This window comes from Sphingomonas immobilis (genome assembly GCF_030580995.1).
GTDB lineage: Bacteria > Pseudomonadota > Alphaproteobacteria > Sphingomonadales > Sphingomonadaceae > Sphingomonas > Sphingomonas immobilis.
In genome coordinates this window covers 1-56,218 of record NZ_JAUQSZ010000008.1, presented here as the reverse complement: position 1 = coordinate 56,218, position 56,218 = coordinate 1, and the positions used below count along the sequence as shown (strand labels likewise).

Genomic DNA, 56,218 nt, shown 5'->3' with positions numbered 1-56,218 from the left:
ACGCTCGATCGCGCACCGGCAAATATCGAGGACGTCGCGCCGTGGGAGATCATGGCGATCATGTATACCTCGGGCACGACCGGCCCGTCGAAAGGGGCGATGATCCCGCACGCCCAGGCTTACGGCTATGCCTCGCCCTTCGTGTGGGGCTGGGCGTCGGAGAACGACACCAATCTCGCCTGCCTGCCGCTGTTCCACATCACCGCGCAGTGGATCGGCATCTACAACGCGCTGATCGCGGGCGGTAGCGCGGTCCTGCTGGCGCGTTTTTCCGCGACCACTTTCTGGGACAAGGCGCGCCAATACAATTGCACGCGCACCAATGCGCTCGGTGCCGTCGCGCAGTTCCTGTTCAATCAGCCGCCCCGCGCCGACGACAAGGACCACCCGATCCGCATGATGGGAATGTCGCCCGTCATCGCCGATGTCGAGGCGTTCAAGGCGCGCTTCGGGATCGACAAGGTCTCGACCGGTTACGGATCGACCGAGGTGTCGGCGGTGACGATCGCGCCGCCCGGCATGGCGGTCGCAGGGCAGTGCGGCTATCTGCGCGACGACTACGAGATCCGATTGGTCGACGAGAACGACGTCGAGGTCGAGCCCGGCCAGGTCGGCGAGGCGCTGATCCGCGGCAAGGAGCCGTGGTCGACCACCGCCGGCTACGTCAACATGCCGGCGGCGACGGCAAAGGCGACGCGCAATCTGTGGTTCCACACCGGCGATCTGCTGAGGCTGGCACCCAACGGCCAATATGTCTTCTGCGACCGCAACAACGATGCGATCCGCCGCCGGGGCGAGAATATCTCCAGCTACGAGGTCGAGCGCGAGATCGAGACGCACGCCGCGATCCTCGAATCCGCCGTCATCAAGGCGCCGAGCGATCATAGCGATGACGAGGTGAAGGCGTGCGTGGTGGTGCGGCCGGGCCATGATCTCGACTTCGCGCAGCTCGTCGCGCACCTCGATGCGCGGATGCCCGCTTTCATGGTGCCCCGGTACTACGAGATTTTCGAGCGCCTGCCGAAGACGCCGACCGAGAAGGTGCAGAAAGCGGAATTGCGCAAGAACAGCCTCACCGCGCAAACATGGGACCGGACGACGGGAGCGACGCTGAACGTCTAGACGAGAAACCAGGGCAGCGGCCGGCGCCCCGGCCGCTGTCATTATCCTATATGGTGTTTTTACCTGTCGCGGATTTCGCGCAGGATGTCATCCGTGCTGTCCTCGGTCGCGAACCAGGGCGCGTCCGTGAGGGTCTTCGAATAGCGCGGGGCCGGCGCGGGTTGCGGCACGCCGTTCACCTCCACGAACACCTGCCGCGCGACATTGTGGGGGTGCGTGCGCGCCTCCGCCAAAGAGAGCACGGGGGCGAAGCACGCATCGCTATGCTCCAGCACCGCGCACCATGCGTCGCGCGTCTTCTGTTTGAAGATCGCGGCGACCTTCGGCTTCAGCGCGGGCCAGTGCGACTCTTCCATCTGGTCGTCGAAATCGGGGTCGTCCGCGATGCCGAGTTTGTTGCGCAACAGCGCGTAGAATTGCGGCTCTATCGCTGCGATCGACACATATTTTCCGTCCGCGGTCTCATAGACATCGTAGAAATGCGCGCCGCCGTCGACCAGATTGGACCCGCGCTCGTCCTGCCAGACGCCCTGCGCCTGGTTGGCGTGAAACAGCCCGCCGAGCAGTGCCGACCCTTCCGACATAGAACAATCGACCACCTGGCCGTCGCCGCCCTGCCGCGCGTGGATCACTGCCGCGAGCACGCCAAAGACGAGCATCATCGCGCCCCCGCCGAAGTCGCCGACCAGATTCAGCGGCGGCACCGGCGGCTCATCCTTGCGGCCGATGGCGTGCAACAGGCCTGATAACGCGACATAATTCACATCGTGGCCGGCGGCCTGCGCATAGGGACCGGTCTGGCCCCAGCCCGTCATCCGACCGTAGACGAGCTTCGGATTGATCGCGATCAGGTCATCGGGGCCGAGGCCCAGCCGCTCCATCACGCCGGGGCGGAATCCCTCGATCAGCACATCGGCGGTCGCGACGAGTTTCCTCACGATGGCGAGCCCTTCGGGCGTCTTGAGATCCGCAGTCATGCGCCGGCGCGAGCGGTTGAGGACATCCTGGATATTCTCGCCGCGCCACGCGACGCTGCGATGATCCGCCCGGTCGATGCGGATCACCTCCGCGCCGTGATCGGCGAGCATCATGCAGGCGAACGGACCGGGTCCGATCCCCGCGATCTCCACGACCCGCAGGCCTTTGAGCGGGCCGGTCATTTCGCCCCCCCGCATATCGCGCAGACGGGCTTCGCAACGCGGTCATCCACCCCTGACAGTTCGGCCAATTCGCTGCTCATTTCCGCACCCCAAAGCATCCGCGACTCTCCCGTCCAAGTCTCGGCGACGAACCTGCCTCGATCCGGGTTCAATTTCCATTTAAATTTTACGTTTAAATGCGCGGCCCGACGATTGACGCTATCCGATTTGGTGTTCATGAGCGACCGGAAGGCGCGCCGGCGAGGCGCGCCGCTCGGCGAGGATGCCCGTATGTACGAGACGATCGGCTACGACATTGATGCGCGCGTGCTGACCATCACGCTCAACCGCCCCGAACGGCTCAACGCCTTCACCACGACGATGTGCGAAGAGTTGATCCATGCCTTCGACTGTGCCGACGCCGATGACGACGTAGCAGCCATCATCGTGACCGGTGCCGGGCGCGCCTTCTGCGCCGGCGCCGACCTTTCCGCCGGCAGCGCGACCTTCGACTACGCCAACCGCCCCGACCGGCAGAACGGCGAAGGCTCTCCGGTCCGCGCCGATGGCAGCGTCGACTATGCGCATCCCTCGATCCGCGACAACGGCGGGCGCGTGTCGATGCGCATATACCAGAGCCTGAAGCCGGTGATCGGCGTCATCAACGGCCCCGCGATCGGCATCGGCGTGACCATGACCTTGCCGATGGACGTGCGGATCGCCGCCGACACCGCGCGCTTCGGTTTCGTCTTTTCGCGTCGCGGCATCGTGCCGGAGGCGGCCTCGTCCTGGTTCCTGCCGCGCGTGGTCGGCATCAGCCGTGCGCTGGAATGGTGTACCTCTGGCCGGATTTTCTCTGCGGAGGAGGCGAAGGAGGGCGGCCTGATCCGTTCGATCCATCCTGCCGAGGATCTGCTCGGCATCGGTCAGGCGATGGCGCGCGAGATCGCGGACAATGCCGCACCCGTTTCGGTCGCGCTGACCCGGCAGATGATGTGGCGCGGGTTGAGCCAGGCGACGCCGATGGAGGCGCACCGCCTCGACAGCAAGCTGATCTATGCGCGCGGCCGCGCCGCCGATGCGAAGGAGGGCGTCACCGCCTTCCTGGAGAAGCGCCCGCCGCACTATCCGAACACGGTCGGCAACGACATGCCCGAACCCTACCCTTGGTGGGAGGAGCAGAGCTTCACGGCATGAGCGCGGTTCGCTTCGGCGACAGGATGAGGACGAGGATGTGAGCGAAGAACCGGCGGAGGCGACGCAAATCCAGACCAGTGGCGCAGGCGCCGTGCGCAGCGGCCATCAGTTCGACGAAGCGCGGCTGGCGGACTGGCTGCGCGCGCAACTGCCGTCGTTTCGCGGGCCGCTCGTGGTCGAGCAATTCAAGGGCGGCCAGTCCAACCCGACGTTCAAGCTCAGCCTCGACGGGCGCGCCTACGTCATGCGCCGCAAACCCGCCGGCGAGATTCACCGCTCCGCGCATGCTGTCGACCGCGAATATCGCGTGCTCTCGGCGCTGGCGGAGACCGGATTTCCGGTGCCGCGCACGATCGGCCTATGCACCGATGACAGCGTGATCGGCAGTTGGTTCTACGTGATGGAAATGGTCGAGGGACGCATCTTCTGGGATGCGAACCTGCCCGAGCTTCCACCCGCCGAGCGCGCCGCCTGCTTCGATTCGATGAACGAGACGATGGCGCGGCTGCACCAGGTCGACTACGCGGCGGCCGGGCTGGACGATTTCGGCCGGCCCGGCAACTACGTCGAGCGCCAGATCGCGCGCTTCTCGCAGCAATATCTCGCCGATGCCGATGCCGGCCGGTATGAGACGATGGACCGCCTGATCGAATGGCTCCCCGCGCACATGCCCGCGGAAGACGCGCGCGCGATCGTCCACGGCGATTTCAAGCCCGACAACATGATCTTCCATCCGGTCGAACCCCGCGTCATCGCGGTGCTGGATTGGGAATTGTCGACGCTCGGCAATCCCGCCGCCGATTTCGCCTATAACGTCATGATGTACCGAATGCCCGAGGGCCTCGCCAATGCTGTGGTGGCGCCCGATCCGGCCGCGCGCGGCCTGCCGAGCGAAGCGGACTATGTCGCGGCCTATTGCCGGCGCACCGGCCGCGGCGGGCTGCCGGATCTCAGTTATTACATAGCTTTCAATATGTTCCGGCTGGCGGCGATCCTGCACGGCATCCACGGTCGCGTGCTGCGCGGCAACGCCTCGTCCGCGCACGCGCACCTTCAGATCAAGCGTCTGCCGGCGCTCGCGCAAGCCGCCTGGGATCAGGCCGAGCGATCGATGCGCGGCGATTGAACCAGATCGATTTCAGGAGAGACCAAGATGGATTTCAGCCTTTCGCAAACGCAGGTGCATTGGCGTGACCGGGTCAAGGCGTTCATGGACGCGCACGTCTTCCCCAATGAAGAACGCTATGAGCGCGAGGTCGAGGAGGGCGCGCGCTGGAAGGAGCTTCCGCTCGTCGAGGAACTGAAGGCCAAGGCCAAGGCGCAGGGGCTATGGAACCTGTTCATGCCGCCCTTGCAGGGGCACGCGCCGCTCAACCCGGACTTCCGGTTCGAATCGCCGGGCCTCACCAACCTCGAATATGCGCTGTGCGCCGAGGAAATGGGCAAGGTGAAATGGGCGTCCGAGCTGTTCAACTGCTCCCCGCCCGACACCGGCAATATGGAAGTGCTGACGCGCTACGCCAATGCGGACCAGCAGGCGGCATGGCTGAAGCCGCTGATGGACGGCGAGATCCGCTCGACCTTCCTGATGACCGAACCCGCCGTCGCCTCGTCGGACGCGACGAATATCGAGACGTCGATCGTGCGCGACGGCGACGACTATGTCGTCGACGGGCGGAAATGGTGGTCATCGGGCATGGGCGATCCGCGCGTGAAGATCGCGATCGTGATGGGCAAGACCGATCCCGGCGCGGCCGCGCATGCGCAGCAATCGATGATCCTCGTGCCCGCCGACGCGCCCGGCCTCACGGTGGAGAAGATGCTGACCGTGTTCGGCTACGATCACGCGCCAGAGGGGCATGGTCAGGTGCTGCTCGACAAGGTGCGCGTGCCCGCCGGCAACATGCTGCTGGGCGAGGGGCGGGGGTTCGAGATCGCGCAGGGGCGGCTCGGGCCCGGTCGCATCCATCACGCGATGCGCTCGATCGGCGCATCGGAGCGCGCGCTGGAGGAAATGGTGCGGCGGCTGATGACGCGCGTCGCCTTCGGCAAGCGCATCCACGAACATTCCGTGTGGGAGGAGCGCGTCGCGCAGGCCCGCATCGACATCGAGATGACGCGCCTTCTATGCCTGAAGGCGGCCGACCTGATGGACCGCGAGGGCAACCGCGCCGCGCGTACCGAGATCGCGATGATCAAGGTCGCCGCACCCAATACCGCGGTGCGCGTCATCGACAATGCGATCCAGGCATTCGGCGGCGGCGGCGTCTCCCAGGTCAGCCACCTCGCCGCGTCCTACGCCTCGCAGCGCACACTGCGGCTGGCGGACGGGCCGGACGAGGTCCACCGCCGCACCATCGCCAAGCTCGAGTTCCGGAAATACCGCGACCTGATCGCGGAATAGGCCGGGGGCCGTCGTATTCGAGGGACCGGGGTGGCGGAGCGGGAGGGATTCGAACCCTCGATACGCTTTTGACGTATACTCACTTTCCAGGCGAGCGCCTTCGACCACTCGGCCACCGCTCCGCATTCCCCGGGAAGGCGTGGCCCTAGAGACTCGCGGGCGGCTTCGCAAGCGTCGCGGGATTGCCTCGCCGCCGATTCCCGTGCGACGTTCCCGAGCATGATGCTGATCCCGCTCCTGCTGGCGCTCGCCGCCGCGCCCGAAAAGCCCGCCAAACCGACCGCCGGGCAGATCGCCGAGGCCGCGCCGGCATCGTCCTGGGGCGCGATCGCGGCAGAGGATCTGCTCGTCATGGATTTCGCCGACGGGCAGCGCGTGGTGATCTGGCTCGCGCCCGATTTCGCGCCCGTCCATGTCGCCAACATCCGCAAGATCGCGCGCAGCGGCTTCTGGTCGACCGCCACCATCTACCGCGTGCAGGACAATTACGTCACGCAGTGGGGCGGGGGCGAGGACAAGGCGCCGCCCGCCGGCATCGTCGTGCAGCCGCCCGCCGAATACGAATGGGTGCCCAAGGCGGCGGTCCGCAACCCGTACAAGGATGCCTATGCCGCCGTCACCGGCTTCACGGCGAGCGGCTGGGCTGTGGCGGGGGACGGCAAGCGCCAGTGGCTGCCGCATTGCTACGGCGCGGTCGGCGTCGCGCGCGATCTCGCGCCGAGCGTGGGGACGGGCGCGGATCTCTACACCGTGATCGGCCACGCGCCGCGCCACCTCGACCGCAACATCGCCGTCGTCGGCCGGGTGATCGACGGCATGGGCGCATTGTCGGCCCGGCCGCGCGGGACGGGCGGGGGGCTCGGCCTGTACGAGGATCCCAAGCAGTTCATCCCGATCAAGCGCATCGCCATCGCCAGCGATCTGCCCGCCGCCGAGCAGCCGCGCTTCCAGTATTTCAAACCCTCCGCGAAGGAGTTTCCCAAGATCCTCGAGGCGCGCGCCAATCGCGGCCCGCCGTTCTTCGATGTGCCGAGCGGCGCGGCCGACCTGTGCAACCTGCCGGTGCCGGTGCGGAAGGTGCCTTGATCGCAGCCCTGTCGTCACCCCGGCCTTGTGCCGGGGTCCAACGTGCCGCCGGGTGATGCGGCCAGCGGCTCAAATCCCGGCCTCGCGGCGACATCATTCCACACCGAGTTCTCGTAGCGATGTGTTCAGTGCGTTCCGAAATCGTGTTTGGTACCCAGCGCCAGAGCGGCATACATTTCCAAAAGCCCTTGTCGAACTTGGTCAGGCTCTGCGACGTAGCGAATCTCCATTGAGCGCATTTGCAGCTTCATGCGATTGAAAGCCTCGAATAATCCTGGAACGTCTTTCAGTATGTTGGCGGCCGACGAACCTCGCTGATATTTCGTGCGTACATGCTGCATCTCCTCGCAAGCAAGTCGAAAGGCCAAAGAGGCTTGATTGGTTTGAGAACTGTTTCGGCAATGATTGCCGAGCCTCTGCCTGAAATTGTTGCTTCTGCCGACATATATCGGGCGGTCGCCATTTGAGAAAAGATAGACGACTTCGACAGGGAGGTTGCGAGGGCGAGTATCGAAAGTAATTGGATCGCATGCCAGCAAGCTACGGAAAGAGGCGTCAAGGCCTTGGATCGCATCCCCAAAGGCCTGAATGCACGGCTGCGTTCGAACCTCAGCTAGCGGCGTTTGGATCATTTGAACCCCAAGAGACTGTCAGATGAAAGTAGACTGCGTTCCACACTTGCCGTCATGGGAGTAAATCCCATGACGTCGGACGCGGGCTGAAGCCCGCGCCGGCCGGGGGTTCGCGTTGCGCCGATGGCGCAAGCGCCGCGTAGCTGCGCTACGCGCCTCGCTCCCTATTTCCCCACCCAGTCCGCAACTTCCCCCGCGACCTGGTTCGCCGCCTGGTTGAGCGCCGCGCTGCTGCCCAGCGCATCGATAGCCGCGACCGGCACGCGCGCTTCGAAGCGGCGCTTCTCGATCACGCTCGGGTCTTTCCGCGTCAGCGCGCCGTCATAGGCGACGACCGCCTCCTTCGTCCCCGCATCGATGCCGAAGCTCTTGAGCTCGCCCTGCAGCGCAGCCCCCGGATCGGCGTTGAACTGGCGGTTGCTCAGCACGACGCGGCCGGTCCTGGCGGCCACGGTCTCCGCCAGCATCCGCTGGAACAGGCGGCTGGGCGGCTCGACCCACTGCGCCTTGGGGACATAGGCGATCGCGGTTTCGCCCATCTGTACGGGCACGCGCACGCCCGAGAGCGAGGCCGCCGCCAGCGGGTTCTGGATGACGATCGTCGCCGCCGACGCCGAATTCTGCGTGCCGCCGACCGGGATGCGCGCGCTGGACGTCAGCGTCAGCAATTGTGCAGGCGGCTTCGGCGAGAGGCTGATGCAGCCCGACAACGCGAAGGGAAGCGCGGCCCAAGAGAGCATGGGGAGGGGGACAGGACGCATAAGGAACCTCACTTGCTGGCCTTGTAGTCGGGCAGGCGCGGCTGGCCGAGGACCGAGCCCGCGCCGCCACGGTCGAGCCGCTCGGCGACGCCGGTCAGCGCCTGCGACATCTCGCGCAGGTCATGCACGAGCGCGCCGACCTCGGGCAGGGTCTGTTTCGAGAAGCTCTGCACGCCGGGCTTGGCCTGTTCGAGCACTTCCGAGAGCGTATCCATGCTCTTCTTGGCGGACGCGATCGTCTCGCCGAGGTGCTTGGTCTGCGGGCGGATATCCTCGTTGATCATGCTGTTGGTCGAACTGGCGAGCGTGCCGATCTGCTTCGCCGCCTCGCCCGCCTGCTGCACGGCGACGCGCGTCTCGGCGAGCGTCGCGGCGATCTCGGGTCCGCGATCGGCCAGCGCGCCGGTCAGCCGGTCGGTGTTGGCGAGGATGCCGGTGATCGACGCCTTGTTCTTGTCCGACAGCACCTCGTTCAGCCGCTCGGTCAGCGTCGAGATACGCTCGAGCAGCTTCGGCGCGGAATTGAGCAGCGCACCGAGCCCGCCTTGCTTGGCGGGAATCGTCGGCACGCCGTTGGGGCAATCGGCCAGCGGATTCTGTTCGGGGCAGACGATCGGCGGCGCACCCTTCTGCGCGCCGTCGAGCTGGATCGTCGACGTGCCGGTGAAGCTGCCCTGGATGGTCGCGGTGGTGCCGACCAGGATCGGCGTGTCGCGGCCGACCGAGATGCGCACGCGCACGAACTGCGGATCGGGCGTGAGCGCAATCTCCTTGATCTGCCCGGACGGCACGCCGGAGAACAGCACGGCGGAACCCTTGGCGAGCCCGTCGACCGACTGTTTGAAGAAGATATCGTATTCCTTGTCGCTGCCCGCACCCCAGCGCGCGATCCACACGAGGAACAGCGCCATGACGGCGATCAGGATCAGCACGACGCTGCCGACCAGGACATGGTTGGAACGGGTTTCCATCAGTTCTCGGCCCCTGCTGTTTCGGCAGCTTTTTCGTGTTGGTTGCGTTCGATCGTTGCGGTGGCGGCGCGGCCGCGGGGACCGCGGAAATATTCCTGGATCCACGGATGGTCGAGCGCGAGCAGTTCGTCGATCGTGCCGACCGCGATCACCTTCTTGTCGGCCAGCACCGCGACGCGGTCGCAAATGGCGTAGAGCGTGTCGAGATCGTGGGTGATGAGGAACACCGTCAGCCCCAGCGTCTTCTGCAGCGACGCGATCAGCTCGTCGAAGGCGGCCGCCCCGATCGGATCGAGCCCGGCGGTCGGCTCGTCGAGGAATAGCAGCTCGGGATCGAGCGCCAGCGCGCGCGCCAGGCCCGCACGCTTGCGCATGCCGCCCGAAAGCTGCGCCGGGAATTTCGGCCCGGCATCGGCGGGCAGGCCGGTCATCACCACCTTGTACGCCGCGACCTCGTCCATCAGCGCGCGCGGCAGGCTGCGGTAGAACTCACGGAGCGGAACCTGCACGTTCTCCGCCACCGTCAGCGTCGAGAACAGCGCGCCGCCCTGGAACAGCACGCCCCAGCGCTTGGAGAGATCGATCATGTCGGTCTCCTCGCGGTCGACCGTCGATTCGCCGAGCACGAGAACCTCGCCGGCATCGGGCTTCTGCAGGCCGATCAGCGATCGCATCAGCACCGACTTGCCGGTGCCCGATCCGCCGACCACGCCGATGATCTCGCCGCGCCGCACGTCGAGATCGAGCCCGTCATGCACGATCTGGTCGCCGAAGCTGTTCTTCAGCCCGCGCACGGTGATGACCGGCGCGTCGTCGTCGATGCCGACCGCGCTCACAGCCACCCGATCGAGCTGAAGAACACGGCGAAGAAGGCGTCGAGCACGATCACCATGAAGATCGCCTGCACCACGGCGGATGTGGTGCGCAGGCCCACCTGCTCGGCGTCGCCCTCCACCTGCATCCCCTGGAAACAGCCCGCCATGCCGATGATGAGGCCGAACACCGGCGCCTTGATGAGGCCGACGTACAGGTCCGTCATCGGGATCACCTCGCGCAGGCGCTGGATGAAGGTGACGGGCGGGATGTTGAGCGCGATCCAGCACAGCAGGCCGCCGCCGATGATCGAGAAGATCGACGCGAAGAAACCCAGCAGCGGCATCATGATGACGACCGTCAGGATGCGCGGCAGCACCAAAGCCTCCATCGGCGAGACGCCGATCGTGCGCATCGCATCGATCTCCTCGGTCAGCTTCATCGTGCCGAGCTGCGCCGCGAAGGCGGAGCCCGATCGCCCCGCGACCATGATCGCGGTCATCAGCACGCCGAGCTCGCGCAGCGTGATGCGCCCGAGCAGGTTGATCGTGAACGCCTCCGCGCCGAACTGGCGGAGCTGCACCGCGCCCTGCTGTGCGATGACGACGCCGATCAGGAAGCTCATCAGCCCGATGATGCCGAGCGCGGTCACGCCGACCGCCTCGAAATTGTGGACCATCGCGTTGAAACGGAAGCGCGAGGGGTGGATCGTCACGTTCCACAGCGCCACGACGGTCGCGCCGAAGAAACCGAGCAGGCCGATCAGCGTCTTGCCCGCCATGACGGTCGCATCGCCGACCTCGCCGACGATGCGTTCGATGCTGCCAGGGCGTTCGGGGCGCATCGCGACCGGCTGGTCGGCCGCCTCCACCTGTTTCAGCAGATGCTCGCTGTCGGCGTCGAGCCCCGCGATCGCGGCGTCCTTCTCCGCGGCGAAGCGGTGGACCAGCCATGCGCCGACGGTGTCGATCCGCTCGACCCCGCTCAGGTCGACGGTATCGACATTGCCGTCATAGGTGCGCAGCCGATCGGGCAGGTCGCCGATCCGCGCGAGCGACAAGCTGCCGGAAAAGCGCAGGATATCCCCGTCGCCGGTGCGTTCGTGGGTGAAGGCGGCGGTGTCGGTCATCCGGCGCGACATTGCTGCAATCGTGCTGGATCGGCAAGCCGCGCCGTGCCTAAGGTGAATTGATGCACCGTTTCGCTATCTATGACCTCGACAAGACGATCACCTACGCGCCGACATGGACTTCGTTCCTTCTGCTCGCGTCACGATTGATCGCACCGTGGCGATTGTTGCTGCTGCCGGTGCTCGGCGCGGTGACGATCGGCTATGCGTTGAAGCTGGTCGGGCGGGGGCGGTTGAAGGAGCTTGCGCACGCCCTGCTGATCGGCCCGCGCGTCCCCGTCGCGAAGCTGGAGGCGGTGGCGGCGCTGTTCGCGGAGGGCGTGGTGCCGGGCGAAACCTACGCCGGCGCGCGCGCGCGGATCGCTGCGGACCGGGCCGAGGGGTATGAGGTGCTGATCGCCACCGCCTCCTACGCGCTCTACGTCAGGGCGATCGCCGAGCGGCTCGGCGTGGGCACCGTGATCGGCACCCTCGCCGAGGTGCGCGACGGCTACGTGCTGGCACGCATCAGCGGCGAGAATTGCTACGGCCCGGCGAAGCTCCGCATGATCGAGGCATGGCTGGCCGGGCAGGGTATTGCGCGCGGGGAGGCGACGGTGCGCTTCTATTCCGACCACGTATCCGACGCGCCGACACTCGCATGGGCCGACGAGGCGTTCGCGGTGAATGCGCACGCGCCGCTGCGGGAGATGGCGAAGGCTCGGGGATGGGCGGTGGTGGATTGGGAGCGGCAGCCGCGCAACCTCCTGCCACTGGGACGCAACTGATACGCCTGCGTCCGCTAACGACCCGTAGCGGACATTCAGCAAATATCATGAACCGGCAGTTGAAACCCTCGTTGGAAGTGTTGCTTATTGGTCTTCTGGCCAAACGGAAGGGTCTTCCACTGGCGTTGGTAAACGTCCTTCAAGCCAATCCGCGATGGTCCCAGGCCTCATCTCTTGATTGTGACATTCGATCACCCAACGGAGGTAATCTCGCGGACCGCCATTTAAGTATGGCGGCGGTGACACGGGTTTGAACACGGTCGGCAAGCGCTCCGACAGCGATAGCTCGTTGAGAACGTAGCCAATTTCTTGCACTGCGTTCCACGCCAGATGATGGTCTATGTCCAAAGAAAACTTTACCCACCATCCGGCCTCGCTCGTTCCCGATCCGAAGCCGCCCCATGGCGTATCGTTAGTCTGAACAGCCGGTATTCGCGCCAAGAAGGTGAGTAGCTTGTGAAAGCCGCGATCGTGCTTGGTCAATTCCATAGGCCCTCATCATAGCCAAAGAAGGTCCGCTAACCACCCAAACCCAATGTCCGCTCCCGACCCATAGCGGACATTGGGAGGGGGGGTGCTGATGGCGGCCACCGCTCCAGTAGCGGTCGTAGCAGGAGATGCTATTCCCCTTCCATGACCGGACCCTCACCCGCCCATTGTCGCTTGGTCGTTCCTCTTCTTCGTTCGCGAGACGGACGGCGAACAGACGTGGCGCTTTCCGGCAATCGCTCACTGTCTGTGTTCAACATCGCGTGGGGCGAGGACATTGGGGATTATTTTGAGCATCTGACGTCAAATATCTCCCCGTCGCTTGACGAGGCATCGTTCGATCTCTTCTTCACCGATGAGATAGTGAGCCTAACCGATCCTGAAACAGGCACGGTGATTTGGAAAACGGACGGCATTCCGAGCGTCCGCTAAACCAACCCTGTCGCCAGACGCTGATCGTCGCAAAACCACCCATTCCCGCACAATCTCCGCCGCCGCGCCTCTCTCGGTTTGTCACCCCGGACGTATTCCGGGGTCCAGGGCGCCGCGAACGCCGGGGCGATACGTTCAAGCGACCTCACGCGCCGCACTTCGGACCCCGGAACACGTCCGGGGTGACGAAGGGAGTGGTATAAATGGCCGCTTGCGACCCATCCCGGACATTCACGCTGTCCTACAGCACCCGCCCCGTGCGAAACTCGCCTGTCGCTCTTTGAACCGTCAGCCTGTCCGCTTCGCTGCTCCCGGCGAATCCTTCTCGCGCATCCGTGCGCCGCGTTCATCGGCGTGGCGAACGGGACTGCCGCGCTGGATTGGTGCAATTTTGGAAACGATCGCGCCTTACATTTTCGATTCAGGCGTCAATCTGTCAAGCGGACTCTAACTTTCACCGCAACACCACATCCACCGCGTGGATCGCCAGCCCGACGAGCCCGCCCACCAAAGTCCCGTTGATGCGGATATATTGCAGGTCGCGGCCGACCGCATTCTCCAGCCGCCGCGTGATCGTTTCCGCATCCCAGCTCCGCACCGTCTCCGACACCAGCCGGACGATGCCGTCGCCGTAATCGGCGGCCATGCCCACTGCCGTCCGCCGCACGAAGCGGTTGATCGTGGCGCGTAAGGCGGCGTCCTTCTGCAAGGTCTCGCCGAGCTGGCGGAGCATGTCGCCGACCGGCCCGCCCATCACGCCGTCGGGGTTGCGCGCCATCTTCAGCATGCCGCCGCGCGCCTGTTCCCACAGGCCGTCGAGCCAGCGCTGCATCGCCGGATTGGCGATGATCTCGGCCTTGATGCCCTCGACGCGCGCCTGCATCGCGGGATCGTGGATGAGATCATGGGCGAGGGTTTCCAGCCCTTCTTCGGCCTTGGCGCGCAAAGGATGGTCCGAATCCTCGCCCATCTCGCTGAGCATCTTGTGCAGCCCCTCGATGATCTTGTTGGCCAGCGTCTCGTCGAGCCCGGTCCAGCGCATGATCGATCCGGCGCGCTCATGCACCATCGCGCGGATGAGGTGCTCGTTCGCCTCCAGCACGCGCGCCGCCCAGCGGATGATGCCGTCGAGCAGCGGCAGGTGGCGCTGTTCGGCGATGGCGGCGGTCAGCGCCTGGCCGAGCAGCGGCGACACGTCGAGCTCGCGCAGGCGGTTTCCGATCGCACCCTTCACCATGCCGCCGAGCCGCTGCTGGTCGAACGCCTCGAGCATATGCACCGCCAGCTTGCCCGCGCCGCGCACCAGTCGCCCGTCGCGTGCGCCCGGCTCGCTGAGCCAGCGCCCGACCGCGCCGGCCACGTCGAGCCCCTGCATCCGCCGCGCGACGACGCGGGGGATGAGGAAATTGTCGCGCAGGAACGCGGCGAGCGTCGTGCCGATGCGATCCTTGTTGCGCGGGATGATCGCGGTGTGCGGGATCGGCAGGCCGAGCGGATGGCGGAACAGCGCCGTCACCGCGAACCAGTCGGCCAGCCCGCCGACCATCGCCGCTTCGGCAAAGGCGCGGACGAAGCCGAGCGCCGGCACGCGCGGCTCGAACGCGCGCGCGGCGAGGAAGGTCGCCGCCATCACGACGAGCAACCCGCCCGCGATCCACCGCATCCGCACGAGCGCAGGCGGGGGGGCGGCGGCATCGGAGCGCAGGCGGAACGGCTTCATGCCAGGACCAATCCCCGGCGCGGGCGGAAGTTCAAGCCCTGACGGCGGATATCTTCACTCCGCCGGCTGCGGCTCGTCGTCGCCGGGCTTGTAACCGAGCTTGCCGGTCTTGCCGATCGCGGGCTTGGCATCGTTGTCGATCACCGGCTTGTCCTCGTGCCCGATCACCACCGAACCGTCGTCGCCGGGGCGATAGGTGAGCAGGCGGCGGCTGAGGCGCGGTCCCAGCCAGCCCTCGATCCCCATCGCCAGGCTGAAGGTGGCGGGCACGATCAGCAGCGTGAGGATGGTCGAGAGCGACAGGCCGCCGATCACCACCACGCCCATCGGCGCGCGGAACGATCCGTCGCCGCTCAGCGACAGCGCGGTCGGCACCATGCCGGCGACCATCGCCACCGTCGTCATCACGATCGGCTGCGCGCGCTTGTGGCCGGCATCCTCGATCGCGGCGAGCGTCGGCACGCCCTTCTGCATTTCCTCCAGCGCGAAATCGATCAGCAGGATCGAGTTCTTGGCGACGATGCCGAGCAGCATCAGCAGCCCGATATAGACCGGCATCGAGATCGGCATGCCCGCGATCCACAGCGCGATCAGCCCGCCGAGCGGCGCCAGCAGCAGCGAGCCCATGTTCACGAACGGCGGCAGGATGCGGCGGTAGAGCAGGATCAGCACCGCAAAGACCAGGAAGATGCCGGCGAACACCGCGACGATGAAGTTCTTGATCATCTCGCCCTGCCACTTGGCCTGGCCGAGCGTCAGCTTGCGCACGCCCATCGGCAGGTTCTTCATGATCGGCAGCGCGTTGATCTCCTTCCACGCCTCGCTCGAGACGAGCGGCTTGCCGGTCCGGGGATTGATGCCGAGATCGGCGCCGACGGTGAGCTGGCGCTGGAGCTGGACGCGCTCGATCTTGCTCGGGCTCGCGCCGAAGCCGATGTCGGCGACGGTCGACAGCGGCACCGATCCGCCGGTGATGGTAGGGACGGGCAGGTTCTGGATCGTCGCCATGCGCGAGCGTTCGGTCTGTTCCAGCGCGACCGTGATCGGCACCTGCCGGTCGCCGATAGAGAATTTCGCCTTGTTCTGGTCGATATCGCCCAGCGTGGCGAGACGCACCGCGCTCGACAGCGCGGCGGTGGTGACGCCCAGGTTCGCGGCGAGATCGAAGCGCGGACGCACTTCCAGCTCGGGCTGTTGCAGATCGCCCTGGATGCGCGGCGCGGTGACCGATTTCAGGCCCGACATCTGCTGCACCAGAGTCTGCGCGGTCCTGGTCAGCAACTGCGGATCCTCGCCGCCGAGGACGACGGTGATGTCGCGGCCGCTCGATCCCCAACCCTGCTGCGAGCGGAAGGACACGCGCGCATCGGGGATCGCCGCCAGCGTCGGCGCGAGGTTGCGCTCGAACTTCACGCTCGTCATGCTCTTCTTCGGCTTGAAGGTCGCGGTGACGCGGCCCGAGGCGATGCCGACGCGGCTGTAGATCGAGGCGACGTCGGGCTGCACCTTCAGGATGTCAGCCACCTGCGCCACCGCCTTCTGCGTGTCGTCGAGCGTGGTGCCCGGCGCCAGCTCGATGACGGCGGTCGAGGAATCATGGTCCTGATCGGGCTGGAAGGATTGCGGCAGGATCGCGAAGAACACCACCGTCAGCCCCAGCGCGACCGCGCCGGCGACGACCGATGACCAGCGGTGCATCAGCGTCCAGCGCAGCGCGCCCATGTAACCGTCCATCAGCCGCCCCTCGCCGTGCGAGGCATGGCCCTGCGCGCGGAGGAAATAGGCGGCGATCATCGGCGTGATGAGACGCGCGACCGCGAGGCTGATCAGCACCGAGGAGACGACCGTGAGACCGAAATTCTTGAAGAACTGGCCCGACACGCCCGGCATCAGACCGACCGGCAGGAACACCGCGACGATCGACATGGTGGTCGCCAGCACGGCGATGCCGATTTCGTCGGCGGCGTCGATCGATGCCTGATACGCGCTCTTGCCCATGCGCATGTGGCGGACGATGTTCTCGATCTCCACGATGGCATCGTCGACCAGCACGCCCGCGACCAGGCTGAGCGCGAGCAATGTCATCTGGTTGAGCGTGAAGCCCAGCAACTGCATGATCCAGAAGGTCGGGATCGCCGACAGCGGGATCGCCAGCGCAGAGATCGCCGTCGCGCGCCAGTCGCGCAGGAAGATGAAGACCACCACGACGGCGAGCAGTGCGCCCTCGATCATCGCCTCGATCGCCGAATGATACTGGATTTCGGTATATTTGACCGAATCGTCGATCAGCTGGAACTTGACCTTGGGATATTGCGTCTCGAGCGCCTCGAGCTTGGCCTTGGCGCCGGCGAACACCGCGACGTCCGACGCGCCCTTGGCACGCTGGAAATCGAAGGTGACGACCTGGTGGCCGTTGAGCTGCGACGCGGTGCGCTGCTCGGCATATTGATCGAGCACGGTGGCGATGTCGGTGAGGCGGACCATGCGGCCGTTGCCGACCGAGATCTGCGTCTGGCCGAGCGCATAGGCGTCGGCGGCATTGCCGAGCACGCGCACCGACTGTTCGGACCCGGCGATCTCGGTACGGCCGCCGGCCGCATTCATGTTGACCTGACGGAGCTGCTGGTTGACCTGGCTCGCGGTCAGACCGAGCGACTGCAGCTTCGCCGCATCGAGCTTCACGCGGATTTCGCGATCGACGCCGCCGTTGCGGTTGATGGTCGACATGCCGGGAACCGACTGCAGCTCCTTCGTCACCGTATTGTCGATGTACCAGCTCAGCTCCGCGACGGTCATGTCGCTCGTCACCGCAGCGTAGCTGGCGAGATCGTTACCGGACGAATCGATGCGGATGACCTGCGGCTCGAGGATGCCGTCGGGCAGGCTGGAGCGGACCTGCTGGATCGCGCTGCGGATATCCTCGATCGAACGATCGATGTTGGTGCCGATGGCGAGCTGGACGAGCGTCTGCGACTGGCCCTCGGTCACGGTCGAGTTGATCTCGTCCACGCCGGGCAGGCTGCGCAGGCCCGCCTCGACCTTCTGCGTGACCTGGTTTTCGAGCTCGGTCGGCGCCGCGCCGGGCTGCGACACGATGACGACCACGACCGGAAAATCGATGTCGGGATCGTTGTTGACCGGCATCGTCGCGAACGCGAACAGGCCTGCCACCGTCAGCATCATGAACAGGACAAGGCTGGGGACCGGGTTGCGGATCGACCAGGCCGAGATGTTGCGAAAGCCCATTGCTCGACGCCTTACTGCTTGCTGAGGATCGGCTTGATCTTCTGGCCAGGGCTGAGGAAGGCACCAGCCGAGAGCACGATCTTCTCGGTGCCGGTGATGCCATCGACGATCGCCACGCCGCGATCCGACACCTCACCGGTCTTGATCGCGCGACGCTCCACCTTGTCGCCGCTGCCGACGACATACACGAAATTGCCGCTCGCGTCGGTCTGAATCGCCGAATTGGGCAGGACGGGGGCCGTATTGGTGCCGCCGGTGATCGTCGCGGAGGCGAAACCGCCCGGCCGCAGTTCCTTGTTGTAGGCAACGGTGATGCGGGCGATGCCGCGCCGCGAGGTGGGATCGACGACCGGCGATACCTGCCACACCGTGCCCGGAAAGGATTTCGTGCTGCCGACCGGCGTCACCTGCGCTGGCGTGCCGACGCTGATGCCCGGCAATTCGCTCTCGGCGACTTCGGCGCGCATTTCCATCTCGCCCGCCTTGGCCATGCGGAACAGCACACCGCTGCCCGAGCTGACGATCTGGCCCGGCTCGACCGCGCGGGTAAGGACCAGCCCGGCTTCGGGCGCGCGGATATCGAGGCGGCCGTTGCGCGCCTGCTGCTCCGCGAGCGAGGCCTGCGCGATGCGGACGCGGGCGACGGCGGCGTCGCGGGTCGCGGCCTTCTGCTCGAGATCGGCCTTGGAGATGAAGCCGCGACCGACCAGCGACTGCGCGCGCTCATATTGCGACTGCGCGATGCCGGCATCGGCCTTGGCGGCGGAGATCTGGGCGGAGAGGCTGGCGGCGGTCTGCTGCTGCACCGAGCGATCGACGGTGGCGAGCACCTGGCCCGCGCCGACCCACTGGCCGGGCTCGACCAGCACGCGCGTGACGAGGCCGCCTTCGCCGGCGACGCCGACCGGCATCTCTCGCCGCGCGGCGAGCGAGCCCGTCGCCGACACCACGCGCGCGACCGAGGAGCGGCCGGGAATCGCGACGGTGACGCTGGGCAGTTGCTGGACGTTGGCGGCCTGCTTCGGCGCCGGACGCAGGAACATCCAGCCCGCGATCAGGACGACGAGCACCGCACCGGCGATCAGCGCGATCCGGCCCCAGCGCCGCGGCTGCTCGCTGCTGCCGGGCAAGGCATACACCTTCTCGTTGCCCAGATGCGGCGTCTCGTAATTCATGTCAGACACTTTCCTGCCCCGGCGAATGGCCGCGTCGATAACGGCTGTGTTATACAAATAACGCACTACGCTCAAGCGCTGATAAACCGCCCTGGCCGGAATGGCCATTTCCCCGCCTCGCGGCAATGTGGATATGCGCCGGATCGGTGAATCCTGTTGCATAAATCCAACACCGCGCAGAAGTCTTGACGCGAGCCCGCGTACGACGGGCGGAGGTTGTGCAAGAGAGGTGCGGAGATGGATCGATCCATTATCGGCTGGCTGCTGATCGGGCTGGTTGCGGGCGTGCTGGCGAAGATCCTGCTGCCGGGGCGCGATCCGGGCGGTATCGTCGTGACGATCCTTGTGGGAATGGCGGGCGCGTTCCTGGCCGGCCTCGTGGCGCATGCGCTCGGCTGGACCTTGGTCGGCGGGTGGAAGAATTATGCGGCGGCGACGGCGGGCGCGGTGGCGCTGCTGGCGCTGTACCGGGTGATCACCAACCGCCGCACGCGCTGACATCCTCGCTGAACGGCGGCCTTCACGTTCGTTCATCCACGGTTCGCGTCCGCCATGCGAGGAGCGCGGCCACGATGATTTTTTCCGGGAGAGACTGACGATGCGACCGATTTTCTATGCAACCGCGCTGGCGATCACCGCCGCTGCTACCGCGCCGATGGCGGTGAACGCGCAGAGCATGCCATCGCCGATCCTGCCCGACGGCACGATCCTCGACGTGTCGGCGGAAGGCCGCACGACGCGCGTGCCCGACGTGGCGACGATCCGCGCGGGCGTGGTGACGCAAGGCGCGACGGCGGCAGCGGCGCTGGCCGACAATGCCGCGCGCATGACCAAGGTGTTCGCGTCGCTGAAGAAGGCCGGCATCGCCGAGCGCGACATCCGCACCGCCAACGTCAGCCTCAGCCCGCAATATCGCTATGCCGACGGCCAGGCACCCGCCGTCACCGGCTATCAGGCGAGCAATTCGGTGTCGGTGCGCTTCCGCGACATCGCCAAATCGGGTGCGATCCTCGATGCGTTGGTCGGCGTCGGCGCGAACCAGATCGACGGGCCGAACCTGGCGCTCGATCAGCCCGATGCCGCGCTCGACGAGGCGCGCGCGGATGCGGTAAAGAAGGCGCGCGCGCGGGCCGAACTCTACGCGAAGGCGGCGGGTCTGTCGGTGTCGCGGATCGTGTCGATCGCGGAGAGCGGATCGAACGACGGCGGATCGCCCCAGCCGCCCGTCATGTACATGCGCGCCAAGGCGGCCGATTCCACCCCGGTCGCGGCGGGCGAGACCGACGTGACCGTCACGCTGTCGGTACGCTTCCTGCTGAAATGAAACGAAAACGGGCCGCCCGATCGCTCGGGCGGCCCGCTTTACGCTTGAGCGGTGTGGTTTAGCGCAGCGACCCGCGACGCACCAGATTCACGATCGCCAGCAGAATAACCGCGCCGATCAGCGAAAACACGAACGTGTTCACGGTGATAGCCTGGTTGATACCCGCGCCAAAAATGAAAGACGCGATAACCGAGCCGACAATACCGACCACGATGTTGAGCAGGATGCCCTGCTGCGCGTCAGTCCGCATCAACATGCTGGCGAGCCAGCCGACAACGCCACCGACGATAAGCCAGATGATAATGCCCATGATTTCCTCCATGTTTCCCCGTGTCTGGGGTACATGGAGCAAAACCGATTATCGGCGCACTTTGTTCCGACTACGTTTTGAGTTTATCGATTGCTCTCGATCAATACTTCTGCTGGCGCTCGTAGAGCGAGCGGTAGTGCTGGATGCGCGTGACGCGCAGGCCCGGCATGCCCGAGCGATCGATCGCGCGCTGCCAGCCGGCGAATTCCTCGACCGTCAGGCTGTAACGCTCGCACACTTCGTCCACGCTCAGCAGGCCGCCGTTCACCGCGGCGACGACTTCGGCCTTGCGGCGCACGACCCAGCGGGTGGTCTCGGGCGGCGGCAGCGAATCGAGCGTCAACGGCTCGCCGAGCGGGCCAATGACTTTCGCGGGACGGATCTTCTGATTCTCGATCATCTACTCACAACCTTCGATCGGGGCGGGGGGCCCCCTCTCCAACTCTGTAAACGGCAATAGCTTGCCGGTATTGAATGCCGGCTAAAGCGGCACGGTAAACGCGCGATTCATTCGGCCTTCCAAGCCGTAAACATCTGAGCCACCGGCAGATTGAACGCGCCGTGCGCGGGCGCGAAGATGCCTTCCACGATATGGTCGGCGGCAAGTTTTGTCTGGGCCATTGCCGTTTCGCTTGCCGCCTGCCGCACGAAGATGCCGACCATCAGCACCGCCAGATCGGGCGGCAGCGCGGTGACGCGCGTGTCGGCTTCGAAACGGGTAAAGCTCAGATCCACAGGGTTCGTTTTCCGATTGGCAGCGTCGTTGGTCGGTCGGCTTTAGCGCGCGCGTCTAAAGGTCGCGTAAACCATGATGCCGAAAGTTTGCGGTGCGGGGCGCGTGCGCCTATCTGCGCGCGATGCGTTTCGATGCGGATTTTCAGCTGGGGGCCGACCTGACCGGACGGCGGATCGTCGTCGCCATGTCGGGCGGGGTCGATTCGTCGGTGGTGGCGGCGCTCGCCGCGCGCACCGGCGCGGAGACGATCGGCATCACGCTCCAGCTCTACGATCACGGCGAGGCGGTGGGCCGCGCGGGATCGTGCTGCGCGGGCCGCGACATCCGCGATGCGCGCGCGGTGTGCGACCGGCTCGGCATCGCGCATTACGTGTTCGATCATGAGAGCAGTTTCCGGGAGAGCGTGATCGACGGTTTCGCCGACGAATATCTCGCCGGACGCACGCCGATTCCCTGCGTCCGCTGCAACATGGGGCCGAAATTCACCGACCTGTTCCAGATCGCGCGCGATCTCGGCGCGGACTGCCTCGCCACCGGCCACTACGTCCGCCGTGTCGCGGGCGCGGCGGGCGCAGAGCTGCACCGCGCCGCCGATCCGGCGCGCGACCAGAGCTATTTCCTGTTCGCGACGACGCAGGCGCAGCTCGATTACCTGCGCTTTCCTTTGGGCGGCATGCCCAAGCCGCGCGTGCGCGAGATCGCGGGAGACCTCGGCCTCGGCGTGGCGGGCAAGCCCGACAGCCAGGACATCTGCTTCGTGCCCGACGGCGATTATGCCAGCCTCGTCAAGAAGCTGCGGCCCGAAGCGGATACCAGCGGCGAGATCGTCGATGAGGCCGGGCGCGTGCTGGGGCGGCACCGCGGGCTCATCCATTTCACCGTCGGCCAGCGGCGCGGGCTCGAGATCGGCGGCACGCCCGAGCCGCTCTATGTCATCCGCCTCGATGCGGCCGCGCGGCAGGTCGTGGTCGGCCCGCGCGCGGCGCTGGCGGTCGACGCCGCGCGGCTGTCGGGGATCAACTGGCTGGGCGGCGGCCATCAGGGCCCGCTCACCGCCAAGGTCCGTTCGCTGGCGAAGCCGGTGCCGGCGCGGCTGGAGGGCGACACCGTGCTGTTCGATGCGCCCGAATACGGCGTCGCGCCGGGGCAGGCGGCAGTGCTCTATGCGGGCGACCGGGTGCTGGGCGGCGGCTGGATCGAGGAAACCCAGCGCGCCTTCGCCGCGGCTTAAACGAAGATCGTTCCTTCGATCACGGTGACGCATCCGCCGGTGAGGATCACCCGGTCGCCGTCGAGCCTGCAGTCGATCCGTCCGCCGCGCGCGCTTGCCTGAAAGGCGGTGAAGCGGTCGCGGCCGAGGCGGGCGGCCCAATAGGGCGCGATCACGGCATGGGCGGAGCCGGTCACGGCATCTTCATAGGGCGAGAACACGCGGCTGACGACGTCGGTTTCGGTGCCCGGCGCGGTGACTGTCGTCTGCGCGCCGGCCGGGAGTGCGCCCGGCGTGAAGGCGCGCACCGCCGCTTCGTCGCGCAGGACGTAGACATGGTAGCCGCCCGCGTGGCGCAGCGTCTCGACGGCGAGCACGCCGATATCGGGCAGGGCCTCCGGCGAAGGCGGCAGGGCGGGCAGGGCGAGGGCATAGCCGTCGCCGGTCCGCGTCACCGTCAGCGCGCGGGCGTCCCGTGTGTTGAAGGTCGCGCTCTCGCGTGCCGGATCGCCCGCCAGCACGAAATGCCCCGCCGCCAGCGTGCCGTGGCCGCACAGCCCGATCTCGCGGATGGGCGAGAACCAGCGGATCTCCGCGCCGACGAGAAATGTCGTGGCGGGCAATGAAAGCTCTGCCGCGATCGCCTGCAGGGTCGCATCGTCGCGCCACTCGGGCAGCGCGATCACCGCCGCCGGATTGCCGCGGAACGGCCGGTCGGCGAAGGCGAGGATATGCGCGTAGGGGACTTTCATCCGCGCGTGTTTCCCGGCGAAGGCCGGGGTCCAGCTACGGAGGTCTCGATAGTGGAGCGCGGTCCTCCGTTACGACCGACGCCCCACCTGGGCCCCGGCCTTCGCCGGGGAACGGCCTTGGCATTCATGGCTGATTGTCCGCGAGGTCAGTCTCGATCAGCGGATGCTTCGCGTCGAGCCGCCAGCCCGGATCGAGATGGATCAGCACCTCGACATTGGGGAAGGCCGCGTGGATGCGTTCCTCGACCTCGTCCATCGCCAGATGCGCGGCGGCGACGGGCATCTCGGGGTCGACCGCCATGTGGAACTGCACGAAATCGCGGTTGCCCGAACGGCGCGTGCGGATATCGTGCAGGCCGCGCAGCTCGGGATGATCCGCGGCGAGCGCGATCAGCCGGTCGCGCTCGGCGGCGGGCCATTCCTTGTCCATCAACTGGTCGATCGCATGATTCGCCGCGCGCCATGCGCCATAGGCGAGCCACAAAGCGATCAGCACCCCGAACAGCGGATCGGCGCCGTGCAGGCCGAGCCATTGGTCGAGCAGCAGCGCCACGATCACCGCGCCGTTGAGCAGCAGATCGGAGCTGTAGTGGATCGAATCGGCCGTGATCGCGACCGACCCCGTGCTGGCGATGACGCGGCGCTGGTAGGCGATCAGCGCGCCGGTGAGGGCGATGGCGAGGATCGACGCGCAGATGCCGTATTCGCCAGCCGCCGTCGGCGCGGGGTGGCCGATCCGCGCGACCGCCTCCCACGCGATGGCGGCGGCGGAGGCAGAGATCACCATCACCTGGAACAGCGCCGCCAGCGCCTCAGCCTTGCCGTGGCCGAAGCGGTGGTCATCGTCCGCCGGCGTCGCCGCCACGCGCACGCCCCAGAGCGTGACGAGCGAGGCGAGCAGATCGAGGCCAGTATCCGCGACCGACCCCAGCATCGCGACCGATCCAGTGCGATAGGCCGCCACGCCCTTCACCAGCAGCAGCAGGGTCGCCACGCCGACGCTGGCGAGCGCGGCGCGGGTGGCGCTCGCCGTCACGGGTAGAGCAGGCCTTCGGACCAGCCGTCTCCGTCGCGCTTGAAGAGGCGGCGTTCGTGGAGGCGATGTGCGCGGTCCTGCCAGAACTCGATCCGCTCCGGCACGACGCGGTAGCCGCCCCAGTGCGGCGGACGCGGCACGTCGCCGCCCTCGAATCGCGCCTGCATCTCCGCGAAGCGCGCCTCGAAGGTCGCGCGGCTGTCGAGCGGGCGCGACTGGTCGGAGGCCCAGGCGCCGAGCTGCGAATCGCGGCCGCGGCTGGCGAAATAGGCGTCGTTTTCGGCGTCGCTCGCGAGCGCGACCGCGCCCTCGATGCGGATCTGGCGGCGCAGCGACTTCCAGTGGAAGAGCAAAGCGGCGCGCATGTTTTCGGCGAGCTGATCGGCCTTGCGGCTCTCGCGGTTGGTGTAGAACACGAAACCGCGCGGATCGTGACCCTTGAGCAGCACCATCCGCACCGCCGGATTGCCCGCCGCGTCCGCCGTCGCCAGCGCCATCGCATTGGAATCGTTGATCTCGCTCTCGCGTGCCTCGGCGTACCAAGTGTCGAACAGGGCGAAGGGATCGGTATCGGTCATGGAGATGCTCTAGCGCGATGGCCCTGACGCGTCATCCCGGCGCAAGCTGGGATCTCTAGAAGGAGCACTCCCGGCCCGAACGGGAGACCCCAGCTTTCGCTGGGGTGACGATGCTGGCGGAACGACTCCGCGCGCCGCGAATTGAATCGCCTTCGCAACGAAGGAATCGATCCGATGGCGGCACGCGCTTACTGGCAGGGGCAGATCCGGCTCGCGCTCGTCTCGATCCCGGTCGAGATCTACAGCGCCACCAAGTCGGGCGCGACGATCAGCTTCAAGCAGATCCACGAGCCGACCGGCAAGCCGATCCATTACGAGAAGGTCGTCACCGGCGTCGGTCCCGTCGACACCGACGAGATCATGAAGGGCTTCGAATACGAGAAGGGCAGCTTCGTGCTCCTCCAGCAGGAGGAGATCGATGCGGTGAAGCTGGAGTCGAAAAAGACGCTGGAGCTGACGCAGTTCGTCGATGCCGACGAGATCGACGTGCTCTATTACGAAAAGCCCTATTTCGTGGTGCCCGCCGACGATCTGGCCGAAGAGGCGTTCATCGTGTTGCGCGAGGCGCTCCGGCGCTCGAAGAAGGTCGGGCTCGGGCAGCTCGCGATGCGCGGCCGCGAATATGTCGTCAGCCTGAAGCCGTGCGGGCGCGGCATGGTGCTGGAGACGCTGCGCTATGCCGACGAGGTCAACAAGGCGCAGGGCTATTTCCGCGACATTCCCGATACCAAGCCCGACGACGATCTGATGGACCTGGCCGAGACGCTGATCGCCAAGAAAACGGCGAAGTTCGATCCCAAGGAATTCCACGACCGCTATGTCGATGCGCTGAAAAGCCTCGTCGAGCGCAAGCGCAAGTCGAAGGGCGGCAAGATCATCGAGGATGCCGGCGACGACACGCCGAAGAAGGGCGGCTCTAACGTGGTCGACCTGATGGCGGCGCTCAAGAAATCGGTCGAGAGCAAGGGCGCGGCGGCAGCTACGCCGGAGAAGAAGGCACCGGCGCGGAAGGCCCCCGCGCGGAAACCTGCGGCGAAGAAGCGTGCTTGATTGCTCTTCCGTCACCCCAGCGAAAGCTGGGGTCTTTCGCGGTGAGGGCGTCCGCTATCACCGGGAGATCCCAGCTTTCGCTGGGATGACGCTGTTTGGCTAAGGCCGCCGACCCCCTCGCGCTCTACAACGCCAAGCGCGATTTCGCGAAGACGGCAGAACCGGCGGGCACGCTCGCACCTGGCCACGGCAACCGCTTCATCGTCCAGAAGCACGATGCGACGCGGCTGCACTGGGATTTCCGTCTGGAGGTGGACGGCGTCCTCAAGAGCTGGGCGGTCACGCGCGGGCCGAGCCTCGATCCCGAGCAGAAACGGCTTGCGGTGCGGACCGAGGATCACCCGTTAAGCTATGCCGATTTCGAGGGAATCATCCCGGCGAGCGAATATGGCGGCGGCACGGTGATGCTGTGGGACAGCGGCACCTGGGCCCCGATTGCAGGGAAATCGGCCAAGGATCTGGAAAAAGGCCATTTGCACTTCATCCTCGATGGCACGCGGATGAAGGGCGAGTGGCTGTTGATCCGCCTGAAACCGCGCGGGAAGGAGCGTGGTGAAAACTGGCTGCTCCGCAAGATCGACGATGCCGAGGCCGGCGGCACCGACACTTTGGTCGAGACCGGGCTGACCAGCGTCGCGACCGGGCGGACGATGGTGGAGATCGCGGAAGGGGCCAAGCCTCACACGTCGCCCCGGCGGAGGCCGGGGCCGCCAAGTTCCAAGAGCGGGACCAGGCAACGCGGCGGCCCCGGCCTCCGCCGGGGCGACGTGAAGTTCCAAGACCTCCAGCTCGCCACCCTCGTGGACTCGGTGCCCACCGGCTCGGGCTGGCTGCACGAGGTGAAATACGACGGCTACCGCGCGCTCGTCGCCCTCTCCGGGGGGAAGGCGCAGGTCTTCACGCGCTCGGGCCTCGACTGGACCGACACATTCCCCGGCATCGCCGATGCGGCGTCCGCGCTCGATGTCGACAGCGCGCTGATCGACGGGGAGATCGTCGCGTTCAAGGACGGGCGGCCCGATTTCTCGACGCTCAAGGATGCGATCTCGAACGCCGGCGAGATGACATTGTTCGCCTTCGATCTGCTTAGCCTCGACGGCGAGGATCTGACCGGCCTCCCCAACATCCAGCGCAAGGAACGGTTGCGCCCCCTCATCGCTGGCGACCCGCGCATCCAGTTCGCGGAACACATCCTTGGCTCGGGCGAAACTTTGTTCGAGACGATGTGCCGCGAGGGATACGAGGGCGTCGTCTCGAAACGCGCCGATGCGCCCTACCGGGGCAGGCGCACCACCGACTGGCTCAAGATCAAATGCACGAAGCGGCAGGAGTTCGTCATCGTCGGCTGGCTGCCGTCCGAAAAGGGCCGCGGCTTCCGCTCGCTGCTGCTCGGGCTCAACGGGCCGGACGGGCTGATCTATGCGGGCAAGGTCGGCACCGGCTTCGATCAGGCGCGGATCGAGGAGCTGTCGGCGAAGCTCGCGCGGATCGAGCGCAAGACGCCGACCGTGAAAGCGCCGCGCGCCGCCGTGCGCGGGGCGCGCTGGGTGACGCCGAAGCTCGTCGCCGAGGTCGCTTATGCGGAGACCACGCCCGACGGCGTGCTGCGCCATTCGAGCTTCATCGGCCTGCGCGAGGATAAGCCCGCCGCCGACGTCACCGCCGAGACGCCAGCGCCCGTCGCCGCGCCCGAAATCCATGTGAAGGTCAGCAGCCGCGACCGGCTCGTCTTTCCCGAGTCGGACGTCACCAAGGGCGACCTTGCGGACTATTACGCCAAGGTCGCGCCCGTCATGCTGCCCTGGGCCGCGAACCGCCCGATCAGCCTCGTGCGCTGCCCGCAGGGGCGCGGGAAAGCCTGCTTCTTTCAGAAGCATGACGCAGGCAGCTTCGGAGACCATGTGAAGCAGGTGCCGATCCGCGAGAAGGACGGAGGATCCGAAGACTATCTCTATCTCGACGATGCCGACGGCCTCGTCGCGTGCGTGCAGATGGGGACGATCGAGTTCCACGGCTGGGGGTCGTCGGTGGCGACGCTGGAACAGCCCGATCGCATGGTGTTCGATCTCGATCCCGACGAGGGGCTCGACTTCGGGCACGTGAAGAAGGCCGCCGCCGATCTGAAGGAGCATCTCGCCGAGATCGGCCTGACGAGCTTCGCGATGCTGTCGGGCGGGAAGGGCGTGCATGTCGTCGTGCCGCTGAAGCCGCAGGCGGAATGGCCTGCGGTCAAGGACTTCGCCGACCGTTTCTCGCGTGCGCTGGCAGGAGCGGAGCCGGAGCGTTTCACCGCCACCATGTCCAAGGCCAAGCGCAAGGGCCGCATCTTCATCGACTGGCTGCGCAACCAGCGCGGATCGACGGCTGTGCTGCCCTATGTGGCGCGGGCGCGCGCGGGGGCGCCGGTCGCGGTGCCGGTAAGCTGGGCGGAACTGCGCGATGTCGAGAACGCCCATATCTGGAGCGTGCGCGACGGCGACGCGCTGATCGAACGCGCCAATTCCCGCGCGCTCGCCGGGTGGGGATTCGCCGATCAGGTGCTGCCCGATCTGTAATCCTCCCCCGCCAGGGGGAGGTGGCACGCGCAGCGTGACGGAGGGGGAGGCCAGCGGAACGTTGGAGAGGTCATCGCCATCCGCCCCCTCCAGCGCTGCGCGCCACCTCCCCCTGGCGGGGAGGATTTGACGGAAACCTTGTTGCGCCCGCGAAGGCTTTGTGGTCGAGACGCTGGCGGGGGTGATATGGTCGAGTTTCGGAGAATCAGTCCCCGGCATGGGAGGCCCTGAGGCGACGTGGCGACGTTGGCGGCACCAAGTCTGCTCGACCCATCGATCCACGCCGCGCGCTGGATCGCGGACTATTGCGGCCGCCGCCAGCCGGGCGACGTGCTTTGCTCCGATATCGGCAATCCCGCCTGGGCGGCGATGCTCGAGGAGATCGCCAACGTCACCGGCGAGGAACTGACCGAAGCGCGCGAGCGCGTGCAGCGCCAGGCCGAGGATATCGGCACCGGCTTTCGCATCGCCGGCGAGATCGAGGAACGCCCCTGGCCGCTCTCGCCCGTCCCGCTGCTGATCGACGCGGAGGAATGGAAGGGCATTTCCGCCGGCATCGTCCAGCGCGCAGACTTGCTCGAACATATCGTGGCGGACCTCTACGGCGAGGCGAAACTGGTCGAGAAGGGGTTGATCCCGGCCGCGCTCGCGACCGGCAGTCCGTTCTATCTGCGGCCGATGGCGGGGATGGAGCCTCCCGGCGGCCGCCACCTGCAGTTCGTCGCCTTCGATCTCGGACGCGGGCCGACCGGCGAGTGGCGCGTCCTCGCCGATCACCTGCGCGGGCCCGCCGGGGCGGGCTATGCGCTGGAAAATCGGCTCGCGATCAGCCGCGCGTTCGGCGGCATGCAGGCCAAGCTCAATATCGAGCGTCACGCGCCGTTCTTCGCCGCCTTCCGTGAAGGCATCGCCGCCGCCTGCAGGCGGGCCGAACCCCGCATCGGGCTGCTGACGCCGGGCCGCTATTCGATCTCCTACGCGGAACAGGCGCATCTCGCGCGCTATCTCGGCTTCCTGTTCGTGGAGGGGCCCGATCTCGCCGCGCTGGAGGACAAGCTCTACGTCCGCACGATCGGCGGGCTGAAGCGCATCGACGCCTTGTGGCACCGCATCGACCCGCGCCTGCTCGACCCGCTGGCGCTCGATTCGCATTCGCAGATCGGCGTGCCCGGCCTCATCGACGTGATGGCGGCGGGCAATGTCGTGATCGCCAACGCGCCCGGCGCGGGCGTGCCCGAATCGCCCGCCTTCGCCGCCTTCCTGCCGCGCATCTGCGCGCGCGAGACGGGGCGCGACCTCATCATCCCCAACATCGCGACCTGGTGGTGCGGGCAGGACCGCGCGCGCAAGGCGGTGATCGAGGATTTCGACAATCTCCTGATCGGTCCCGCCTTCGGCACGCAGCCGCTCGGGCTCGACGGCATGACGCCGCGGCCGGGGGCGGAGATCACCGGCGACGCGCGCAAACGGCTGTTCGACGATATGGAGCGCCGCCCGCAGGATTATGTCGGGCAGGAGATCGTGCGGCTGTCGACCATGCCGGTCGTCACCGACGAGGGGCTGGTCGCGCGGCCCTTCACCCTGCGCGTGTTCGCGGCGCGCGGCGGCGACGGCAACTGGACGGTGATGCCCGGCGGCTTCGCGCGGATCGGCGCGGAGGCCGACGTACGCGCATCGGTGATGGGCGAGGGCAACTGGTCCGCCGACGTCGCGATCTGCGGCGACGAGCCGGTGCCGGCCGTGTCGCTGCTGCCCTCGACCGATTCGATCCACGTCCGCCGCAACCCCGGCACGCTGCCGAGCCGCGTCGCCGACAATTTCTTCTGGCTCGGCCGCTACCTGGAGCGTGGCGAGGCGCTGCTCAACATCATCCGCGTCATGCTCGGCAATTCGATCGACGCCGATGCCGGCGGTGCGCTCGATGCCGATACGATCGGGCGGCTGGTCGGGCTGGTGATCGACGGCGGCGGTGCGAAGAAGCCCGCCAATCTCAAGCGTGCCGAGCTGATCCAGTTCGCGCGCACCGCGCTGGAGAGCGAGGAGACGCACAGCGTGCGCGCGATCAACCGCCTCGCGCGCGGCATCGGCAAGGGCTCGCGCGACCGGCTGGCGGCGGATTTCGTACGGCTGCTCGACGCGCCCTTCCCGACGCGCGGCGGGATGCTCGACCGCGCGGGCTCGCTGCAGCGCCGCTACGCCGCACTCGCCGGGCTGTCGGCGGAGCATATGGGGCGGACGGCCGCGTGGCGCTTCCACGATCTCGGCCGCCGCATCGAACGCGCGCTGACGATGGCGCGCGCGGTGCCCGCCTTCGGATCGCCGAGCGCGGGCAGCGACGATCTGTCGACGCTGCTCGACCTTGCCGACAGCCAGATCAGCTATCGCCAGCGTTACCTGACCGGGATCGCGCGCGTGCCGGTGGTCGATCTCGTCGCGCTCGATCCGGGCAATCCGCGCAGCCTGGCCTATCAGATCGAGCGCATCGTCGAGCATCTCCGCGCGCTGCCGGTGCTGGGCGACGACGGCATGGAGGAGGCGCAGCAGACCGAGGCGATCAAGCTCAACGCGATGATCTCCACCGCCAACGCGACGCGGCTGAGCGAGCCGGTGTTCAAGAATATCGAGCGGCGGCTCTACAGCCTTTCCGATGCCGTTGCCCGCCGCTATTTCCTGCAGGGCGCGGAGCCGCTGCGGTCGCCGGGGATGACGCTAGCTTGATGTACGACATTCGGCACGTGACGCGCTTCGACTACGCATCGTCGGTCCGCTTCGCCCGCTGCAACCTGCGGCTGAAGCCTATCGCGTGGCCGGGGCAGACGCTGATCGACTATCGCCTCGTCATCTCGCCGTCGGGCCGCACCTTCCCGGCGCGCGCGGAGGCGGGGCTCGCCAACGTCGTGCGGCTCGTCGTCGAGGAGCCGGTCAAGCATCTCACCATCGAAAGCCTGTCGCGCATCGAGGTCGACCGCCTCGTGCCGGTGCCGCAGCCGGGCGATCCCACGCTCGCCAAGGTGGCAGAAACCGCGCGGGCCAGCCGCGACCCGTCCGCCTCCGGGCCCGCCGCGTATCTCTTCCCCAGCCCGCGCATCGCGCTCGACCGCGATATCGCCGCCTATTGCGCGCAGGATCTCCAGCCCGACCGGCCGGTGCTGGAGGCGGGAATCGCGCTGGCGCAGCGCATCCGCCGCGAGTTCAAGTTCGATCCCGAGGCCACGCTGATCGACACCCCCCCGCACGAGGCGTTCGAAAAGCGCGCGGGCGTCTGCCAGGATCTCGCGCAGATCATGATCACCGGGCTGCGGGCGGCGGGCCTGCCGGCGGCATATGTGTCGGGCTACATCCGCACCATCCCGCCCCCCGGCAAGAAACGGCTGGTCGGCGCCGATGCCACGCACGCCTGGGTGCTGATCTGGGCGGGGGCGGAGCTCGGCTGGGTCGGGGTCGATCCCACCAACGGCATCTGGATGGCGGGCGATCACATCATCATGGCGATCGGCCGCGATTACGGCGACATCGCCCCGATCGACGGCATCGTGCTGGGCGCGGGCGCGCAGAAGCTCGACGTGAGCGTGGACGTGGCCCCGCTGGAGGCGATCGCGGCGTAGGGAAGAGCGAAACCCGCTGTCCTACACCGGGCACCTTCCGCTATCCTGATTCGGTCGATCCTCGCAAACGCGCTCCGGCAGGGTCGCGTGAAGAGGTGCGGGCCAATGTGACGTCAGGATGAGTCTCCACGCCGGATCAGTGCAATTTTGGAAACGATCGCACCTTACATTTTCGATTCAGGTGTCAATCTGTCAAGCGAGGTATAACGCTGGGTGTAGATTGCGCTCCGGCGCGCTCTTCCCCAAATAAGCGCCGAGTTTCGAACTGGGGAATGACGTGGCCGATCCGTATCAGACGCTGGGTGTGAAGCGCGACGCGAGCGAGGCCGATATCAAGAAGGCCTATCGCACGCTCGCCAAGGAGCTGCACCCGGACCGCAACAAGGACAATCCCAAGGCGTCCGAGCGGTTCAGCAAGGTGACGCAGGCCTATGACCTGCTCAACGACAAGGACAAGCGCGCGCGCTTCGACCGCGGCGAGATCGACGGCGACGGCAATCCCGCCGCGCCGTTCGGTTTCGGCGGTGGGGGCGGCGGCGCTGGCCCCGGCGGCTTCCGGCAGGGCGAGGGCGGCTTCGATTTCGGCGCGAACGGCGATGCCGGCGATATCTTCGAGGGGCTGTTCGGGCGCGGCGCGGGCGGCGGCGGCTTCGCGAGCGGGTTCGGCGGCTTCGGGCGGCGGCAACCGCCGGCCAAGGGCGCGAACGTCGCGTACAAGCTGAATGTGTCTTTCGTCGATGCGGCGACGCTCGCGCCGCAGCGGATCACGCTCGCCGACGGCAAGACGATCGATCTCAAGCTGCCCGCCAATGTCGAGAACGGCACGCAGATGCGCCTTGCGGGCAAGGGTCAGCCTGGGCCGGGCGGCGCGGGCGACGGCATCGTCACGATCCAGATCGCGCCGCACAAGTTCTTCACCCGCGACGGTGCCGACGTGCGGCTCGATCTGCCGGTCAGCCTGTCGGAGGCGGTGCTGGGCGGGCCGGTGCGCGTGCCGACCGTCGAGGGCGCGGTGATGCTGACGATCCCCAAGGGCTCGTCCTCGGGCAAGGTGCTACGGCTGCGCGGCAAGGGCTTTCCCAGGCCCGATGGCAGCGGGCGCGGCGACCAGCTCGTGACGCTGATGGTCGATCTGCCGGTCGACGACGATGCGCTGATCGAATTCGTCGAGGGCTGGAAAGGCAAGGACGGGCGAAACCCGCGCGGCAACATGGGCGTTTGACGCCCTGATGTCAGATATTTCCCCCGTCTCGCCCGAGGAACGCGCGCTTCACGGCGAGCCCAATATCGGCGTCACCCCGGCCGATGTGCCCGCGCCGGTCAAACCGCTGGCCTATGCCTGGCTGGTTGTGAAGCGTGTCGTCATCGGCGTGTTCTCGGACGGGTTCGTCCATGCCGGCAATCTGGCCTATCTCGCGCTGCTGACGGTCTTTCCGTTCTTCATCCTCGCCGCCGCGATCGCATCGCTGCTCGGGCAGAGCGCGGAGACGCAGCGCGCCGTCGCCTCGTTCCTGCACGTCCTGCCCGACTCGGTCGCCGATCTGCTCCGCAAACCGATCATGGACGTGCTGAAGGCGCGGGCGGGCGGGTCGCTGCTGTGGCTCGGCGGGCTGGTCGGGCTGTGGAGCGTGGCGAGCTTCGTCGAAACGATCCGCGATATCTTTCGCCGCGCCTACGGCGTGCGGGCGAGCAAGCCGTTCTGGCATTACCGGCTGAGTTCGATGGCGGTCATCATCGCCTCGGTGTTCCTCGCGATGGTCTCCTTCGTCGTGCAGGGCGCGCTCGTCGCGGCGGAGCAGTTCATCTACCGCCTGCTGCCCTTCGCGCAGGATCTGGCAGGGTGGATCGGCATCTCGCGCGCGATCCCGGGCGTGGTGATGTTCCTCGCCCTGTTCATGCTGTTCGTATCGGTGACGCCGTCGAAATACCGCTTCATGGGCCATGCGCCCGAATGGCCGGGGGCGCTGTTCACGACTGCGTGGTGGCTTTCGATCACCGCGCTGCTGCCGATCATCCTGTCGCGATTGGCGAGTTACGATCTGACGTACGGCAGCCTCGCCGGCGTCATCATCACCTTGCTGTTCTTCTTCCTGGTGGGCCTCGGAATCGTCGTCGGCGCGCATCTCAACGCGGCACTGGCGGAACCGCCCCTTCCGGGAGTAAAGGCTTCAGGAGGGGTGGTCACAACGGAGGCGGCAAAAGCGTGACGGGTTTGATGCAAGGCAAGCGCGGGCTGATCATGGGCCTCGCCAATGATCGCTCCCTCGCCTGGGGGATTGCGAAGAAACTGAGCGAAGCGGGGGCGGAACTGGCCTTCAGCTATCAGGGCGAGGCGATGGAAAAGCGCGTGCGCCCGCTGGCCGAGCAGCTCGGCGTCGCGCGGCTGTTCGATTGCGACGTGACCGACATGGCCGCGCTCGACGGCACCTTTGCCGCGCTGGCGGCGGAATGGCCGACGATCGACTTCGTCGTCCACGCGATCGGCTTTTCCGACAAGAACGAGCTGCGCGGCCGCTTCATGGACACCAGCCTCGACAATTTCCTGCTGACGATGAACGTCTCGGTCTATTCCTTCACCGCCGTCGCGCAGCGCGCCGCCAAGCTGATGCCGGAGGGCGGATCGCTGCTGACGCTCAGCTATTACGGCGCGGAGAAGGTGATCCCGCATTACAACGTGATGGGTGTCGCCAAAGCCGCGCTGGAGACGAGCGTGCAGTATCTCGCCGTCGATCTCGGCCGCGACAACATCCGCGTCAACGCAATCTCGGCCGGGCCGATCAAGACGCTGGCGGCGAGCGGCATCGGCGACTTCCGCCTCATCATGAAGTGGAACGAGCTCAATTCGCCGCTCAAGCGCAACGTGACGATCGAGGATGTCGGCGGCGCGGGCCTCTACCTGCTGAGCGATCTCGCAAGCGGCGTGACGGGCGAGACGCACCATGTCGACGCGGGCTACAACGTGATCGGCATGAAGGCCGAAGACGCGCCGGATATCGCGCTCGTCTGACCCAGCGGTATGAGCTTCAACACTTTCGGGCGCGTCTTCCGGTTCACGACCTGGGGGGAATCGCATGGGCCGGCGATCGGCGCGGTGGTGGACGGCTGCCCGCCGGGGATCGCGCTGAGCGAAGACGACGTGCAGCCGTTCCTCGACAAGCGGCGGCCGGGCACCTCGCGCTTCACGACGCAGCGGCAGGAGCCCGATCAGGTCCGCATCCTGTCGGGCGTGTTCGAGGGGCGGACGACGGGCACGCCGATCGCGCTGCAGATCGAGAATGTCGATCAACGCTCCAAGGATTATTCGGAGGTCGCGCTCGCCTATCGGCCCGGCCATGCCGATTATGCGTACGATGCCAAATACGGCTTTCGCGACTATCGCGGCGGCGGGCGATCCTCGGCCCGCGAAACGGCGTCGCGCGTCGCGGCGGGCGCGGTGGCGCGGTTGGTGATCCCCGAGGTGACGATCACGGCCTGGGTCGAGGCGATCGGCGGCGATGCGATCGATCCCGCCAATTTTGATGCGGCCGAGATCGGCAACAACCCGTTCTTCTGCCCGGACGCGGTCGCGGCGGCGCGATGGGAGGGTCTCGTTGATGACGCGCGCAAGAGCGGGTCGTCGCTCGGCGCGGTGATCGCGTGCGAGGCGAGCGGGGTTCCGGCGGGCTGGGGTGCGCCGCTCTACGCCAAGCTCGACAGCGAGCTGGCGGCGGCGTGCATGAGCATCAACGCGGTGAAGGGCGTCGAGATCGGCGACGGCTTCGCGGCCGCCGCGCTGACCGGCGAGCAGAATGCCGATGCGATGCACCCCGGCAATGCGGGCCCGCGCTTCGACGCCAATCACGCGGGCGGCATCGCCGGCGGCATCTCGACCGGACAGCCCGTCACCCTGCGCGTCGCCTTCAAGCCGACCAGCTCGATCCTCACGCCGGTGCCGACGATCACTCGCGAAGGCGAGGCGACCGAGATCCGCACCAAGGGCCGTCACGACCCTTGCGTGGGTATTCGCGGAGTCCCCGTGGTGGAGGCGATGGTTGCGTTGGTACTGGCCGACCAAAAGCTGCTGCACCGGGCACAATGTGGCTAAGATGTGGCAATGGGGCGACAAGCCGAGCGACCCAATTGCAAGTGGTGCGTTCTTTACCCGAGCCTGACCAAAACCGGCAGGTTGGCAATGGGAGAGAATTTCATGCGTAATCATCTTCTGATCGGCGTCGCCGCACTTGGCCTTTCGACCGCAGCTTTCGCACAGACCGCTCCGGCCCCGCAGTCGCCGGCCCCGGCCGATCCCGCGGCGAGCGCACCGGCGCCGTCGACCACGGCCTCCGATCCCACCGCGCAGTCGACCACGACGACTACCAGCGATGTGACGACGACCAATTCGACCGCGCCGGTCGATCCGAGCGCCGCGCCGACTGCGGCTCCGGCCGATCCGTCGGCGACCACGACGACCTCGTCGAGCAGCACGACGACGAGTGATCCGGCCACGGACTCGACGACCACGACGACCAAGTCGAAGAAGAAGACCAAGCACTAAGACGATAATTTCGTTCGTACGAGCGCCCGGCAGCGAGAGCTGCCGGGCGCTCTTCGTTTGAGCCGGGCACGGAACTTGGCGCGTCGAAACGGGTTATTTGCAGGACGGTTCGTTCAATGGAGAGCGTGATGCGCGGTTTCGTCGGTCTGGCAGTGGTGAGCCTTCTGGTTCCGGCCGCGGCGTCGGCGCAACCGGCGACCGGTCTCCGCACCGACACGCCCACCGTGCAGAAAACCACAGCGACGCGCATTGTGCCCGCGCGCAAGACGCGCCCGGCGGTGGCCGAGGCCTATCGGATCAACAAGCAGGTCCGCGCCGCGCAACTGGCCGCGCTCAGCGCCAATGCCGAGGACAACAGTTCGCGTTGAACCTCAGTCCGCGAAGGGATCGCGGACGAGGATCGTGTCCTCGCGCTCCGGGCTCGTCGAGACCAGCGCGACGGGGCATTTGATCAGTTCCTCGATGCGGCGGATGTACTTGATCGCCTGTGCGGGCAGTTCGGCCCAACTGCGTGCGCCGGCCGTCGATTCCGACCAGCCCGGCATCGTCTCGTAAACCGGCATGACCGCGGCCTGATCGGCGGCGTGCGAGGGGAAATAATCGAGCGTCTCGCCGTTCAGCGTATAGCCGGTGCAGATCTTCACCTCGTCGAACCCGTCGAGCACGTCGATCTTGGTGAGCGCGATGCCGGTAATGCCGCCGACCGCCGCCGATTGCCGCACCAGCACCGCATCGAACCAGCCGCAGCGACGCTTGCGGCCGGTGACGGTGCCGAATTCATGGCCGCGCTGGCCGAGCTTCTCGCCGGTCTCGTCCTCGAGTTCGGTCGGGAACGGGCCCGATCCGACGCGCGTCGTATAGGCCTTGGCGATGCCCAGCACGAAGCCGACCGCGCTTGGGCCGAGGCCCGATCCACCGGCTGCCGTGCCCGAGATCGTGTTCGACGAGGTGACGAACGGATACGTGCCGTGATCGACATCGAGCAGCACGCCCTGCGCGCCTTCGAACAGGATGCGCCGTCCGCGCGCGCGCATCGCGTTGAGATCGCGCCACACCGGCTTGGCGAAGGGCAGCACGAACGTCGCGATCTCGCGCAGTTCGGCGAGCAGCGCCTCGCGATCGATCGGCGCCTCGCCGAAACCGGCGCGCAGCGCGTCGTGGTGCGCGGTGAGGCGATCGAGCTGCGGGCCGAGATCGTCGAGATGGGCGAGATCGCACACGCGGATCGCTCGCCTGCCGACCTTGTCCTCATAGGCTGGGCCGATGCCGCGCCGCGTCGTGCCGATCTTGCCCGCGCCGCTCGCATCCTCGCGCAAGCCGTCGAGATCGCGGTGCAGCGGCAGGATCAGCGCGCAGGTGTCGGCGACCATCAGCGTGTCGGTCGAGACGGCGACGCCCTGACCGCGCAATTTCTCGACCTCGGCCTTCAGCGCCCACGGATCGAGCACCACGCCGTTGCCGATCACCGAGGGCGTGCCGCGCACGATGCCCGAGGGCAGCAGCGACAGCTTGTAGACCTTCTCGCCGACGACGAGCGTGTGGCCGGCATTGTGCCCGCCCTGAAAGCGCACGACGACATCGGCGCGCTCCGCCAGCCAGTCGACGATCTTGCCCTTGCCCTCATCGCCCCATTGGGCGCCGATCACCGCTACGTTCGCCAAGTCTCGTTCCACATCGCTGACAGCAAGCGGGCACTCCTAAATGGCACGGGGCCGGGGGTCCATGCTTAAATCCCGGCCGATTGCGGTGGCGTGCTGCGTGGCCTACGATCAAGCGATGCCTGCCCACGGGGAACATGCAGACATGGGACGAGGGCGATCAGTGTGAAGACCGGGCGGAGCAGCCACTTCTCGGAATTGGACGGTATGCGCGGCATCCTCGCCGTGCTGGTGATGCTGATGCATTATGGCCTGAACACCATCGTTGTCCGGGTCAGTCATGGCGAGATACAGCGCGGCCTGTGGGAACTCAGCGTGGATTTCTTTTTCGTGCTGAGCGGCTTCGTGCTGGCTCGATCCTTCGCGCGATCGCCGCCGAATCTCGGGAGATATGCCATACGGCGCGTCCTGCGGCTGGGGCCACTGTACCTGCTGACCCTGTTCGTTACACTGGCCTGCGGCGCCCGAGCGGATGGGATCACGCTGATCGCCAATGTGCTGATCGTGCAGTCCCTGATCGGCCTAGACTCGATCAACTTTCCGTCGTGGAGCATACCGTTGGAGCTTTTCCTGCCGGCGCTGGGCCTCGTCATTGTGACGCGTTGGCAGCGCTGGCCGCGCGTCGCGATGCTTGCGACAGCGATGCTGTGCCTGACCGGTGCCATCGTTTGCTCCACCTCGCTGGCGCTGGAACATGACATGCGGCTGCTGCGCGCCGTCTTCGGTCTCGGGCTCGGGTTCGTGATGTTCCGGCTGGTAGGGGCGCATGTGTCGATGCTCGGTGGGCGACCGGTGCTGACGGGGATCGGCTTCGCCTGCATCCTGCTGATCATGCTGGTAGGGAGCCGCTTTCCGATGGCGACGGTGCTGTTCCCGCCGCTAGTCGTGGTGACTATCGCGACGGGCGCGACGACGCGCGGCCTGATGTCGACCGCGCCGGCCCAAGCGCTCGGGCGGTGGTCCTACGCGATCTATCTCGTTCACATTCCGGTCCTGCTGCTCGCGCAGCAGATATTGGGGGAGCAGGTGGTCGGGCGAAATCCGGTTTTCAAAATCGTGCTCGCCGGTCTCGCGCTGGGCGTCGCCTGGCTTTGCCACAGGTTCGTCGAGGTTCCGGTTGCGCGGCTATCGTCATCCATAGTGGCCAGCCCGATGCGGGCCGAGGCCACCTGACCTACAGCGCCCGCGCCTCACCCTCGGCCAGCACGTGCGTGCAGAGCTGCGCCTCGGGCGTGTCGCCTGCTTCCAGCGCGGCGACGGTGACCCAGCCTTCACCGCGCATCTTCGCTGCCAGCGCGGGATCGGCGTCGAGCGGCACGAACAGGCGGCGGCGTTCGATATCGGCGAGGCCCGCCGCGACGATGGCGTCGGCGTAGAGCGAAAAGCCGGTCGCGGCCTCCTCGCTGCCGTCCTCGTGCAGGATCGTGTAGCTGCCGCCGCGCCCGATCTCGCCGCGCACGCCGCCTGCGAAGATCGAGAAACCGAGCCACGACTGGAATTCGAAGCCGTGGCGCTCGGTCGGGTCGAGCGTGAGCGCGACGCGGCCTTTAAGACCCTCCGCCAGCGCCCACAGCCCGTCGAGCCGCGAGCGCAGCGCGCCGCCGACGTCGAACTGGCACAGCCGGTCGTGCGCCTCGAAGAACGGACCCGCCGCCTCGATGAGGGGGAGATATTCGGGGGCGATCTCCGCAACGCCGCCGGCGTCCTTGGCGTCGAGCCGGTCGCTGAGCAATGCGATCTTGTCTGCGCCAAGCGGCAGCGGGCCGGAGGCGAGGGTGGGGACGAGATCGGGCAAAGTGAAATCGATCGAGATATCGCCGACGCCAGCCGCTTCCAGCGCCTCGACCGCGACGCCGACGATCTCGCGCGCGGCGGCGACGGTATCGAGGCCGATCAGCTCGCAGCCCATCTGGAGGAGTTCGCGCTCGGGGCTGAGCTGCGAGGCGCGCAGCCGCAGCACCGGCCCGGCGTAAGACAGGCGCACCGGGCGCGGATGATGGCCCATGCGCGTCGCGGCGATGCGGCCGATCTGCGCGGTCATGTCCGGCCGGATCGCGAGGCTCTTTTGCGAGACGGGATCGACGAAGCGCACCGCATCCTGCGCGCGCGCCGCCTTGAGGCGCGAGGCGAGCCCGGCCTCGAACTCGGCGAGCGCGGGATCGGCGCGTTCGTAGCCGTGGAGGAACGCCGCCCCCAGCACCGCCTGCTCCAGCCGCGCGGCGGCGTCGGCGAAGGGGGGAAGGCGATCCCGGAAGCCTTGAGGGAGAAGCGAGGTCATGGTGCGCAGGGTATCCAAAACACCCGTTCGGGCTGAGCGTGTCGAAGCCCTGTACTTTCTTCGGAGAAGAAGAACAGCACTTCGACAGGCTCAGTGCGAACGGATTTTGGGTTTGCCGTCAGCTCAAAACGCCAGCGCCATCACGGTCTTCACGCCGGCGAGGGCGCGCACCTTGTCGAGCAGGTCGGGGGTGACCGGCTCGTCGACCGAGAGCAGCAGCACCGCCTCGCCACCCGCATCGCGGCGGCCGAGGTGGAAGGTGCCAATGTTGACGCGCTCCTCGCCGAGCAGCGAGCCGAGGCGTCCGATGAAGCCCGGCGCGTCCTCGTTGACGACATAGAGCATGTGGCCGGCGAGATCGGCCTCGACCTTGATGCCGAACAGCTCGACCAGACGCGGGGCGGCATCGCCGAACAGCGTGCCGGCGACCGAGCGCTCGCCCGCTTCGGTCTTGACCGAGACGCGCAGCAGCGTGTGGTAGTCGCCCTCGCGTTCGGTGCGGACCTCGCGCACCTCCATGCCGCGCTCCTTGGCGAGGACTGGCGCGTTGACCATGTTCACCGTGTCGGTCTGCGTGCGCAGGAAGCCGTGCAGCACGGCCGACGTGATCGGCTTGGGATTGAGCTCGGCGGCAGCGCCTTCGCTGTGGATCGAGATGCGCGCAAGCGCGCCGGTGGTGAGCTGCCCGATCAGGCTGCCGAGCTTTTCGGCGAGCGCCATGTAGGGCTTGAGGCGCGGGGCCTCTTCGGCGGAGAGCGACGGCACGTTGAGCGCGTTGGTGACGCCGCCCGAGACGAGATAATCGGCCATCTGCTCGGCGACCTGGATCGCGACGTTGACCTGCGCCTCGTTGGTGGACGCGCCGAGGTGCGGTGTCGAGATGAAGTTCGGCGTGCCGAACAGCGGGCTCTCCTTGGCCGGCTCGGTGACGAACACGTCGAGCGCCGCGCCGCCGATATGGCCCGAGTCGAGCCCTTCCTTCAGCGCGGCCTCGTCGATCAGCCCGCCGCGCGCGCAATTGATGATGCGCACGCCCTTCTTGGTCTTGGCGAGATTCTCCGCCGAGAGGATGTTGCGCGTCTGGTCGGTGAGCGGCGTGTGCAGCGTGATGAAATCGGCGCGGGCGAGCAGCTCTTCGAGCTCGACCTTCTCGACGCCGAGTTCGAGCGCGCGTTCGGGCGACAGGAAGGGATCGAACGCGACGACCTTCATCTTGAGGCCGAGCGCGCGGTCGGCGACGATCGAGCCGATGTTGCCCGCGCCGATCAGGCCGAGCGTCTTGGACGTCACCTCGACGCCCATGAAGCGGTTCTTCTCCCACTTGCCGGCCTGGGTCGACTTGTCGGCCTCGGGCAGATCGCGGGCGAGCGCGAACATGAGCGCGATGGCGTGTTCGGCGGTCGTGATCGAGTTGCCGAACGGGGTGTTCATCACGACCACGCCCTTGGCGGACGCGGCAGGGATATCGACATTGTCGACGCCGATGCCGGCGCGGCCGACGACCTTGAGGTTGGTGGCGTGTTCGAGGATCGCCTTCGTGACCTTGGTCGAGCTGCGGATGGCGAGGCCGTCATAGTCGCCGATGATCGCGGCGAGTTCTTCCGGCGTCTTGCCGGTGATCTCGTCGACCTCGACGCCGCGTTCGCGGAAGATCTGTGCGGCCTTGGGGTCCATTTTGTCGGAAATGAGAACTTTGGGCATGACGAATTGCCTTTCTGCAATTCGTCATCCTGACGAAAGTCAGGATCTCAGGCGGCAAGCGGAACGCTTCGATCGCGAGAGATCCCAGCTTTCGCTGGGATGACGTGTTGATTTTTAAGCGGAAACGGGCGCCTTGAGCGTCGCCCAGGCCCAGTCGAGCCACGGGCCGAGCGCTTCGATATCGGCGGTGTCGACGGTCGCGCCGCACCAGATGCGCAGGCCCGGAGGGGCGTCGCGGTAACCGGCGATGTCATAGGCCGCGCCGGCCTTTTCGAGCGCGCCGGCAAAAGCCTTGATGAAGGCTTCGTCCGCACCCTCGACCGTCACGCAGACGCTGGTCTTGGAGCGCGAGGCTTCGTCGGCCGCGAGGTGGCCGAGCCACGAGCGCTCGGCGACGATCGCGTCGAGGGCCGCGGCATTGGCGTCGCTGCGCGCGATCAGCCCTTCCGCGCCGCCGACCGACTTCGCCCATTCGAGCGCCGAAATGGTGTCCTCGACGGCGAGCATCGACGGGGTGTTGATCGTCTCGCCCTTGAACACGCCCTCGGCGAGCTTGCCCTTGGAGACGAGGCGGAACACCTTCGGCAGCGGCCAGGCGGGGGTGTAGCTTTCGAGCCGTTCGACGGCGCGGGGCCCCAGGATCAGCACGCCGTGGCCGCCTTCGCCGCCCAGCACCTTCTGCCAGGAGAAGGTGGCGACGTCGATCTTGTCCCACGGCATGTCGTAGGCGAACACGGCCGAGGTCGAGTCGGCGAAGGAGAGGCCCTCGCGGTCGTCGGGAATCCAGTCGCCGTTCGGCACGCGCACGCCCGAGGTGGTGCCGTTCCAGGTGAACAGCACGTCGGTCGACCAGTCGACGGTCGTGAGGTCGGGAAGCTGGCCGTAATCGGCTTTAATGACGGTCGGGTCGAGCTTGAGCTGCTTGGCGGCATCCGTCACCCAGCCCTCGCCGAAGCTCTCCCACGCCAGCGTGGTGACGCCGCGCGCGCCCAGCATCGTCCACATCGCCATCTCGAACGCGCCGGTGTCGGAGCCGGGGACGATGCCGATACGGTGGGTGTCGGGGAGCTTGAGCAGCTCGCGCATCAGGTCGATGCAATATTGCAGGCGGGTCTTGCCGATCTTCGAGCGGTGCGAGCGGCCGAGCGATTCGGTCGCGAGATTCGCGGCCGACCAGCCGGGAGGCTTGGCGCAGGGACCGGAGCTGAAGAAAGGACGCGCAGGCAGAGTCGCCGGAGGCGCAGGTAGATCAGTCATGTAGTCTCTCCTCACAGAGAGCACGCGCGGCGTTGGGACCGCGTGGCCCGTCGCCGCCTTTAACGGGCAATCGTGACCTGTCAATGAAGACCCGGTAGACGGGAGCGCGCCGAACCGATGCGATAGGCGGAGATGTGCGGTAGGAGAGGCGCCAAGTGGAAAGACTCGAAGGACGGAGACTTGCGGCGACAATCGCAGTTTTTGTGTGGTTGGCCGCAGATGCCCTGCTCGCGCTTTCGGGTATGCTACGAATCGCGGCCTTGCAGGGGGGCGTCGGGCATTTCTGGTCGCAGGAAAATCTCGAAAGGGTCGATCTTGCAACGACGGTCAGCGGAGTAGCCTATACTATAGCGTTTATCGCCTCGATCTTGTTCGTATCGCTCTGGATATACCGCGCGAATGCCAATGCGCACACGCTGTCGGATAAGATGACGATATCGCCGGGCTGGAATATCGGCTGGTTCTTCATTCCGATCGCTTGCTGGTTCAATCCCTTCAAGGGCCTGCGCGAGACCTGGCAGGCGAGCTTCACGCCGGACGATCCAGAAAACGTAGACGCGCCCGCTTTCATGCGCTGGTGGTGGGGGTTGTGGATCGTCACCAATCTGCTCGGCAATGCGAGCTTTCAAGTTTCGACGAAGATGAAAGGTATCGACGGGTTGATCCTCGGCGGCTGGCTCGACGTCGCATCGTTCGCAATCGATTTGCCGATGACCTTGCTGTTGGTGCGGCTGATGCAACAACTCACCGCACGCCAGGATGGCTTTAACGAAAGTGGCCGCGTCGCTGTCTATTCGCCCGCGTGAGTACATCGTTAGGACGGCTCACGATGCACCGCTTCCTGCCCGTCCTGATCCTCGCACTCACCTTGGCTGGGTGCGGCGGAGGTGCGCCGCCGCCGCGTCCGCGTGGGAGCAAGCCCGTCACGCTCAACATCCCGACGAGTCGTGAGACGCAGGCGTGCTTCACCGACCTCTCGCGTGACGCGATTCGCTACAGCCCGCTGCCGGACCGCGATTTCGGCGGGGGGTGCCAGGTGATCGGCGCGGTGCAACTGATCGACATCGGCGTGCCTGTCACCGGCATCAAGGCGATGCGCTGCGGCCTCGCGCGCGCCTTCACGGGCTGGGCGCGCAATGCCGTGGCGCCTGCCGCGCACCAGATCCTCGGCAGCGATCTCGTGCGGATCGACACGATGGGCACCTATGCCTGCCGCAACACCGTCGGCACCGCGACCGCGCGTCTGTCGGGGCACGGCATCGCCAATGCCGTCGACGTCAGCGCGTTCGTCCTGCAGAACGGCCGGCGGATCAGCGTGCAGGGTGATTACCGATCGGCCGATCCCGACGTGCAGGCGTTCTTCAAGGCGATCCACGGCTCCGCTTGCAAGCGCTTCGGCACGGTGCTGAGCCCCGACTACAACGCGGTCCATCACGATCACCTCCACCTCGAGGACGATCACAAGAGCTTTTGCCGCTAGCCGCTTTCGCCTAAAGGCTAGTGGATGAGTGATACACACGTCCCCTCGCGGGTTTTCCCGCGCGCCGCCCAGGATGCCGAAACCGCCAAGACCGGTATCAGCACCCCGCAGACCGAAACCCCGTCGTACAAGCTCGCCTTTCAGGACATGGACTTCCTGCTGCGCGAGGATCTGCGGCCGATCCGTTTCCAGCTCGAACTGCTCAAGCCGCAGCTGATCCTGGAAGAGGCCGGGATCGCCTCGACCTTCGTCTTCTACGGATCGGCACGCATCCCGGAGCCTTCCAAGGCGCGTGCGCTGCTCGACAAGGCGGAGACGCCGGAGGCGAAGGCGGTGGCCGAACGGCTCGTCGCCAAGTCGCATTATTACGATGTCGCGCGCGAGCTGGCCGCGATGGTGAGCAAATTCCCCGTCGACGAGGCGGGCAAACGCCACTTCGTCGTCTGCTCGGGCGGCGGCCCTTCGATCATGGAGGCGGCCAACCGCGGCGCCGCCGATACCGGCCACGAATCGATCGGGCTCAACATCGTCCTGCCGCACGAACAGGCGCCGAACCCCTACGTCACGCCGGCGCTGTCGATGCAATTCCACTATTTCGCGCTGCGCAAGATGCACTTCCTGCTCCACGCGCGCGCGCTGGCGGCGTTCCCGGGCGGGTTCGGCACGTTCGATGAATTGTTCGAGCTGCTGACGCTGATCCAGACCGGCAAGATCAAGCCGATCCCGGTGCTGCTCTACGGCAAGGAGTTCTGGAACCGCGTCGTCAATTTCGACGCGCTGGTCGAGGAGGGCGTGATCTCCGCCGCCGACCTCGGCCTCTTCAGGTTCGTCGAGACGGCGCAGGAAGGCTGGGACGTCGTGCGGGACTTCTACCGGGAATAGCCCGCCAATCCTCCCCCGCGAGGGGGAGGATTTTCAAGCCTTACTTGTTCGGTTCGGCCGCCTTGCCGCCGGGCTTGGCCGCGTCGGAGACGTTCTCGACGCTCGGCTTGGCTTCTGCGCCGGGGGCGGCGGGCGCGGACGCCGGCGGCACCTTGGCGTCGGTCGCGGCGGGCGCGCCGGCCTGCGGAGCCGGCAACGGCAGGTTCGAGCCTTCGGAGTTCAGGTACAGAATCACGTCGGCGCGGTCCTTGCCCGCCGACAGGCCGGCGAACGACATCTTGGTGCCGGGTGCGTATTTGCGCGGGGACGTGAGCCAGGCGTTCAGCGCCTCGAAGTCCCACTTGCCGCCCTTGGCCTTCAGCGCGTCGGAGAAGGCGAAGCCGCCCTTGCCTTCGGCTACACCCTCACCGACCGTCGCGTAGAGATTCGGGCCGATACCGTTCGCGCCACCCTGATTGACGGTGTGGCAGCTCGCGCACTTCTTGAAGATCTCGGCGCCCTTGGCGGCGTCCGCCTTGGCGAGCAGGTTGGCGATCGGCTCTTCGGGCGCGCCGCCACCGCCCGCGTCGGCGGCAACGCCTTCGACCGGATACCCCATTTTCTCGGGCTTTTCGGCCGTGAAGAGTACGTTGCCGACGATCGCCAGGCCCAGTGCGGCCGCGCATGCGCCCAGCGCCCAGCCAGCGATCGTGTTATTCCGATTATCCATTGTGCCCGTTTGCCCCAATACCGAACGTTGCGCGGAAGTCGGCCCTCCTTAGATTCGCTCACCGCGCACCGCAAGCCGTGCTTGTGCAGTTGCAGCACCCCCGTTAGGGCCTCGCCGATCATGGAAAACTTCGCAGCGCCCGCGCGGCCGATCGTCGCGCGCATGATCGAACAAGCCTCGCACGAGCCGCACCGCGCCGTCGCCTTCCAAGGCGCGCCGGGGGCAAATTCGCATATCGCTGCGCTCGAGGCGTTTCCGAACTGCCTGCCGCTGCCGTGTTTCGATTTCGCCGACGCGATCGAGGCGGTGCGCGACGGGCGCGCCGATTGCGCGATCATCCCGATCGAAAATTCGCTGCATGGCCGCGTCGCCGACATTCATTTTCTGCTTCCCGAATCGGGCTTGGCGATCACCGGGGAGCATTTCCTGCCGATCCGCTACGCGCTGATGGGCCTGGGAGAGATCGGCGTGGTGAAGGACGCGATGAGCCACCCACAGGCGCTCGGCCAGTGCCGCCACTGGCTGCGCGAGAACGGAATCGCGCCCGTCACCTATCCCGATACCGCCGGTGCCGCCGCGATGGTGGTTGAACTCGGCGATCCCGCCACCGCCGCACTGGCACCGCCGGGCGCGGCCGAGATCTACGGGCTGAAGACGCTCGCCAGCAATATCGCCGATGCCGATCACAACACGACGCGCTTCGTCGTGCTGGCGCGCGCGGGCCATGTCGTGTCGGGGACGGGCCCGTACATGACGACGCTGATCTTCGAGGTCCACAACGTCCCCGCCTCGCTCTACAAGGCGATGGGCGGCTTCGCGACCAACGGCATCAACATCACCAAGCTGGAAAGCTATCAGCGCGGCGGCACCTTCGCGATGACCGAATTCTACTGCGACATCGTCGGCCGCCCCGGCGAGGCCAATGTCGACCGCGCGCTGGAGGAACTTGGCTTCCATGCGAAATGGATGCGCGTACTGGGAGCCTACCCGCAAGCGCGCGCGCGCGGATAGCTGGGGGCGGGATTGGCCAGGGACAGGATCGAACTGATCGACGTGGCGCGGGGCCTCGCCGCGCTGGGGGTGTCCTGGAGCCACATCGTGATGAAGAACCCGCGCGTCGTGGTTGACGACGGTGCGCAACTCGGGCTCCACTACAGCGCTGTCCATGCCGATCTCGGCGTCTTCGCTTTCTATATCGTCTCGGGCTTCGTCATCCCGCTGGCGCTGCTGCGCGGGCAATACCGCATCGGAATGTTCTGGCGCTTCATGGCGAAGCGCCTGACGCGCCTGCAGCCGCCTTACTATCTCAGCATCGCGCTGGTGATCGCCGTCGCCTATCTCGCGACGCGGGCACCGGGGTACAGCGGCATAGCGTTCGCCGTGGATCCCGCGCAGATCGCATTGCACATCGCCTATCTGCCGACGGTGTTCGGGTACGAATGGATCAACCCGGTCTATTGGTCGCTGCTCGTCGAGGTGGAATATTATATCGCCGTCGGCCTCGCGATGCCGCTGCTCATGCGGTTGCGCGGCAAGGCGTTGGCGGCGCTGCTGATGGGGCTATGCCTCATCCCGCTGGTGTTGAACGATTTCCATCATCTGCCGTTTCACCTGCCCTATTTCGTCGTCGGCCTGGCGCTGTGCCTGAGGCTCGACGCCCGATTGAGCGCGATCGAAGCCGGCGCGGTGATCCTGTTCGCGGTCGTGGCGCTCGCGTTCCAGCAGTCGCCCGCCTGCGCGATCGTCGCCGTGGCGACGCTGCCGTTCTTCATCGGCGGCAGGCGCGCGCCGGCGCTGCTGCGCGGGCTCGGCGCTATTTCATACTCGCTGTATCTCGTCCATTATCCGGTGGGTTGGCGCGCAGTACGGCTGCTGGAGCGGTTCGCTCACAACGACGTCGAGCGCATCGCCGCCTATCTCGGAGCGCTGGCGATCAGCATCGCTGTGGCGATCGTATTCTATTACGTGATCGAGAAGCCATCGTTGCGCTGGGCCGCGCGGATCAAGCTGACCGGAATACGGCGCCCGACGGTCGATGTCCCGGCGGCGATCCCGGCGCCCTAGTCGGCCGCCCACTCGGTAAGCAGCGTGTTGGCGATCGCGTAGGGCGGGGGCGGCAGGAACGGGCCGGGCTCGTTGGCCAGCACTTTGCGCACGTCGTCGCGCGACACCCAGATCGCGTCCTCGAGTTCGTTGGTGTCGAGCGTGATCGCATCGTCCTCGGCCTGCCCCACGCAGGCGATCATCAGCGAGGAGGGGAAGGGCCAGGGTTGGCTGGCCACGTAGCGGACATTGGTCACGCGCACGCCGGCTTCCTCCATGATCTCGCGCGCGACCGCTTCCTCGATCGATTCGCCGGGTTCGAGGAAGCCCGCCAGCGCCGAATAACGGCCCGGCGGGAAGGCGGGCTGGCGGCCGAGCAGCGCGCGCCCGTCATGCTCCGCGATCATGATGACGACGGGGTCGACGCGCGGGAAATGTTCGGCGTGGCAATTGGGGCAGGTGCGCCCCCAACCTGCGCGGAACAGCGCGGTCTGCGTCCCGCAATTGGCGCAGAATTGGTGGCGCGCATGCCAGTCGAGCACGCTGCGTGCGGCGGCATAGGTCGCCGCCTCGCCGGGGGCGAGATGATCGAGCATCGCGAACAGCCGCTGCGGGCGGCCGCGCGGCGGGCCCATGCCGGGCGTGTAGGCGGCAAAGTGCGGGCGGCCGTTTTCAAGCCCGAGCAGGACGAGCTCGGCGTCGTCGGCCCGCTCGGCGATGCTCGTCCACGCCAGCCGCCCCTCGGCGTCGATCTCGGGATCGTAGCCGTCGAGCTTGAGCAGCTTCGCACGGAAATCGCTGGCGGCGGCGGCGAACGCTTCGGCGTCGTGGCGCAGCGCATCGGAGCGGTCGAGCAGACCACCGGTAAAGCCGGGTGCGATCATGGAAATGCCTTCAGTTCGGGGTTGAGCGCGGCCGCGACGTCTCTCTGCAACGGCCATTTGCCGGGCGGGAGGTAATTTACCATCACGACGACGCGGCGGTGACGGACCGGATCGACCGAGAAGAAAGTGCCGCCGATCCCGGCCCAGCCGTAGGTGCCCTTGCGCGCGCCGTTCGGCCGGTCGGTAGTGACGACGAGGCCACCCGCGCCGTAGCCGCCGCCAGCGGGAAGGGGATTGCCGGTTCCGTCGGGCGCGGCGAAGGCGACGCCGGGCGGCAGCAGATTCGACATCATCAGCCGCGCGGTCTCGGGCTTCAGGATCCGCACCCCGTCGAGCGTGCCTTCATCCTGCAGCATGTGCGCGAAGCGATCGTAATCGCGCGCCGAACTCACCAGACCGGAGCCGCCGTAGGGGAAGCTCGGCCTGATCAGGAACACCGAATGATCGGCACGGTCGAGCGGCACCGAAATGTCGCCGAAATAGCCGTAGGTGGTCGCGAAACGCCCGATCTCGCTCCGGGGTACGGTGAAGAACGTCGATGTCATGCCGAGCGGCGCGAAGATGCGCGTCTGCACGAAGCGATCGAACGGCATGCCGCCCGCCACCTCGACCACGCGCGCCATCACGTCGAGGCCGATCGAATAGCTCCATCTCGTGCCGGGCTCGGCGACCAGCGGCAGCTTGGCGGCGCGGTTGGCGAAGGCCTCGAGCGAGGCCGGGCGGGTGGTGCGCAGCCTCGGCTCGGTGCGTTCGTCGAGCGCGAAAGGGACGAGGCCCTGCTTCGTATAGGCCTCGCCGAGCGGGCCCTTGGTAACGATGCTGTAGCCGAGGCCGGCGGTGTGGGTGAGCAGGTGGCGGATGGTGATCTGCGCCTTCGCCGGGTGCGATTCGAGCGTCTGCGGATTGTCCTGCACGCGCATCGTCGCGAACGCCGGGATGAAATCGGCGACGGGCTGGTCGAGGCGCAGCTTGCCCTCCTCGATCAGGATCATCGCGGCGACGGCGGTGACGGGCTTGGTCATCGAGTAGATGCGCCACAGGCTGTCGGGCCCGGCCGGAGCGGCGGCAGTCTCCTCGGCGATGCGGCCGGCGGCCAGGAACACGGTGGGCTGGTCGCCGACGCCGATCGCGGCGACCGCGCCGGGAACCCTGCCGCTGCGCACGTACCCGTCGAGCACGGCCCTGGTGGCGGGGAAGGGCGGCAGCGGGGTCGCAGCGCCAGCAGGGAGTGCGACCGCGAGCGCGCCGATCACGAACCGCCGGATCATCGTGCCCTCCTGCATGCGGCCGCCGCCTTGGCGAAGACGGTGGGCAGGCCCGCCGAATCGAGATCGGCGATCGGCCACCATTCGCCCGCATTCGAATGCCTTTGCGCGGTTCCGACGGCAAGCGCGAGTTCGAGGCGGAAGTGCGTGAAGACGTGGACGACGGTTCCGTCCAGCATCCGCCACTCCGCCGCCTCGGGCGCATTGGCGAGGCCGGGCGGCTCGGCGGCCCACGGCCCGGTCGGCAGCGCGCGCATTCCGCCGAGCAGCCCCTTGGGCGGGCGGCGGACGAGCAGCACGGCCCCGCGATCCTCCAGCCAGAAGATCGTGCCGTAGCGCTGCGGCTTGGCCGCCTTGGCGAGCTTGGTCGGATAGGTCTCGGGCGCGCCGGAGGCATAGCCGACGCACGCCGCCGACAGCGGACAGGCGAGGCAGGCGGGCGCGCGCGGCGTGCAGACCGCCGAGCCCAGGTCCATCATCGCCTGCGCGAAGTCGCCGGGGCGATCGGCGGGGGTGATCTCCGCCACCACCTCCCGGATCGCGGCCATCCCGGCGGGAAGCGGCGTCTCGATCGCGAACAGTCGCGCGGCGACGCGCGCGACGTTGGCGTCGACCACCGTCGCCTGCTCCCCGAAGGCGATCGCCGCGACGGCGGCGGCGGTATAGGCGCCGACGCCTGGTAGCGCGCGCAGTCCCTCCTCGGTCTCGGGAAAGGCGCCCGCGGCCGTCACGACGCGCGCGCAGGCGATCAGGTTGCGCGCGCGGGCATAGTAGCCGAGCCCCGCCCAGGCGGCCATCAGATCGGCATCCTGCGCCGCCGCGAGCGCCTCGACGCTCGGCCAGCGCGCGAGGAACGCCTCGAATTTCGGCTTTACCGCCGCGACGGTGGTCTGCTGGAGCATGATCTCGGAGAGCCAGACGCGGTACGGATCGGCGCGCGGCTCCCCCGGCGGGCTGCGCCACGGCAGCGTGCGATGGTGCCGATCATACCACTTCAGAAGCGGCTCGGTAATGGATCGGAGCTTGGCGGGCACGGCATCGCTATGGCATGGACCGCGGGATGAGCAAACGTCGCCCTCCTCAGGAACCGGCGCCCGCGCCGCGTCGCGGCGGCGGGGCGCGGCCGGTGTCGGAACTGGTGCCCGATGTCGGGCGCGCGGCGTTCCGGCGCTTCGGCTTCGTGCAGAGCTCGGTGGTCAGCCGCTGGGGCGAGATCGTCGGCGAGCGGTATGCGGGCGTGTCCGCCCCCGAATCGATCAAGTTCCCGCACGGCGAGCGTGCCAACGGCACGCTCAGCCTCGTCGTGCGCGGCGCGCATGCGACGATGATGCAGCATATCGCGCCCGAGATCGTCGAGCGCGTCAACCGCTTCTTCGGTTATGCCGCCGTCGCCAAGGTCGTGATCCGGCAGGGCGACGTGCCCGCGCCGCGCGCGAAGCCCGCGCCGCCCTCGCTGAAGGCGGTGCCGGTCGAACTCGGCGCCAGCCTGCGTACGATCGCCGACCCCGAACTGAAGGCGGTGCTGGAGGCGCTGGCGATCGGCGTGGCGGGCACGCGCGGCGTGCCAATTATCGGAAAGACGGACGAATGAGAGTGCGTACGGTTCTGGCGATGCTCGCGCTCGGATTGCTGGCGGCATCGGCGCAGGCGGCTCCTCCGAAAAAGGCGCCCGCGCGGAAAGTTGCGACCGACTGGACCAGGACCGTCGTCGCCACGCCCGAGGGCGGCTACCGGATGGGCAATCCCGCCGCGCCGCTCAAGCTGGTCGAATACGGATCGCGCACCTGCCCGCATTGCGCGTTGTTCGATCGCGAAGGCCTGCCCGCGCTCAAGGCGAAGTATATCGCCAAGGGCCAGGTGAGCTACGAATTCCGCGACTTCCCCATTCACAACGCCCTCGATCTCGGGCCGATCCTGCTCGGCCGCTGCGTGCCGGCGCGCTTCTTCTTCCCGATCCTCGGTGAAATGATGGCGAAGCAGCAGAGCCTGCTCGAACGGCCCGCCATCCCGGAGGACGAGGCCAAGAAGCTCGACGGCGCCACGCCGAACCAGATCGCGGCCTATCTCGCGCGCTATTACGGCTATGTGGATCTGATGAAGGCGCGCGGCCTGCCCGAGGCGAAGGCGCTCGCCTGCCTGTCCGACAAGGTGGCGCTCACCGCGGCGGCGAAGCGCGCGGGCGATGCCGCGCAGCAATTCGAGGTGCGCAGCACGCCGACCTTCATCCTCAACGGCAAGAAGGTCGCCGACACGGCATCGTGGGAGCCGCTGGAGGCGGCGCTGAAGGCGGCGGGGGCGAAGTGACAAGCCAGGCAACAGGGCAAATCCAAGGAGTTCGCGTGTAATGAAGGTTCGTTTCGCGGTCGCGATCGTCGCGGCGCTGGTGCTGGGTGCGTGCAAGCCTTCGGGTAACGGGAGCGGCGGTGCGACTTCCGCGCCGGTTGCCGCCGTCAAAGCGCCCGCCGGTCAGGACTGGACCGAGACGGTGGCGACCACGCCCGAGGGTGGCTACCGCATGGGCAACCCGAATGCGCCCATCAAGCTCATCGAATACGGGTCGCGCACCTGCCCGGTCTGCGGCCTGTTCGGCCGCGAAGGGTTCGAGCCGCTGAAGAACAAATACGTCTCGACCGGCAAGGTCAGCTTCGAATTCCGCGAATATCTCGTCCACGGCCAGCCCGATTTCCCGGCGGCCCTGCTCGGCCGTTGCGGCGGCACGGGTCCGTTCTTCGCGATCCTGGAACAGATGTATCAGGAGCAGCAGCCGGTGGAGGAGAAGATGACCAATGCCGAAGGGCAGGCGCTGTTCCAGAAGCTGCAGGGCGCGAAGGGCACCGACGTCGCCAAGGCGTGGGCCGATCATCTCGGCTATGTCGATTTCGTGAAGCAGCGCGGCATCCCGGAGGCGAAGGCGCGCGCGTGCCTGAACGACCAGAAGGATCTCGACGCGATCTTCAAGATCATGGCGGAGGGCGACAAGAAGGGCGTCACCGGCACGCCTAGCTTCTTCATCAACGACGAAAAGAACAGCGCCGTTAGCTGGGAGCAGCTTGAGCCGGCGCTGAAGGCCGCCGGAGCGTGATCCGCTAGTCGCGTAAGCCGGGGGGCGGGGAAAAATGCAGATCAAGCGGCTGCGATTGTCGGGCTTCAAGAGCTTCGTCGATCCGGCCGATCTGCGCATCGAACCCGGCCTGACCGGCATCGTCGGACCCAACGGCTGCGGCAAGTCCAACCTGCTCGAGGCGCTCAGGTGGACGATGGGCGAAACTTCCGCGCGCTCGATGCGCGGCGCGGGGATGGACGATGTCATCTTCGCGGGCACCTCGACCCGCCCCGCGCGCGATTTCGCCGAAGTGTCGATGCTCGCGGAGATCGCGGGGACCGAAACCGAGGTGGTGCGCCGGATCGAGCGCGGCGCGGGCTCCGCCTACCGGATCGACGGACGCGACGTGCGCGCGAAGGACGTGTCGCTGCTGTTCGCCGATGCCGCGACCGGCGCGCACTCGCCCGCTTTGGTCAGCCAGGGGCGGATCGGCGCGGTGATCGCCGCCAAGCCGCAGGAACGCCGCGCGATGCTGGAAGAGGCGGCGGGGATCGCGGGGCTCCACGTCCGCCGCAAGGACGCCGAGCAGAAGCTGCGCGCGACCGAGACCAACCTCGCCAAGCTCGACGAGTTGATTTCCGATCAGGAGGCGCGCGCGGCGGCGCTGCGGCGGCAGGCGCGGCAGGCGGAGCGCTATCGCCTGCTCTCCGACCAGATCCGCATGGCAGAGGCGCGGATGATCTTCGCGCGCTGGCGCGATGCGCAGGCGGCGGCCGATGCGGCCAAGGCCGAGGCGGCGGCGTGCGAGGAGCGCGTGCAGGCTGCGGCGGAGGCGCAGCGTGCGGCCGCCGCCTATTCGACGCAGGCGACCGAAGCCGTCGCGGAGGCGCGCGCATCGGCGCAAGCCGCACGGGAACGTGCGAGCGAGACGGGCCATGCGCTCGCCGGCCTGCGCGGCGACCATGCCCAGGCGGTGCGGCGGATCGCCGAGCTGGCCGAGGCGCAGGCGCGGCTCGGCGACGATCGCTCGCGCGAGGGGGCGCTCGCCAATGACGCCGCCGGGGCGATCGCGCGGCTGGGCGAGGACAGCAAGACAATCGAGGCGCGGCTGGCGGATCTGACCGCGCGGCAACCCGAACTGGAGGCGATGCTCGCCGAGGCCGAACGCGCGGGCCGCGATGCCGAGGTCGCGCTGGCGCAGGCGCTGGCGGCGCAGGCGAGCGAGATCGCCGATACCCGCGTCGCCGATGCCGCGCTGACGGCAGCGCACGCACGGCTCGACCGCGCGGCGCGCGATCTCGCGCGGGTAACGGCGGAGACCAACGCGCTAACCGACACCGCTCCGTTGGTGGTGGAGCGCGCTCGGGCGGCAGATGCGCGCGCGCAGGCGCTGCGTCACGGCGAAGCGGCGCGCGCGGCGCTGTCCGAGGCAGATGCCGCCGAGCGCGGTGCCATTGGAGGGCGCGACCGGGCGCAGTCGCAACGTGCCGCCGCCCATGCCGATCTCGCAGCGCTCGACAGTGAGGCAGCGGCGCTGACCAAGGCAACACGGCGCGGCGACGGGGCTGACCGGCTGCTCGATCAGGTGCGACCCGCGCCCGGCTATGAGCGCGCGTTGGCGGCGGCTTTGGGCGACGATCTCGAAGCGGGGCTCGATCCGGCGGGCGAGCGCTTCTGGGCAGGCGCGGCGGCGCTGGCGAGCGATCCCGGCGCGCCCACCGATGCGGTTCCACTCGGCGCGCATGTCTCGGCCCCGCAGGCGCTGGCGCGGCGGCTCGCGCAGATATTCGTGGCGGAGAGCGACGCGGGTCAGCCGCTCGCGGTCGGGCAGCGGCTGGTGACGATGGCGGGCGTACTGCGGCGCTGGGATGGTTATGTCGCCAAGAGCGGGGGCGCGGCTGCGGCTGAGCGGCTGGTGCGCGTCAACCGGCTGCGCGCGCTGGAGGCGCAGCGACCCGATCTGGTGCGCGCGGTCGAGGGCGCGGACGGCGAGCTCGCACGGATCGACGCGGCGATTGCCGATGCACGCAAGGCCGCAAGCGAGGCGCGGCGGTTGTTCGAATCGGCCGAAGCCAGCGCGCGCGAGGCTGCGCGCGCCGAGGACCGCGCGGCTGTCGCGATCGAGCGCGGCGAGGCGCAGCGCGCCGATCTCGAAGCGCGGCGGGTGCGCGTCCAGACCGATCACGCCGAGGCCGAGGCCGAAAGCGCCCGCGCCGCCGAGGCGCGCGCGGCCCTGCCCGACGGC

At 67.3% G+C, this 56,218-nt stretch carries 54 protein-coding genes and 1 tRNA gene (1 of these 55 cut by a window edge); 30 read left to right on the top strand and 25 right to left on the bottom strand.

Annotated features, from left to right (window positions below; all coding sequences use genetic code 11):
• Positions 1 to 1,122, top strand: the 3' portion of a protein-coding gene (locus Q5H94_RS12370; RefSeq protein WP_304561579.1) for an AMP-binding protein. 432 nt of this gene lie to the left of the window's left edge; 1,122 of the gene's 1,554 nt are visible here — the last part of the coding sequence; its start codon lies off the left edge, out of view; the stop codon is at positions 1,120 to 1,122.
• Positions 1,123 to 1,181: 59 nt separating this feature from the next.
• Here Q5H94_RS12370 and Q5H94_RS12365 read toward each other — a convergent pair whose 3' ends face one another.
• Positions 1,182 to 2,282: a CaiB/BaiF CoA transferase family protein gene (locus tag Q5H94_RS12365; RefSeq protein WP_304561578.1), complete on the bottom strand. Its 1,101-nt coding sequence runs from the start codon at positions 2,280 to 2,282 to the stop codon at positions 1,182 to 1,184.
• A 216-nt stretch (positions 2,283 to 2,498) separates the two neighbouring features.
• Between Q5H94_RS12365 and Q5H94_RS12360 the strand changes: the two genes are divergently transcribed.
• From Q5H94_RS12360 to Q5H94_RS12350, 3 genes are read left to right on the top strand one after another with little or no spacing between them, the layout of a single operon-like run.
• A complete protein-coding gene (locus Q5H94_RS12360) occupies positions 2,499 to 3,458 on the top strand; it encodes a crotonase/enoyl-CoA hydratase family protein (RefSeq protein WP_431312168.1) in 960 nt (319 codons plus the stop codon).
• Between the two features lie 37 nt (positions 3,459 to 3,495).
• The gene (locus tag Q5H94_RS12355; RefSeq protein ID WP_304561577.1) at positions 3,496 to 4,584 is read left to right on the top strand and encodes a phosphotransferase; all 1,089 of its coding nucleotides are present in this window, start codon (positions 3,496 to 3,498) and stop codon (positions 4,582 to 4,584) included.
• 27 nt (positions 4,585 to 4,611) lie between these two features.
• On the top strand, positions 4,612 to 5,862 hold the full coding sequence (locus tag Q5H94_RS12350; RefSeq protein WP_304561576.1) for an acyl-CoA dehydrogenase family protein: 1,251 nt from the start codon (positions 4,612 to 4,614) through the stop codon (positions 5,860 to 5,862).
• A 31-nt stretch (positions 5,863 to 5,893) separates the two neighbouring features.
• Here Q5H94_RS12350 and Q5H94_RS12345 read toward each other — a convergent pair.
• Positions 5,894 to 5,984 (bottom strand) — tRNA-Ser (locus Q5H94_RS12345).
• Between the two features lie 97 nt (positions 5,985 to 6,081).
• Here Q5H94_RS12345 and Q5H94_RS12340 point away from each other — a divergent pair.
• Positions 6,082 to 6,948 (top strand): peptidylprolyl isomerase, encoded by an 867-nt coding sequence (locus tag Q5H94_RS12340; RefSeq protein ID WP_304561575.1) that lies wholly within the window; start codon positions 6,082 to 6,084, stop codon positions 6,946 to 6,948.
• A gap of 125 nt (positions 6,949 to 7,073) precedes the next feature.
• Here the strand turns inward: Q5H94_RS12340 and Q5H94_RS12335 are convergent, their stop codons facing one another.
• From Q5H94_RS12335 to Q5H94_RS12315, 5 genes are all read right to left on the bottom strand, one after another.
• A complete protein-coding gene (locus Q5H94_RS12335) occupies positions 7,074 to 7,580 on the bottom strand; it encodes a GIY-YIG nuclease family protein (RefSeq protein WP_304561574.1) in 507 nt (168 codons plus the stop codon).
• A 164-nt stretch (positions 7,581 to 7,744) separates the two neighbouring features.
• Positions 7,745 to 8,341, bottom strand: coding sequence for an ABC-type transport auxiliary lipoprotein family protein (locus Q5H94_RS12330; protein ID WP_304561573.1), 597 nt, complete (start codon positions 8,339 to 8,341; stop codon positions 7,745 to 7,747).
• Between the two features lie 8 nt (positions 8,342 to 8,349).
• Complete coding sequence (locus Q5H94_RS12325; RefSeq protein WP_304561572.1) at positions 8,350 to 9,312, bottom strand: MlaD family protein; 963 nt, start codon at positions 9,310 to 9,312, stop codon at positions 8,350 to 8,352.
• The gene (locus tag Q5H94_RS12320; protein WP_304561571.1) at positions 9,312 to 10,154 is read right to left on the bottom strand and encodes an ABC transporter ATP-binding protein; all 843 of its coding nucleotides are present in this window, start codon (positions 10,152 to 10,154) and stop codon (positions 9,312 to 9,314) included. Before Q5H94_RS12320 ends, Q5H94_RS12325 begins: the two co-directional genes overlap by 1 nt.
• Complete coding sequence (locus tag Q5H94_RS12315; protein ID WP_304561722.1) at positions 10,145 to 11,254, bottom strand: ABC transporter permease; 1,110 nt, start codon at positions 11,252 to 11,254, stop codon at positions 10,145 to 10,147. The genes Q5H94_RS12320 and Q5H94_RS12315 overlap by 10 nt, the downstream gene beginning before the upstream one ends.
• Before the next feature lie 62 nt (positions 11,255 to 11,316).
• Here Q5H94_RS12315 and Q5H94_RS12310 point away from each other — a divergent pair, with 62 nt between their 5' ends.
• Positions 11,317 to 12,021, top strand: a complete 705-nt coding sequence (locus Q5H94_RS12310) for an HAD family hydrolase (protein WP_304561570.1) — start codon at positions 11,317 to 11,319, stop codon at positions 12,019 to 12,021.
• 84 nt (positions 12,022 to 12,105) lie between these two features.
• On the opposite strand, the gene Q5H94_RS12305 is transcribed toward Q5H94_RS12310, so the two are convergent.
• A complete protein-coding gene (locus tag Q5H94_RS12305) occupies positions 12,106 to 12,510 on the bottom strand; it encodes a hypothetical protein (protein WP_304561569.1) in 405 nt (134 codons plus the stop codon).
• Positions 12,511 to 12,729: 219 nt separating this feature from the next.
• Here Q5H94_RS12305 and Q5H94_RS12300 point away from each other — a divergent pair, with 219 nt between their 5' ends.
• A complete protein-coding gene (locus Q5H94_RS12300) occupies positions 12,730 to 12,942 on the top strand; it encodes a hypothetical protein (RefSeq protein ID WP_304561568.1) in 213 nt (70 codons plus the stop codon).
• Between the two features lie 454 nt (positions 12,943 to 13,396).
• Here the strand turns inward: Q5H94_RS12300 and Q5H94_RS12295 are convergent, their stop codons facing one another.
• The 3 genes from Q5H94_RS12295 to Q5H94_RS12285 are packed head-to-tail and all read right to left on the bottom strand — an operon-like array spanning position 13,397 to position 19,083.
• Positions 13,397 to 14,662 carry a DUF445 domain-containing protein gene (locus tag Q5H94_RS12295; protein ID WP_304561567.1) on the bottom strand — a complete coding sequence of 422 codons (1,266 nt, stop codon included), beginning with the start codon at positions 14,660 to 14,662 and terminating at the stop codon, positions 13,397 to 13,399.
• Between the two features lie 54 nt (positions 14,663 to 14,716).
• Positions 14,717 to 17,908 (bottom strand): efflux RND transporter permease subunit, encoded by a 3,192-nt coding sequence (locus tag Q5H94_RS12290; protein WP_304561566.1) that lies wholly within the window; start codon positions 17,906 to 17,908, stop codon positions 14,717 to 14,719.
• Positions 17,909 to 17,919: 11 nt separating this feature from the next.
• Entirely contained in the window at positions 17,920 to 19,083 is a 1,164-nt protein-coding gene (locus tag Q5H94_RS12285; RefSeq protein ID WP_304561565.1) for an efflux RND transporter periplasmic adaptor subunit, read from the bottom strand.
• Between the two features lie 237 nt (positions 19,084 to 19,320).
• On the opposite strand from Q5H94_RS12285, the gene Q5H94_RS12280 reads away from it, so the two are divergent.
• Positions 19,321 to 19,581, top strand: a complete 261-nt coding sequence (locus Q5H94_RS12280; protein WP_304561564.1) for a GlsB/YeaQ/YmgE family stress response membrane protein — start codon at positions 19,321 to 19,323, stop codon at positions 19,579 to 19,581.
• A 100-nt stretch (positions 19,582 to 19,681) separates the two neighbouring features.
• Entirely contained in the window at positions 19,682 to 20,407 is a 726-nt protein-coding gene (locus Q5H94_RS12275) for an SIMPL domain-containing protein (protein WP_431312167.1), read from the top strand.
• Positions 20,408 to 20,465: 58 nt separating this feature from the next.
• Here Q5H94_RS12275 and Q5H94_RS12270 read toward each other — a convergent pair whose 3' ends face one another.
• The 3 genes from Q5H94_RS12270 to Q5H94_RS12260 all read right to left on the bottom strand — a co-directional run bounded on the left by Q5H94_RS12270 (position 20,466) and on the right by Q5H94_RS12260 (position 21,452).
• On the bottom strand, positions 20,466 to 20,717 hold the full coding sequence (locus Q5H94_RS12270; protein ID WP_304561563.1) for a GlsB/YeaQ/YmgE family stress response membrane protein: 252 nt from the start codon (positions 20,715 to 20,717) through the stop codon (positions 20,466 to 20,468).
• A gap of 100 nt (positions 20,718 to 20,817) precedes the next feature.
• Complete coding sequence (gene sciP / locus Q5H94_RS12265) at positions 20,818 to 21,117, bottom strand: CtrA inhibitor SciP (protein ID WP_304561562.1); 300 nt, start codon at positions 21,115 to 21,117, stop codon at positions 20,818 to 20,820.
• Between the two features lie 107 nt (positions 21,118 to 21,224).
• Entirely contained in the window at positions 21,225 to 21,452 is a 228-nt protein-coding gene (locus Q5H94_RS12260) for a hypothetical protein (protein ID WP_304561561.1), read from the bottom strand.
• A 122-nt stretch (positions 21,453 to 21,574) separates the two neighbouring features.
• On the opposite strand from Q5H94_RS12260, the gene mnmA reads away from it, so the two are divergent.
• Entirely contained in the window at positions 21,575 to 22,684 is a 1,110-nt protein-coding gene (mnmA, locus tag Q5H94_RS12255) for a tRNA 2-thiouridine(34) synthase MnmA (RefSeq protein WP_304561720.1), read from the top strand.
• On the opposite strand, the gene Q5H94_RS12250 is transcribed toward mnmA, so the two are convergent.
• The 3 genes from Q5H94_RS12250 to pdxH form a co-directional block, all read right to left on the bottom strand.
• Entirely contained in the window at positions 22,681 to 23,415 is a 735-nt protein-coding gene (locus Q5H94_RS12250) for a PhzF family phenazine biosynthesis protein (RefSeq protein WP_304561560.1), read from the bottom strand. The two genes, mnmA and Q5H94_RS12250, sit on opposite strands and share 4 nt — an antisense overlap.
• Positions 23,416 to 23,539: 124 nt before the next feature.
• Positions 23,540 to 24,451 carry a cation diffusion facilitator family transporter gene (locus Q5H94_RS12245; protein ID WP_304561559.1) on the bottom strand — a complete coding sequence of 304 codons (912 nt, stop codon included), beginning with the start codon at positions 24,449 to 24,451 and terminating at the stop codon, positions 23,540 to 23,542.
• Positions 24,448 to 25,029 carry a pyridoxamine 5'-phosphate oxidase gene (gene pdxH, locus Q5H94_RS12240; protein WP_304561558.1) on the bottom strand — a complete coding sequence of 194 codons (582 nt, stop codon included), beginning with the start codon at positions 25,027 to 25,029 and terminating at the stop codon, positions 24,448 to 24,450. Before pdxH ends, Q5H94_RS12245 begins: the two co-directional genes overlap by 4 nt.
• A 174-nt stretch (positions 25,030 to 25,203) precedes the next feature.
• Here pdxH and ku point away from each other — a divergent pair, with 174 nt between their 5' ends.
• The 10 genes from ku to Q5H94_RS12190 all read left to right on the top strand — a co-directional run bounded on the left by ku (position 25,204) and on the right by Q5H94_RS12190 (position 37,141).
• Positions 25,204 to 26,079 carry a non-homologous end joining protein Ku gene (gene ku, locus Q5H94_RS12235; RefSeq protein WP_304561557.1) on the top strand — a complete coding sequence of 292 codons (876 nt, stop codon included), beginning with the start codon at positions 25,204 to 25,206 and terminating at the stop codon, positions 26,077 to 26,079.
• A 95-nt stretch (positions 26,080 to 26,174) separates the two neighbouring features.
• Complete coding sequence (ligD, locus tag Q5H94_RS12230; protein ID WP_304561556.1) at positions 26,175 to 28,634, top strand: DNA ligase D; 2,460 nt, start codon at positions 26,175 to 26,177, stop codon at positions 28,632 to 28,634.
• A gap of 237 nt (positions 28,635 to 28,871) precedes the next feature.
• Positions 28,872 to 31,352, top strand: a complete 2,481-nt coding sequence (locus Q5H94_RS12225; protein ID WP_304561555.1) for a circularly permuted type 2 ATP-grasp protein — start codon at positions 28,872 to 28,874, stop codon at positions 31,350 to 31,352.
• A complete protein-coding gene (locus Q5H94_RS12220) occupies positions 31,349 to 32,239 on the top strand; it encodes a transglutaminase family protein (protein ID WP_304561554.1) in 891 nt (296 codons plus the stop codon). The genes Q5H94_RS12225 and Q5H94_RS12220 overlap by 4 nt, the downstream gene beginning before the upstream one ends.
• 277 nt (positions 32,240 to 32,516) lie before the next feature.
• Entirely contained in the window at positions 32,517 to 33,461 is a 945-nt protein-coding gene (locus Q5H94_RS12215) for a DnaJ C-terminal domain-containing protein (RefSeq protein ID WP_304561553.1), read from the top strand.
• Positions 33,462 to 33,468: 7 nt separating this feature from the next.
• The gene (locus Q5H94_RS12210; protein ID WP_304561552.1) at positions 33,469 to 34,446 is read left to right on the top strand and encodes a YihY/virulence factor BrkB family protein; all 978 of its coding nucleotides are present in this window, start codon (positions 33,469 to 33,471) and stop codon (positions 34,444 to 34,446) included.
• Positions 34,443 to 35,246 (top strand): enoyl-ACP reductase FabI, encoded by an 804-nt coding sequence (gene fabI, locus Q5H94_RS12205; protein WP_304561551.1) that lies wholly within the window; start codon positions 34,443 to 34,445, stop codon positions 35,244 to 35,246. Before Q5H94_RS12210 ends, fabI begins: the two co-directional genes overlap by 4 nt.
• A gap of 9 nt (positions 35,247 to 35,255) precedes the next feature.
• Positions 35,256 to 36,323 (top strand): chorismate synthase, encoded by a 1,068-nt coding sequence (gene aroC, locus Q5H94_RS12200; RefSeq protein ID WP_304561550.1) that lies wholly within the window; start codon positions 35,256 to 35,258, stop codon positions 36,321 to 36,323.
• Positions 36,324 to 36,425: 102 nt separating this feature from the next.
• Positions 36,426 to 36,773 carry a hypothetical protein gene (locus Q5H94_RS12195; RefSeq protein ID WP_304561549.1) on the top strand — a complete coding sequence of 116 codons (348 nt, stop codon included), beginning with the start codon at positions 36,426 to 36,428 and terminating at the stop codon, positions 36,771 to 36,773.
• Between the two features lie 128 nt (positions 36,774 to 36,901).
• On the top strand, positions 36,902 to 37,141 hold the full coding sequence (locus tag Q5H94_RS12190; protein WP_304561548.1) for a hypothetical protein: 240 nt from the start codon (positions 36,902 to 36,904) through the stop codon (positions 37,139 to 37,141).
• Between the two features lie 3 nt (positions 37,142 to 37,144).
• Here the strand turns inward: Q5H94_RS12190 and Q5H94_RS12185 are convergent, their stop codons facing one another.
• Entirely contained in the window at positions 37,145 to 38,434 is a 1,290-nt protein-coding gene (locus tag Q5H94_RS12185) for an adenylosuccinate synthase (RefSeq protein WP_304561547.1), read from the bottom strand.
• A 162-nt stretch (positions 38,435 to 38,596) separates the two neighbouring features.
• On the opposite strand from Q5H94_RS12185, the gene Q5H94_RS12180 reads away from it, so the two are divergent.
• A complete protein-coding gene (locus Q5H94_RS12180) occupies positions 38,597 to 39,604 on the top strand; it encodes an acyltransferase family protein (RefSeq protein ID WP_304561546.1) in 1,008 nt (335 codons plus the stop codon).
• A 1-nt stretch (position 39,605) separates the two neighbouring features.
• Here Q5H94_RS12180 and Q5H94_RS12175 read toward each other — a convergent pair whose 3' ends face one another.
• The 3 genes from Q5H94_RS12175 to Q5H94_RS12165 all read right to left on the bottom strand — a co-directional run bounded on the left by Q5H94_RS12175 (position 39,606) and on the right by Q5H94_RS12165 (position 43,667).
• Complete coding sequence (locus tag Q5H94_RS12175; protein WP_304561545.1) at positions 39,606 to 40,709, bottom strand: ATP phosphoribosyltransferase regulatory subunit; 1,104 nt, start codon at positions 40,707 to 40,709, stop codon at positions 39,606 to 39,608.
• A 123-nt stretch (positions 40,710 to 40,832) separates the two neighbouring features.
• Complete coding sequence (gene serA / locus Q5H94_RS12170) at positions 40,833 to 42,410, bottom strand: phosphoglycerate dehydrogenase (RefSeq protein WP_304561544.1); 1,578 nt, start codon at positions 42,408 to 42,410, stop codon at positions 40,833 to 40,835.
• A gap of 114 nt (positions 42,411 to 42,524) precedes the next feature.
• A complete protein-coding gene (locus Q5H94_RS12165; protein ID WP_304561543.1) occupies positions 42,525 to 43,667 on the bottom strand; it encodes a phosphoserine transaminase in 1,143 nt (380 codons plus the stop codon).
• Between the two features lie 155 nt (positions 43,668 to 43,822).
• Here Q5H94_RS12165 and Q5H94_RS12160 point away from each other — a divergent pair, with 155 nt between their 5' ends.
• The 3 genes from Q5H94_RS12160 to Q5H94_RS12150 are packed head-to-tail and all read left to right on the top strand — an operon-like array spanning position 43,823 to position 46,029.
• Positions 43,823 to 44,473 carry a DUF4328 domain-containing protein gene (locus tag Q5H94_RS12160; protein WP_304561542.1) on the top strand — a complete coding sequence of 217 codons (651 nt, stop codon included), beginning with the start codon at positions 43,823 to 43,825 and terminating at the stop codon, positions 44,471 to 44,473.
• A 23-nt stretch (positions 44,474 to 44,496) separates the two neighbouring features.
• The gene (locus Q5H94_RS12155) at positions 44,497 to 45,147 is read left to right on the top strand and encodes an extensin family protein (RefSeq protein WP_304561541.1); all 651 of its coding nucleotides are present in this window, start codon (positions 44,497 to 44,499) and stop codon (positions 45,145 to 45,147) included.
• Between the two features lie 24 nt (positions 45,148 to 45,171).
• The gene (locus tag Q5H94_RS12150) at positions 45,172 to 46,029 is read left to right on the top strand and encodes an LOG family protein (protein WP_304561540.1); all 858 of its coding nucleotides are present in this window, start codon (positions 45,172 to 45,174) and stop codon (positions 46,027 to 46,029) included.
• Between the two features lie 40 nt (positions 46,030 to 46,069).
• On the opposite strand, the gene Q5H94_RS12145 is transcribed toward Q5H94_RS12150, so the two are convergent.
• Positions 46,070 to 46,738 (bottom strand): c-type cytochrome, encoded by a 669-nt coding sequence (locus tag Q5H94_RS12145; protein WP_304561539.1) that lies wholly within the window; start codon positions 46,736 to 46,738, stop codon positions 46,070 to 46,072.
• 120 nt (positions 46,739 to 46,858) lie between these two features.
• Between Q5H94_RS12145 and Q5H94_RS12140 the strand changes: the two genes are divergently transcribed.
• On the top strand, positions 46,859 to 47,749 hold the full coding sequence (locus Q5H94_RS12140; protein ID WP_304561538.1) for a prephenate dehydratase: 891 nt from the start codon (positions 46,859 to 46,861) through the stop codon (positions 47,747 to 47,749).
• A 12-nt stretch (positions 47,750 to 47,761) separates the two neighbouring features.
• Positions 47,762 to 48,802: an acyltransferase family protein gene (locus Q5H94_RS12135; RefSeq protein ID WP_304561537.1), complete on the top strand. Its 1,041-nt coding sequence runs from the start codon at positions 47,762 to 47,764 to the stop codon at positions 48,800 to 48,802.
• On the opposite strand, the gene nudC is transcribed toward Q5H94_RS12135, so the two are convergent.
• The 3 genes from nudC to Q5H94_RS12120 are packed head-to-tail and all read right to left on the bottom strand — an operon-like array spanning position 48,799 to position 51,964.
• Positions 48,799 to 49,665 carry an NAD(+) diphosphatase gene (gene nudC / locus Q5H94_RS12130; RefSeq protein WP_304561536.1) on the bottom strand — a complete coding sequence of 289 codons (867 nt, stop codon included), beginning with the start codon at positions 49,663 to 49,665 and terminating at the stop codon, positions 48,799 to 48,801. The two genes, Q5H94_RS12135 and nudC, sit on opposite strands and share 4 nt — an antisense overlap.
• Positions 49,662 to 50,933 carry a serine hydrolase domain-containing protein gene (locus Q5H94_RS12125; protein WP_341850107.1) on the bottom strand — a complete coding sequence of 424 codons (1,272 nt, stop codon included), beginning with the start codon at positions 50,931 to 50,933 and terminating at the stop codon, positions 49,662 to 49,664. The genes nudC and Q5H94_RS12125 overlap by 4 nt, the downstream gene beginning before the upstream one ends.
• Positions 50,930 to 51,964 carry an A/G-specific adenine glycosylase gene (locus Q5H94_RS12120; RefSeq protein ID WP_304561535.1) on the bottom strand — a complete coding sequence of 345 codons (1,035 nt, stop codon included), beginning with the start codon at positions 51,962 to 51,964 and terminating at the stop codon, positions 50,930 to 50,932. The genes Q5H94_RS12125 and Q5H94_RS12120 overlap by 4 nt, the downstream gene beginning before the upstream one ends.
• 14 nt (positions 51,965 to 51,978) lie before the next feature.
• On the opposite strand from Q5H94_RS12120, the gene Q5H94_RS12115 reads away from it, so the two are divergent.
• The 4 genes from Q5H94_RS12115 to Q5H94_RS12100 all read left to right on the top strand — a co-directional run.
• Positions 51,979 to 52,521, top strand: coding sequence for a DUF721 domain-containing protein (locus tag Q5H94_RS12115; protein WP_431312166.1), 543 nt, complete (start codon positions 51,979 to 51,981; stop codon positions 52,519 to 52,521).
• Positions 52,518 to 53,234 (top strand): thioredoxin domain-containing protein, encoded by a 717-nt coding sequence (locus Q5H94_RS12110; RefSeq protein ID WP_304561533.1) that lies wholly within the window; start codon positions 52,518 to 52,520, stop codon positions 53,232 to 53,234. The genes Q5H94_RS12115 and Q5H94_RS12110 overlap by 4 nt, the downstream gene beginning before the upstream one ends.
• Before the next feature lie 40 nt (positions 53,235 to 53,274).
• Entirely contained in the window at positions 53,275 to 54,012 is a 738-nt protein-coding gene (locus tag Q5H94_RS12105; protein WP_304561532.1) for a thioredoxin domain-containing protein, read from the top strand.
• 34 nt (positions 54,013 to 54,046) lie between these two features.
• Positions 54,047 to 56,218, top strand: a 2,172-nt coding sequence (locus Q5H94_RS12100) for an AAA family ATPase (protein ID WP_304561531.1), incomplete at its 3' end; no start/stop codon positions are given.

Coding starts and splice junctions, on each gene's coding strand:
- Q5H94_RS12365 (WP_304561578.1), bottom strand. CDS start 2,282: ATGACCGGCCCGCTCAAAGGCCTGCGGGTCGTGGAGATCGCGGGGATC.
- Q5H94_RS12360 (WP_431312168.1), top strand. CDS start 2,499: ATGAGCGACCGGAAGGCGCGCCGGCGAGGCGCGCCGCTCGGCGAGGAT.
- Q5H94_RS12350 (WP_304561576.1), top strand. CDS start 4,612: ATGGATTTCAGCCTTTCGCAAACGCAGGTGCATTGGCGTGACCGGGTC.
- Q5H94_RS12340 (WP_304561575.1), top strand. CDS start 6,082: ATGATGCTGATCCCGCTCCTGCTGGCGCTCGCCGCCGCGCCCGAAAAG.
- Q5H94_RS12335 (WP_304561574.1), bottom strand. CDS start 7,580: ATGATCCAAACGCCGCTAGCTGAGGTTCGAACGCAGCCGTGCATTCAG.
- Q5H94_RS12330 (WP_304561573.1), bottom strand. CDS start 8,341: ATGCGTCCTGTCCCCCTCCCCATGCTCTCTTGGGCCGCGCTTCCCTTC.
- Q5H94_RS12325 (WP_304561572.1), bottom strand. CDS start 9,312: ATGGAAACCCGTTCCAACCATGTCCTGGTCGGCAGCGTCGTGCTGATC.
- Q5H94_RS12315 (WP_304561722.1), bottom strand. CDS start 11,254: ATGACCGACACCGCCGCCTTCACCCACGAACGCACCGGCGACGGGGAT.
- Q5H94_RS12310 (WP_304561570.1), top strand. CDS start 11,317: ATGCACCGTTTCGCTATCTATGACCTCGACAAGACGATCACCTACGCG.
- Q5H94_RS12305 (WP_304561569.1), bottom strand. CDS start 12,510: ATGGAATTGACCAAGCACGATCGCGGCTTTCACAAGCTACTCACCTTC.
- Q5H94_RS12295 (WP_304561567.1), bottom strand. CDS start 14,662: ATGAAGCCGTTCCGCCTGCGCTCCGATGCCGCCGCCCCCCCGCCTGCG.
- Q5H94_RS12290 (WP_304561566.1), bottom strand. CDS start 17,908: ATGGGCTTTCGCAACATCTCGGCCTGGTCGATCCGCAACCCGGTCCCC.
- Q5H94_RS12285 (WP_304561565.1), bottom strand. CDS start 19,083: ATGAATTACGAGACGCCGCATCTGGGCAACGAGAAGGTGTATGCCTTG.
- Q5H94_RS12280 (WP_304561564.1), top strand. CDS start 19,321: ATGGATCGATCCATTATCGGCTGGCTGCTGATCGGGCTGGTTGCGGGC.
- Q5H94_RS12275 (WP_431312167.1), top strand. CDS start 19,682: ATGCGACCGATTTTCTATGCAACCGCGCTGGCGATCACCGCCGCTGCT.
- Q5H94_RS12270 (WP_304561563.1), bottom strand. CDS start 20,717: ATGGGCATTATCATCTGGCTTATCGTCGGTGGCGTTGTCGGCTGGCTC.
- sciP (WP_304561562.1), bottom strand. CDS start 21,117: ATGATCGAGAATCAGAAGATCCGTCCCGCGAAAGTCATTGGCCCGCTC.
- mnmA (WP_304561720.1), top strand. CDS start 21,575: ATGCGTTTCGATGCGGATTTTCAGCTGGGGGCCGACCTGACCGGACGG.
- Q5H94_RS12250 (WP_304561560.1), bottom strand. CDS start 23,415: ATGAAAGTCCCCTACGCGCATATCCTCGCCTTCGCCGACCGGCCGTTC.
- pdxH (WP_304561558.1), bottom strand. CDS start 25,029: ATGACCGATACCGATCCCTTCGCCCTGTTCGACACTTGGTACGCCGAG.
- ku (WP_304561557.1), top strand. CDS start 25,204: ATGGCGGCACGCGCTTACTGGCAGGGGCAGATCCGGCTCGCGCTCGTC.
- Q5H94_RS12210 (WP_304561552.1), top strand. CDS start 33,469: ATGTCAGATATTTCCCCCGTCTCGCCCGAGGAACGCGCGCTTCACGGC.
- aroC (WP_304561550.1), top strand. CDS start 35,256: ATGAGCTTCAACACTTTCGGGCGCGTCTTCCGGTTCACGACCTGGGGG.
- Q5H94_RS12195 (WP_304561549.1), top strand. CDS start 36,426: ATGCGTAATCATCTTCTGATCGGCGTCGCCGCACTTGGCCTTTCGACC.
- Q5H94_RS12190 (WP_304561548.1), top strand. CDS start 36,902: ATGCGCGGTTTCGTCGGTCTGGCAGTGGTGAGCCTTCTGGTTCCGGCC.
- Q5H94_RS12175 (WP_304561545.1), bottom strand. CDS start 40,709: ATGACCTCGCTTCTCCCTCAAGGCTTCCGGGATCGCCTTCCCCCCTTC.
- serA (WP_304561544.1), bottom strand. CDS start 42,410: ATGCCCAAAGTTCTCATTTCCGACAAAATGGACCCCAAGGCCGCACAG.
- Q5H94_RS12165 (WP_304561543.1), bottom strand. CDS start 43,667: ATGACTGATCTACCTGCGCCTCCGGCGACTCTGCCTGCGCGTCCTTTC.
- Q5H94_RS12155 (WP_304561541.1), top strand. CDS start 44,497: ATGCACCGCTTCCTGCCCGTCCTGATCCTCGCACTCACCTTGGCTGGG.
- Q5H94_RS12150 (WP_304561540.1), top strand. CDS start 45,172: ATGAGTGATACACACGTCCCCTCGCGGGTTTTCCCGCGCGCCGCCCAG.
- Q5H94_RS12145 (WP_304561539.1), bottom strand. CDS start 46,738: ATGGATAATCGGAATAACACGATCGCTGGCTGGGCGCTGGGCGCATGC.
- Q5H94_RS12140 (WP_304561538.1), top strand. CDS start 46,859: ATGGAAAACTTCGCAGCGCCCGCGCGGCCGATCGTCGCGCGCATGATC.
- nudC (WP_304561536.1), bottom strand. CDS start 49,665: ATGATCGCACCCGGCTTTACCGGTGGTCTGCTCGACCGCTCCGATGCG.
- Q5H94_RS12125 (WP_341850107.1), bottom strand. CDS start 50,933: ATGATCCGGCGGTTCGTGATCGGCGCGCTCGCGGTCGCACTCCCTGCT.
- Q5H94_RS12115 (WP_431312166.1), top strand. CDS start 51,979: ATGGACCGCGGGATGAGCAAACGTCGCCCTCCTCAGGAACCGGCGCCC.
- Q5H94_RS12110 (WP_304561533.1), top strand. CDS start 52,518: ATGAGAGTGCGTACGGTTCTGGCGATGCTCGCGCTCGGATTGCTGGCG.
- Q5H94_RS12105 (WP_304561532.1), top strand. CDS start 53,275: ATGAAGGTTCGTTTCGCGGTCGCGATCGTCGCGGCGCTGGTGCTGGGT.